At 73.0% G+C, this 57,671-nt stretch carries 38 protein-coding genes and 3 pseudogenes (2 of these 41 only partly in view); 17 read left to right on the top strand and 24 right to left on the bottom strand.

The genetic code is table 11. The annotated features are described in order from the left end of the window. The 6 genes from ACZ8ZB_RS23865 to eccD all read right to left on the bottom strand — a co-directional run. Positions 1-1,244: the 5' end (the start) of an AAWKG family protein gene (locus ACZ8ZB_RS23865; RefSeq protein WP_470739689.1), read on the bottom strand. 2,269 nt of this gene lie to the left of the window's left edge; the window shows 1,244 of its 3,513 coding nt (coding positions 1-1,244); its start codon is at positions 1,242-1,244; its stop codon lies off the left edge, out of view. A gap of 12 nt (positions 1,245-1,256) precedes the next feature. Then, a complete protein-coding gene (locus ACZ8ZB_RS23860; protein ID WP_470739688.1) occupies positions 1,257-1,703 on the bottom strand; it encodes a type VII secretion system-associated protein in 447 nt (148 codons plus the stop codon). 29 nt (positions 1,704-1,732) lie between these two features. Further along, entirely contained in the window at positions 1,733-2,053 is a 321-nt protein-coding gene (locus tag ACZ8ZB_RS23855) for a WXG100 family type VII secretion target (protein ID WP_470739687.1), read from the bottom strand. A gap of 68 nt (positions 2,054-2,121) precedes the next feature. After that, complete coding sequence (locus tag ACZ8ZB_RS23850; RefSeq protein WP_470739686.1) at positions 2,122-2,472, bottom strand: hypothetical protein; 351 nt, start codon at positions 2,470-2,472, stop codon at positions 2,122-2,124. A 371-nt stretch (positions 2,473-2,843) separates the two neighbouring features. Beyond that, positions 2,844-4,316 (bottom strand): type VII secretion protein EccB, encoded by a 1,473-nt coding sequence (gene eccB, locus ACZ8ZB_RS23845; protein ID WP_470739685.1) that lies wholly within the window; start codon positions 4,314-4,316, stop codon positions 2,844-2,846. A gap of 17 nt (positions 4,317-4,333) precedes the next feature. Then, on the bottom strand, positions 4,334-5,731 hold the full coding sequence (eccD, locus tag ACZ8ZB_RS23840) for a type VII secretion integral membrane protein EccD (RefSeq protein WP_470739684.1): 1,398 nt from the start codon (positions 5,729-5,731) through the stop codon (positions 4,334-4,336). Positions 5,732-6,031: 300 nt separating this feature from the next. Between eccD and eccCa the strand changes: the two genes are divergently transcribed. Then, a complete protein-coding gene (gene eccCa, locus ACZ8ZB_RS23835) occupies positions 6,032-10,024 on the top strand; it encodes a type VII secretion protein EccCa (protein ID WP_470741566.1) in 3,993 nt (1,330 codons plus the stop codon). A gap of 209 nt (positions 10,025-10,233) precedes the next feature. Here the strand turns inward: eccCa and ACZ8ZB_RS23830 are convergent, their stop codons facing one another. Continuing rightward, positions 10,234-11,472, bottom strand: coding sequence for a S8 family serine peptidase (locus ACZ8ZB_RS23830; protein WP_470739683.1), 1,239 nt, complete (start codon positions 11,470-11,472; stop codon positions 10,234-10,236). A 74-nt stretch (positions 11,473-11,546) separates the two neighbouring features. On the opposite strand from ACZ8ZB_RS23830, the gene ACZ8ZB_RS23825 reads away from it, so the two are divergent. After that, positions 11,547-14,867: a right-handed parallel beta-helix repeat-containing protein gene (locus ACZ8ZB_RS23825; protein WP_470739682.1), complete on the top strand. Its 3,321-nt coding sequence runs from the start codon at positions 11,547-11,549 to the stop codon at positions 14,865-14,867. A 66-nt stretch (positions 14,868-14,933) separates the two neighbouring features. Here ACZ8ZB_RS23825 and ACZ8ZB_RS23820 read toward each other — a convergent pair whose 3' ends face one another. From ACZ8ZB_RS23820 to ACZ8ZB_RS23805, 4 genes are read right to left on the bottom strand one after another with little or no spacing between them, the layout of a single operon-like run. After that, a complete protein-coding gene (locus tag ACZ8ZB_RS23820) occupies positions 14,934-16,214 on the bottom strand; it encodes a hypothetical protein (protein WP_470739681.1) in 1,281 nt (426 codons plus the stop codon). A gap of 52 nt (positions 16,215-16,266) precedes the next feature. Then, the gene (locus tag ACZ8ZB_RS23815; protein WP_470739680.1) at positions 16,267-19,623 is read right to left on the bottom strand and encodes a hypothetical protein; all 3,357 of its coding nucleotides are present in this window, start codon (positions 19,621-19,623) and stop codon (positions 16,267-16,269) included. Then, positions 19,620-20,282 carry a type VII secretion system-associated protein gene (locus ACZ8ZB_RS23810; RefSeq protein WP_470739679.1) on the bottom strand — a complete coding sequence of 221 codons (663 nt, stop codon included), beginning with the start codon at positions 20,280-20,282 and terminating at the stop codon, positions 19,620-19,622. Before ACZ8ZB_RS23810 ends, ACZ8ZB_RS23815 begins: the two co-directional genes overlap by 4 nt. Before the next feature lie 8 nt (positions 20,283-20,290). Then, complete coding sequence (locus ACZ8ZB_RS23805; protein WP_470739678.1) at positions 20,291-21,328, bottom strand: sugar-binding transcriptional regulator; 1,038 nt, start codon at positions 21,326-21,328, stop codon at positions 20,291-20,293. A gap of 224 nt (positions 21,329-21,552) precedes the next feature. Between ACZ8ZB_RS23805 and ACZ8ZB_RS23800 the strand changes: the two genes are divergently transcribed. Continuing rightward, positions 21,553-22,110: a glycoside hydrolase family 25 protein gene (locus ACZ8ZB_RS23800; protein ID WP_470739677.1), complete on the top strand. Its 558-nt coding sequence runs from the start codon at positions 21,553-21,555 to the stop codon at positions 22,108-22,110. Positions 22,111-22,179: 69 nt separating this feature from the next. On the opposite strand, the gene ACZ8ZB_RS23795 is transcribed toward ACZ8ZB_RS23800, so the two are convergent. The 7 genes from ACZ8ZB_RS23795 to ACZ8ZB_RS23765 form a co-directional block, all read right to left on the bottom strand. Next, positions 22,180-23,025: an endo alpha-1,4 polygalactosaminidase gene (locus ACZ8ZB_RS23795; protein ID WP_470739676.1), complete on the bottom strand. Its 846-nt coding sequence runs from the start codon at positions 23,023-23,025 to the stop codon at positions 22,180-22,182. A 253-nt stretch (positions 23,026-23,278) separates the two neighbouring features. After that, positions 23,279-23,491 carry an EF-hand domain-containing protein gene (locus tag ACZ8ZB_RS23790; RefSeq protein ID WP_470739675.1) on the bottom strand — a complete coding sequence of 71 codons (213 nt, stop codon included), beginning with the start codon at positions 23,489-23,491 and terminating at the stop codon, positions 23,279-23,281. Between the two features lie 151 nt (positions 23,492-23,642). After that, entirely contained in the window at positions 23,643-24,146 is a 504-nt protein-coding gene (locus tag ACZ8ZB_RS23785; protein WP_470739674.1) for an ATP-binding protein, read from the bottom strand. A 273-nt stretch (positions 24,147-24,419) separates the two neighbouring features. Then, the gene (locus ACZ8ZB_RS23780; RefSeq protein ID WP_470739673.1) at positions 24,420-25,187 is read right to left on the bottom strand and encodes an enoyl-CoA hydratase/isomerase family protein; all 768 of its coding nucleotides are present in this window, start codon (positions 25,185-25,187) and stop codon (positions 24,420-24,422) included. 9 nt (positions 25,188-25,196) lie between these two features. Continuing rightward, positions 25,197-25,388, bottom strand: coding sequence for a hypothetical protein (locus ACZ8ZB_RS23775; RefSeq protein WP_470739672.1), 192 nt, complete (start codon positions 25,386-25,388; stop codon positions 25,197-25,199). Between the two features lie 220 nt (positions 25,389-25,608). Next, positions 25,609-26,853, bottom strand: a complete 1,245-nt coding sequence (locus ACZ8ZB_RS23770) for a L,D-transpeptidase (protein WP_470739671.1) — start codon at positions 26,851-26,853, stop codon at positions 25,609-25,611. 149 nt (positions 26,854-27,002) lie between these two features. Continuing rightward, entirely contained in the window at positions 27,003-28,238 is a 1,236-nt protein-coding gene (locus tag ACZ8ZB_RS23765) for a L,D-transpeptidase (RefSeq protein WP_470739670.1), read from the bottom strand. Between the two features lie 188 nt (positions 28,239-28,426). Here ACZ8ZB_RS23765 and glgX point away from each other — a divergent pair, with 188 nt between their 5' ends. Next, a complete protein-coding gene (glgX, locus tag ACZ8ZB_RS23760; protein ID WP_470739669.1) occupies positions 28,427-30,688 on the top strand; it encodes a glycogen debranching protein GlgX in 2,262 nt (753 codons plus the stop codon). A gap of 63 nt (positions 30,689-30,751) precedes the next feature. Here glgX and ACZ8ZB_RS23755 read toward each other — a convergent pair. Continuing rightward, positions 30,752-30,988: pseudogene (locus ACZ8ZB_RS23755) on the bottom strand (ATP-binding cassette domain-containing protein); the annotation flags it as partial. A 148-nt stretch (positions 30,989-31,136) separates the two neighbouring features. Between ACZ8ZB_RS23755 and ACZ8ZB_RS23750 the strand changes: the two are divergent. The 6 genes and pseudogenes from ACZ8ZB_RS23750 to ACZ8ZB_RS23725 all read left to right on the top strand — a co-directional run bounded on the left by ACZ8ZB_RS23750 (position 31,137) and on the right by ACZ8ZB_RS23725 (position 38,636). Further along, positions 31,137-33,011 (top strand): ABC transporter ATP-binding protein, encoded by a 1,875-nt coding sequence (locus ACZ8ZB_RS23750; RefSeq protein ID WP_470739668.1) that lies wholly within the window; start codon positions 31,137-31,139, stop codon positions 33,009-33,011. Further along, positions 33,008-34,858: an ABC transporter ATP-binding protein gene (locus tag ACZ8ZB_RS23745; protein WP_470739667.1), complete on the top strand. Its 1,851-nt coding sequence runs from the start codon at positions 33,008-33,010 to the stop codon at positions 34,856-34,858. Before ACZ8ZB_RS23750 ends, ACZ8ZB_RS23745 begins: the two co-directional genes overlap by 4 nt. A gap of 29 nt (positions 34,859-34,887) precedes the next feature. Then, on the top strand, positions 34,888-35,082 hold the full coding sequence (locus tag ACZ8ZB_RS23740; protein WP_470739666.1) for a hypothetical protein: 195 nt from the start codon (positions 34,888-34,890) through the stop codon (positions 35,080-35,082). 246 nt (positions 35,083-35,328) lie between these two features. Continuing rightward, a complete protein-coding gene (locus tag ACZ8ZB_RS23735; RefSeq protein WP_470739665.1) occupies positions 35,329-37,374 on the top strand; it encodes a M4 family metallopeptidase in 2,046 nt (681 codons plus the stop codon). Between the two features lie 265 nt (positions 37,375-37,639). Beyond that, positions 37,640-38,041 (top strand): annotated as a pseudogene (locus ACZ8ZB_RS23730) (M4 family metallopeptidase); the annotation flags it as partial. A gap of 73 nt (positions 38,042-38,114) precedes the next feature. Continuing rightward, entirely contained in the window at positions 38,115-38,636 is a 522-nt protein-coding gene (locus tag ACZ8ZB_RS23725; protein WP_470739664.1) for a DUF1990 family protein, read from the top strand. Positions 38,637-38,879: 243 nt separating this feature from the next. On the opposite strand, the gene ACZ8ZB_RS23720 is transcribed toward ACZ8ZB_RS23725, so the two are convergent. Then, complete coding sequence (locus tag ACZ8ZB_RS23720) at positions 38,880-41,498, bottom strand: glycosyltransferase family 1 protein (protein ID WP_470739663.1); 2,619 nt, start codon at positions 41,496-41,498, stop codon at positions 38,880-38,882. 815 nt (positions 41,499-42,313) lie between these two features. On the opposite strand from ACZ8ZB_RS23720, the gene ACZ8ZB_RS23715 reads away from it, so the two are divergent. The 4 genes from ACZ8ZB_RS23715 (at position 42,314) to glgB (ending at position 50,280) form a co-directional block, all read left to right on the top strand. Continuing rightward, positions 42,314-44,494 (top strand): alpha-1,4-glucan--maltose-1-phosphate maltosyltransferase, encoded by a 2,181-nt coding sequence (locus tag ACZ8ZB_RS23715; protein WP_470739662.1) that lies wholly within the window; start codon positions 42,314-42,316, stop codon positions 44,492-44,494. Then, positions 44,491-46,191, top strand: coding sequence for a maltose alpha-D-glucosyltransferase (gene treS / locus ACZ8ZB_RS23710; protein WP_470739661.1), 1,701 nt, complete (start codon positions 44,491-44,493; stop codon positions 46,189-46,191). Before ACZ8ZB_RS23715 ends, treS begins: the two co-directional genes overlap by 4 nt. A 112-nt stretch (positions 46,192-46,303) precedes the next feature. Beyond that, entirely contained in the window at positions 46,304-47,722 is a 1,419-nt protein-coding gene (locus tag ACZ8ZB_RS23705) for a maltokinase N-terminal cap-like domain-containing protein (protein ID WP_470739660.1), read from the top strand. A gap of 32 nt (positions 47,723-47,754) precedes the next feature. Further along, positions 47,755-50,280: a 1,4-alpha-glucan branching enzyme gene (gene glgB / locus ACZ8ZB_RS23700; protein ID WP_470739659.1), complete on the top strand. Its 2,526-nt coding sequence runs from the start codon at positions 47,755-47,757 to the stop codon at positions 50,278-50,280. Positions 50,281-50,295: 15 nt separating this feature from the next. On the opposite strand, the gene ACZ8ZB_RS23695 is transcribed toward glgB, so the two are convergent. From ACZ8ZB_RS23695 to ACZ8ZB_RS23680, 4 genes are all read right to left on the bottom strand, one after another. Then, positions 50,296-52,527: a HelD family protein gene (locus tag ACZ8ZB_RS23695; RefSeq protein WP_470741565.1), complete on the bottom strand. Its 2,232-nt coding sequence runs from the start codon at positions 52,525-52,527 to the stop codon at positions 50,296-50,298. A 170-nt stretch (positions 52,528-52,697) separates the two neighbouring features. Next, positions 52,698-53,030: a thioredoxin family protein gene (locus ACZ8ZB_RS23690; RefSeq protein WP_470739658.1), complete on the bottom strand. Its 333-nt coding sequence runs from the start codon at positions 53,028-53,030 to the stop codon at positions 52,698-52,700. Further along, positions 53,027-53,455: a MerR family transcriptional regulator gene (locus ACZ8ZB_RS23685; RefSeq protein ID WP_470739657.1), complete on the bottom strand. Its 429-nt coding sequence runs from the start codon at positions 53,453-53,455 to the stop codon at positions 53,027-53,029. The genes ACZ8ZB_RS23690 and ACZ8ZB_RS23685 overlap by 4 nt, the downstream gene beginning before the upstream one ends. Before the next feature lie 216 nt (positions 53,456-53,671). Further along, positions 53,672-55,069 (bottom strand): cation:dicarboxylate symporter family transporter, encoded by a 1,398-nt coding sequence (locus ACZ8ZB_RS23680; RefSeq protein ID WP_470739656.1) that lies wholly within the window; start codon positions 55,067-55,069, stop codon positions 53,672-53,674. Between the two features lie 157 nt (positions 55,070-55,226). Here ACZ8ZB_RS23680 and ACZ8ZB_RS23675 point away from each other — a divergent pair, with 157 nt between their 5' ends. The 3 genes and pseudogenes from ACZ8ZB_RS23675 to ACZ8ZB_RS23665 form a co-directional block, all read left to right on the top strand. Beyond that, the gene (locus ACZ8ZB_RS23675; protein WP_470739655.1) at positions 55,227-56,864 is read left to right on the top strand and encodes a sensor histidine kinase; all 1,638 of its coding nucleotides are present in this window, start codon (positions 55,227-55,229) and stop codon (positions 56,862-56,864) included. Next, positions 56,861-57,565 carry a response regulator gene (locus ACZ8ZB_RS23670; RefSeq protein ID WP_470739654.1) on the top strand — a complete coding sequence of 235 codons (705 nt, stop codon included), beginning with the start codon at positions 56,861-56,863 and terminating at the stop codon, positions 57,563-57,565. Before ACZ8ZB_RS23675 ends, ACZ8ZB_RS23670 begins: the two co-directional genes overlap by 4 nt. Positions 57,566-57,634: 69 nt before the next feature. After that, positions 57,635-57,671 (top strand): annotated as a pseudogene (locus ACZ8ZB_RS23665) (IS5/IS1182 family transposase); its annotated part runs 59 nt beyond the window's last position; the annotation flags it as partial.

Genomic DNA, 57,671 nt, shown 5'->3' with positions numbered 1-57,671 from the left:
ATGCTGGTGTCGAACGCCTTCTCGGCTTCCTTGAACGCCTTGTTGATGGCCACGATGGCCTCGGCGCCCTTCGTGCTGAGCCAGTCCTGCACGGACTGCTCCCACCGGCGCACCGCCTCGTCGGCGACCGCCTTCCACGTGGTCATGTCGCTCGGCTTGCCGTACGACTTCCCGTCGATGACGATCTCGTTCCGGAAGTTGGCGGTCGACACCACGTAGTTGTGCCAGGTGGTGTACGGCCCGGAGCCACTGGACACCGTCTCGAAGTCCGTGTTCTTGAACTGGTCGTCGATGAGGTTGTACCGGGCTTGCTCCAGCATGTCGTAGAGCCAGCGCTGCGGATTGCTCTCGGCCCTCCACGCCACCCAGGCGTTGCGCAGGTTCTGCGCCTGCTCGAGGATCACCCCCTGGGCCGCGGCCAGCGCCCGGGCCGGCTCGGACGTCACCACCACCGTGTCGATGGTGACCGCGGAGCCCCCGGTGCCCTTGCCGTCGATCTGGTCGGCGTACCCCTCGTAGTTCCGGGCCAGCTTGTGGATGAGTTCCTTGAAGATGGCGGCCGACGTGCCGTCCCAGGAGTCGCTGCCCTCTCCGATGTTCTCGGTGTCCCACTTGCCGATGGTGTCCGCGCTGTCCTGGAAGAACTTGACGACCCGGTCGAACGCCTGGGCCGTCTTCGTGAAGGTGAGCAGGTCGACGTAGGTGCCGTCGCTCACCTTGATGCCGCGGTCCTCGAATCCGTGGGTGGAGTAGGGCCACATCGTCAGTTGGTCGAGGGCGGCCTTGGAACCGTAGATGTACTGGACCAGGGCGCTGGTGTCCCAGTCGAGCTTCTCGCCCTCGCTGTTCGAGCCGCCCTTGTCCATCAGGACCTTGCTCGTCTTCTCGAACTTCGCGATCACGTTCTCCCCGCTCGGGGGCGCGGCCGAGGGCGTGGCGAGGAAGGTGATGTACACGCGGTACTGGTAGAGGTAGCTGCCGTCGGAGACCTCCGTGCCGTTGCCGGCCGGCTGGTAGTACGGGATGGTGTAGTTGGTGTTGCGCGTACCCCAACCCCCCGAGGTCATGAAACCCGACGAATAACCCGGACCGCCCTCGTCCTCCACCCGGACGTGGATCATCGGGATGCCGTCGTTGCCCTTGAGGGTGTCGAACAACGTCTTCCGCTCCGGCAGAACGTAGCCGGTGAGCAGGTCGACTGCTTTCTTCCAGTAGTCGTCGTTGTTGTCCTTGGGGCTGGCCATCGCCGGACTCCGCTACTCTTCCTCTTCGTTTCCACCCGAATTGCCGAGGTCACTGTCGACATCCTCGAAGATGTCCATGAACTCGTCCGCGGTGATGTTCTCGAGGTTCTTCCCCTGGGCCTTGGCCAGCTCGTCGATCGTGTCCCACAGCGCCTGTTCGAGGTCCTCGAAGAGGACCGTCTGGTCCTCCAGGATGCGCTCGACCTCGCCCGCGCCCTGCTGGATGACCTTGTTCAGGGACCCCCCGCCGACCACGCTGTTCTCGTCGGCCATGGGGCCGAGGACGAGCGGCTTCGAGGACAGGATCGTCGTGGTCGAGATGCTGTCCGCGATGAACGAGATCGCCGGACCGGCGGTCGGACTGTCCTTGAGGATGTTCTCCAGGGACGTGCGGAAGTCGTCGATCTGGTTGTTGATGAAGTTCTTCAGGAACGTGCTGTCGAGGACCGTGACGGCCATGCGATCACCCTTCCGTCACCGGCCGGCCGTCAGCGGCTGCCGATCCGGATGTCGCCCCACCGCTGCGACAGGTTCTGCTCCGTGGACCGGTAGTTGGCGGAGATGTCGGTGAGCAGAGCGGAGTGCTTGACGAGCAGGGTCTTGATGTTCTCGACAGCGCCGTCCCACTTCGCCTGGATCTCGCTGTAGACCTCCCGGTCGTCACCGATCCAGCTGTTGCGGAGTCCGGCCAGTTCCATCTCCAGGTTGGACAGAATGTCCATGATCGCCTGGGACTGGGTGATCATGTCGTCCGCCGCGCCTTCGGCGTGGTTGTAGTCGACGTAGATGTAGCCGTCGGAGTAGTCCATCAGAATCCTCGATTCACCGGGGGAACGACGAGTGGGGAAGGGTCAGTGCCTGGCGGGTCCGCCGAAGATCAGTTCGACGACGTGTTGGTGCCGTTGAGCTCGTCGAAGACCTGCGTGGAGCGCGAGTACTCCATGTCGATCGCGTCGTTGCTGGAACCCTGCACCAACCCGTGCTCCTTGAGGGTGTTGTTGAGCTCGTCGACCATCCGGTCCAGGTTGATCAGGATGGTGTCGACGTGCCCGTCCCACTGCTCCAGCAGCCTCTTGTACTTGCCGCCGTCCACGCCGCCGTAGTTCGAGGCGAGCGTGTCCGCCGTGGCCTGGACGTCCTGCTGACGGGTCTGAATGCTGGAGAAGGCCTGTTCCAGCGCCATGATCCCGTCACGGGTGGCTTTTTCCTCGGACTGCTGCATGGCCATGAGAAAACTCCCTTTCGGCGAAACTCACCGGGCTGCGGCCCCTATGTCACCCTGCGGGCAGACAGGGCGCCCCGGCGATCACGGCTGACTCTCGGGGCCATGGGACGCCCAGATGCTAGGCAGGCCTCAACTTGTTTGGCAATTACAGCCGGAACCCCGAACTCCTCTCCTCGGAAGCTCAATTGAGCAATGGTCCGGAATTCGCACCGCTCAAGTGAGCGGCGCGGTGAATCCGGCCGGACAGATCGGGCATTCGGTGAGGTCCGGCGGGCACCGCCGGGCGCTCGGCCAAACGTGAGGTGACCAGGCGTACGCCAAGAATTTCCCTTCCGGACGATCACCGGCAGGGCCCTGCCGCCCCCTCCCGCCCGCTATCGCCCGGGGCACCGCAGCGTCACCCTCGCCTCGCCCTCGGACGCCGCCTCGGGGGTCAGGTCCGGGCCGCTGGGCAGCATCGCCAGCATCGGGGACGGCATCGTCCGCGCCTCGACGCCCTCGTAGCCCAGCGCCTTCACCGCCTCCTGGGACAGCAGCCGGTACTTCACGCCCTCGTCCGTGACCAGGTACGTGGTGTCGCCCAGCGCGCTGCCGCTCGCGCTCAACGCCCGGACCAGCGCGCCCTTTCCGGCCCGTACCGCGATGGAGTCGACCTTCAGGCAGCCCGGTTCGACCTCGGGCGCCGGCGCCTGCGCGGCCGGGGGCAGCGCACCCTCGGGCAGCACCGAGGTGCCCACCCGCACACCGGAGTCCGCGGAGTCGACCTCCGCGCAGGACACGGAGCCGGCGGCGACGGTGACCGCCTTCGGCGGCTGCGCGGGCAGCCTCGCCGGCTCCGGGATCCGTGCGTCGGGGGCGAGGTGCCCGGCCAGGGTGTCCGCGCCGAGCGTCGCCACGGTCGCGGCGCCCCCGCCGTACGCCTTCTCACGGGTTTGCGGATCGCCCAGCAGGAGGGCCGCCTCCGTGTCCGTCAGGGGCACGAGCCCGTCCTTCGTGAGCAGGTGGTGGCGGGCGGCCGAGCCGGGCACGTCGACCTTGAAGAGCTGCCCGATCCTGGTGCTCCGCCCGGCCAGTTCGGGTCCCTTCCCGCCCCGGCCGGAGACCTCGGCGGGGGCCAGGTCGGGTCCCAGCGGGAAGGCGTCGAGGAACGCCGCGGAGACGGGACGCGGGGTGACGTCGCCGTACCCGAGGGCCTCGGCCGCCTTCGCCCGCTCGTCCAGCCGCAGCCGGCTGCCCTGCCACAGCAGGTACGTGGCGTCGTCCGGGCCGGTGACCAGCACGCCCTCGTCCTCGCCCAGCCGCCTGCCGCCGGGCACGTCCTGCGGGGCGTCGGCGCCGAGGGCGAGCGTCGTGGTCACCGTGACGACGCCGGTCGTGCGGGGAAGGACGCCGGAACACACCAGCCACGGGGTGCGGTCCAGATCACCGGTGCCCGGGAGCGCCTCGGGCCCGTCGGGGATGCCGACGGGCGTTCCGTGCGGGGTGCCGGCCAGCGAGGACGTCCCCACCGTGGTGACGCCGATCTCGCCGCCGGTGACCAGCCGGGCCGACGCGTGGTTGCGCACCGGGCGCAGCCGTCCGTCCAGGTACAGGTAGCGCGCGCCGGTCTGCTTGTCGACGATCAGGTTCTCCCCCGAGCGCCACGAGTCGTTGCCGCCGGGCCGCAGGAGTCCGAAGACGAAGGCGCCGGCGCACACCAGCAGGGCGATGATCACGCCGATCGCGGCGCCGCGGTTGGTCCTGCCCAGCGGGCTCTCCGGGGCGTCGGGCTCCGAGCGCAGCATGGCCGAGGCCAGCCGGCCCATGATGAAGAGGTGCGCCTGTACTTGGTCGCGCTTGCTGTGCATGTCGCCGTTCTCCCGGGTCAGCCGTTGATGCCGCGGAGCCAGCCGTAGACGCCCATCGACCAGAGCGTCAGCGGCAGGATGCTGAGGGCGGCGAGTGAGTGCAGCAGCTCGGCCGCGCGCCCCCAGTACGGGACGAGCCGCCGTCCGGGCACGGTCCACGAGGCGATGGTGATCGCGGCGGCCAGCCCCATCAGGCCGGCCGTCAGGGTCAGCCGGTCCGCCGGGGCGAGGGAGCGCGCGGAGACGAACAGCAGCAGGACCGTGCCCCAGGCCCCGGCGGCGGTGAGCGCCAGCCGCTGCCAGACGTTGCCCAGCCCCCGGCTGTGCAGCAGCAGGAGCAGGGAGAGGGCCACGACGGTGAGGATCTCGGCGAGGCCCGGCGCGGCCATGAGCGCCACCAGGCAGGGCAGGCAGACCAGGCCGATGGCGCCGTAGAGGGCGGTCATCCAGCCGTCCGCCAGCGCGGAGCGCGCGTCGACGTCCGAGGAGGAGTACGGGTCGATGCCCTCCTGCAGCTGCTGGACGTTGGTCGGCAGGGGCGGCATCCGCATGCCGGCCAGCCGGAACGACAGCGACGGGACGAACCCGCCGAAGAGCACCACCACGACGGCCACCACGGCGGCCGCCTGCTGCGGCGCCAGGTCCAGGGTGATCAGGGCGGCGCCGAGCGCGCCCGCGGCGGCGACGCAGGCCGCGCCGATGAACAGCGCCGGGTACACGCCGACCGCCGCCAGGGCGAGCACCGCGCCCGCGCCGCCGGCCGCGGAGGCCGCCAGCAGCCGGGCGCCCAGGACGGCCTCGCCGTCGGCGCCGCCCAGGTCGCCGCCGGGCAGCAGCCAGCCCGCCAGGGCGAAGTAGGGGGCCGCCATCAGACCGAGCACCGAGCCGGCTCCGGCGTCCCCGACGGCGCGGGAGGCGGAGCCCGCCCCGGCGATCAGCAGCAGTCCGGCGGCCGAGGCGGCGACGGCCCGCACCCAGCCCGCCGTTCCCGGCATGGCCAGCAGCACGATGCCCAGCGCGAGGGTGACCGCGGCCAGCCCGAGCAGCAGCCGCCGGCCGGCCTGCGGGCTCCAGCCGTGCGGCCTGCGGTCCATGCCGTCGGCGATGCCGTCGACCAGGTCGTCGATGTGCACCTCGGGCAGCGCCTCGGTGCGCGGCCGCAGGTAAAGCTCCTCTCCGTCCCGCAGACCGAGGGAGTCCAAGGTACTCTCGGGGTCGAGCGGTGGGCCGCCGAGCCGCTGGAGCACCCAACCTCCGTGCTCCAGACCGGATTCCTCCAGGTTGTCCCCTCCGTAGCCGATCACTGTGGGCAGCAGATCGGCGACGGGGACGTCGGAGGGCACGGCCAGGTCGACGGTTCTGGCCGGAGCACGTACGGTGACGCGGCACAGGCTTGCCGTCTGGATCTCGGTCATGGGTTCGGGGTTCACACTTTCTGGCGGACCACGCGATACGCGGTGGCTGGAAGGTGGCAGCGGCACACCGGTCGGTCGCCGAACGCGACGGAAAAGTCGGACGGGGCATGCGCCGACGAGTTTGACCGTACGCCGGGCTTTTCGCAACACCACTCCGGGAGTTCGGCGTCACGGCACCTTACGGCCATTTTCCCGATGTCGTCGCGCGGGACTCTGACCCTTTACGGAAAAACCCGCGACGTTCCCGCGAGGTTCCCCCGGAATTCCTTCCGAAATCGTTGAGGAGGACGTTCGTTGAGCGTGATCCTGTTCCGCCGCCCGGCCCGCCGCAAAGGGCCGGAAATGCCGTCGGGGGAACTGAGTCTCCAGGAGCCGCCCACGCTTCCGGAAGTCGTGCCGGACAGTTCCGCGGTGTGGACGTACCTGCCGATGGCGCTGATGTCGGTCTCCATGATGCTGATGTTCATGCGGCCGGGGATGAGCCAGGGCAGCGGCGGTTTCATTTACATCGCGCTCGGTGTGATGGTGATCGCGTCGGCGGGCATGATGCTCGGACAGGTCATGCGCCGCAACGGCGAGCGCAAGCAGCGGATGAAGGGCGAGCGCCGCGACTACCTGCGGTACCTGCGGCAGACCCGGCGCATGGTGCGGGCGTCCATCGTCGAGCAGCAGCGCGCCCTCGCCTGGCGCCACCCGGAACCCGACGCGCTGTCGTCGCTGGTGCGCAGCACCCGGCTGTGGGAACGCCGGTCGTCGGACGAGGACTTCGCCGAGGTGCGGATGGGCGTGGGCGACCAGCGTCTCGCGATGAAGCTGACGCCGCTGTCGACCAAGCCCGTCGAGGACCTGGAGCCGCTGAGCGCGCACGCGCTGCGCAGCTTCACCAAGGCCTACTCCACGGTGCGGGACCAGCCCATCGCGATCTATCTGCGGGCCTGGTCGAAGGTGCTGTTCCGCGGGGACGAGGAGCGGATACGCGCCCAGGTGCGGGCCCTGCTCGCGCAGTTGGCGGTGTTCCACTCCCCCGACGACCTGTGGATCGCGCTGTGCGTCTCGGACGAGCGGCGCTCGCAGTGGGAGTGGGCGAAGTGGCTGCCGCACAGTCTGCACCGGCACGAGGAGGACGGCGCAGGACCGGCCCGCCTGATCGCCTCGGCCTTCACCGAGCTGGAGAACCTGCTCGGCGCCGAGTTCCTGGAGCGGCCGGGCGCCGACCCCGACGCGGTCCCGGGACGTGAGGAGCCGTACACGGTCGTCGTGATCGACGGCTGCACGGTGCCGGCCGGGCACCGCTTCGACGGGCACGGCTTCCGCAACGCGGTGGTGCTCGACCTCACCGGGGCGCTCGCCTGGAAGCCGGGCCGGACCACGCTGCGCCTGGAGGTGGACGAGGGCGGGGTCGCGCTGGTGCGCACCGACCGCGACCGCAAGGAGCAGTCGACGGTGCTCGGACGGCCCGACCGGCTGGGCACGGCGGGGGCGCTGGCGCTGGCCCGGCTGCTGGCGCCGTACCGGATGAGCGTGGGCGGCGACGACTCCAAGCCGCTCGCCGACGACGTCGAGCTGACCTCGCTGCTGAACATCCCCGACCTGCACCGGCACGACCCGGCCACGCTGTGGGAGAAGGCGACCGGCAGCGCCCGGCTGCGGGTGCCGATCGCGGTGAGCGGTGAGGGCCGGCCGGTGGAGCTGGACATCAAGGAGTCCGCGCAGGGCGGTACGGGACCGCACGGCATGCTGATCGGCGCGACCGGCTCCGGCAAGAGCGAGCTGCTGCGCACGCTGGTGCTGGGGCTGGCGCTGACCAACTCCTCCGAGACGCTGAACTTCGTCCTCGTCGACTTCAAGGGCGGCGCCACCTTCCTCGGCCTCGACGAGCTCCCGCACACCTCGGCGGTCATCACCAACCTCGCCGACGAGGTGGCGCTGGTCGCCCGGATGCAGGACGCGCTGCACGGGGAGCTGATCCGGCGGCAGGAGCTGCTGCGCGCCGCCGGGAACTACACCTCCGCGCTGGAGTACGAGAAGGCCCGGCAGTCCGGGACGCCGCTGCAGCCCCTGCCCAGCCTGTTCGTGGTGGTCGACGAGTTCAGCGAACTGCTGGCCTCGCACCGCGACTTCATGGAGCTGTTCGTGATGATCGGCCGGCTCGGGCGCAGTCTCGGGGTGCATCTGCTGCTCGCCTCGCAGCGGCTGGACGAGGGCCGCATGCACCAGCTGGAGAGCCATCTGTCGTACCGGATCGGTCTGCGGACGTTCTCCGCGATGGAGAGCCGGGGTGTGCTCGGTGTGCCGGACGCCTACGAGCTGCCCGCCCAGCCGGGCGCCGGTTTCCTCAAGAGCGGCGTCGACGCGCTGACCCGGTTCCGGGCCGCGTACGTCTCGGGGCCGTACCAGCGGCGCCGGACCGTGGTGCAGGCGCAGGTGGCGCGGCAGGTGGTGCCGTGGACGGCGGAGTGGGTGGTGCCGCGCGCACCCGCGGACCCCGGCCTGGACCCGGCGGGCGAGCCCGACGAGCCGGAACCGGAGGCGCCGGGCGGGGGGGACGGCGGCGAGGAGACGCTGCTGTCGGTGGCGCTCGACCGGCTGCGCGGGGCGGGGCCGCCCGCGCACCAGGTGTGGCTGCCGCCGCTGGGCCGGCCGGCCACCCTGGACCAGATCCTGCCGCCGCTGGCACCCGATCCGCGCTACGGCCTGACCACGGCCGACTGGCCGCTGCGGGGACGGCTCACCGTGCCGGTGGGAGTCGTGGACCGGCCCTTCGACCAGTTGCGCGACCTGCTGACCGTGGACCTGTCGGCGGCCGGCGGCCACGTGGCCATCGCCGGGGGCCCGCAGAGCGGCAAGAGCACGCTGCTGCGGACCCTCATCACCGCGCTGGCGCTCACCCACACCCCGCGCGAAGTCCAGTTCTACTGCCTGGACTTCGGCGGCGGCACGCTGGCCTCGCTGGACGAGCTGCCCCATATGAGCGGGGTCGCGGCACGGGTGGACACCGAGCGGGTGGGCCGTACGATCGCGGAGGTCACCACGCTGCTCGCCCGGCGGGAGCGGTTCTTCCTGGAGCACGGCATCGACTCCATGGCGACGTACCGCAAGCGGCGTGCGGCGGGCGAGTTCCCCGACGAGCCGCACGGGGACGTCTTCCTGGTCATCGACGGCTGGGCCACCGTGCGCCAGGACTTCGACCGGCACATCGCCACGTTCAACGCGCTGGCCGCCCGCGGGCTCAACTACGGCGTCCACCTGATGGTCACCACCGCCCGCTGGGTGGAGCTGTCGTCCTCGGTGCGCGACCAGACCGGGACCCGGCTGGAGCTGCGGATGGGTGATCCGATGGACTCCCAGATCGACTCCCGGAAGGCGGCCACGATCCCGCGCAGCGCGGGGCGGGGGCTGACTCCGGACAAGCTGCACTACCTGTCGGCGCTGCCGCGCGTCGACGGGGTCGAGGACGCCGACGACCTCGCGGACGGGGTCGCGGGGCTGGTCGCCGCGATCGCCGAGAACTGGACGGGGCCGACCGCGCCGCGGGTGCGGATGCTGCCGGCGAAGCTGCCGGTCGAGGAACTGCCGGAGCCGGAGGGCGAGAACGGGCTGCGGATCGCGATCGGCCTGGACGAGAACGAACTGGCGCCGGTGTGGCACGACTTCACCGAGAGCCCGCATCTGATCGTGGTGGGCGACACGGAGAGCGGCAAGACGAACCTGCTGAAGCTGGTCGCGCGCGGCATCACCGAGCGGTACACGCCGGCCGAGGCGAGGATCATGACGGTGGACTACCGGCGGGAGCTGGTGGAGAGCGTTCCCGAGGCGTACCGGCTGGGGCACGCCGTGTCCCTGGACATGCTGAGGGACCTGGTGGACGGGGCGGCGCGGGCGGTCAAGCAGCGGGTTCCGGGCGAGGACATCGCTCCGTCGCGGATGCGGCTGTGCGACTGGTGGCAGGGACCGCGGCTGTTCATCCTGGTCGACGACTACGACATGGTGGGCGGCGGGCCGATGACGCAGCCGTTCGCTCCGCTCCTCGACCATCTGGCGCTGGGGCACGAGGTGGGGCTGCACCTGATCGTCGCGCGGTCGTCGGCGGGGGCGGGGCGCGGGCTGAACGAGTCGTTGCTGCGGAGGCTGCAGGAGGTCAACACGCCCGGACTGCTGATGTCGTGCCCGCCGAGCGAGGGGTATCTCTTCGGGAGTGTGAAGGGGCGGGAGCTGATTCCGGGACGGGCGGTCCGGATCGCCCGGCGCAAGACCTTGCAGGTGCAGACGGGGCTCGTGGAGGACGCGTCGTGAGGCGTCCGTGCGGGGCGGGCCGGGGTGCGCGGGACGCCCGGCGTGGGTGCCGGCCGGGGGGAGTGTGCGCAACCCGGCGCTTGCGGGGTCCCTCCCCCGCTCCCGGCTCCGCTCGAGCGGGGGGGACCCCCGTCGCCCTGGGGGTGCCTCCCGGGCCCTTTCGGGCTCCGGGGGAGGCACGACTGCCCGCGGGAGCGGCGGGGGCGTTGCTAAGGGGTGGTCGGGGGGCGCCAGTTCCTGGTCCTGCCTCGGGGGATGACCGCGCCCAGGGCTGCCAGGAGGAGGACCGTCGTCAGGCCCACGGCCGCGATCGTCAGGGAGCGGTTGTGGGGGGTGGGGTCGGCGGGGGCCGGCATGTGGGCGGGGGCGGGGGTCCGCGCGGAGGGTTCCGTGCGGTCCTGGATCAGGGACAGGGCGGCGTACGGGTCGAGGCGTGGAGTGTCCGACGGGTAGGCGGTGTCGAGGAGGCGGCGGGCGGCCTCGGCCGCCGTGAGGCCGGGGTGGTAGGCGCGGACGAGCGCGGCGGCGCCCGCGACGCCCGCCGCCGCCAGCGAGGCGCCGGAACCGATGTAGTGGCCGGAGCCGGCGGGGCCGACGCTGACCATCTCGCCGCCGGGCGCGGACAGGTCGGGCTCGTGGGCGGGCGGCGCGTTCTTCTGCCGTACGCCGCCGGGGCCGAAGTCCACGACGGCGAGCGCGCCGGGCGCCGCGGCCGGCCAGTACGGGCCCCGGGGCATCTCGCCGTCGGGTCCCTGCTCCTCGCGGGGCACGGCGTCCGGGGCGGCGGGGGCGACGACCAGCGCGTCGCGCCGGGTGGCGTGGGCGACGGCCGCGGTGAGCTCGGCCTTGCCGGTGCGCAGGGTCTGGCCGACGTAGATGACCTGCGCGCCGCGGTCCGCCGCCGTCCGGATGCCGGCGGCCACGCGTTCCACGGAGGGCACTCCGCGGTCGTCGGTGCCCGGCAGGGCGAGGATCTCCGTCTGCGGGGCGACCCCGGTGATGCCGCTGCCCTTCTGCGGTGCGGCGGCGATCAGGCCGGCGGCGAACGTGCCGTGGCCCACGCAGTCCTCGGCCGCCGCGCCGACGGCCTCCACCCTGCCGGACAGGCCGGGGACGCCGGCGGAGACACCGGTGTCGACCACCGCGACGGTCACGCCGCCGCCGCGCGAGATCCGCTGGGCCCGGGACAGCCCGAGCGCCGTCTGCGACCACGCCGCTCCGGTGGCCGTCCGCTCCGAGGCCCCGGTGCACGGGCTGTCCTCGCCGAGCCGGACGGGCAGCGGGGGCAGCAGCGTGGCCCCCGGCTCGCCGGCACCGGGCCCCCCCGACGGTGCGGCCGGGACGGCCGGGGCGGCGGGGAGGGCGAAGGCCGGCCCGCCGAGGGCCGGCAGGACCACGGCGATCGCCAGCACACAGCCCGCACCCCGGCTTTTCATGACATTCCGCATGAGCCGCATGATAGGCACACAAGATGTACGGCACACAACGCCAACTACCGCAGCAGCACAAGGAGGTTCGAGGCGTGGTACGGCAAATACTCACGGTCGGCCCGGAGCGGTCGGACGGATTCCGGACGATCGGTGAGGCACTGGCCCAGGCCCGTACCGGGGCGGTGATCCGGGTCCGTCCCGGCCGCTACGCCGAGAACCTCGTCATCCGGCACCGGGTGACGATCATCGGCGAGGGCGAGCCGGGCACCGTCGAGCTCTGCCCGCGGGACGGCACCGCCGTCACCCTCATGGCCGACGCCGTGATGCTCAGCGCCCTCACCCTCCGGGGCCGCGACAAGGAGGCCGCGGTCGTGGACGTACCGGCCGGTCAGGCCGCCCTCGACGGATGCACCGTGACCGGTGCCGGATGGACGGCGCTGCTGGTCCGCGGCAAGGGGTCACTGGCCGCCCGCGGCTGCCGGATCGGCAACCCCGGCGGCGCCGGGCTCGTCGACTCCTCGGAGTCCGAGAGCGTCGTCGAGGACTGCGTGTTCGAGAACTTCGGCACCTCCGCGGTGGTCATCGGCGAGAGTGCCGGGCCCCTGGTCCGCGACTGCCGCATCCGCGGCGCGCGGGCCAACGGCGTCCTGGCGAGCGGCGAGGCGCGGGGCACCGTGGAGGGCTGCGACATCTCCGGCACCGACAAGCCGGCCATCGCCCTGGAGGGCCACAGCTCGACCCGGGTGCTGCGGTGCGTCGTGCACCACACCTCGGTGGGGCTGCTGGTGACCAGCATGTCCCGCCCGGAGATCGAGGAGACCTCGTTCGAGTCCATCGCGCAGAGCGGCATCGTCATCTCCGGCGGGGCCGACCCGATGCTGCGCGGGTGCGTCACCCGGCGCACCAAGACCAGCGGGCTGCTCGTCCTGGACCGCTCGCGCGGAACCCTGGAGGGCTGCTCGTTCCACGGCTCCACCGAGGGCGCCGTGCGGGTCGTCGAGGGCAGCGCCCCGCTGCTGCGGGACACCGTGGTGAGCGACTGCGCCGACACCGCCGGGGCGGTGCAGCTCTGGGACGACTCCACGGCCGAGTTCGAGCGCCTGGAGGTCCTGGACGCGGCGGGGGTCGGCGTCTCCGTGCGCTCCGCCGCCAACCCCCTGCTGCGTCACGCCCGGATCACCGGCGCGGGCGGTCACGGCGTCGAGTTCACCGACGACGGCCGCGGCCGGCTCGAGCACTGCGAGATCGAGTCCGCCGGCGGCTGCGCGCTGCACATCGACGACGACTCCGACCCCGAGATCAGCGACACCGTGCTGAGCTCCGCCGCCCGCTCGGGCCTGCTCGTCGGCGAACGCGGCCGGGGCACCCTGCGGGACTGCGAGATCGGCGACAGCGCCGACGCCGGGGTCGGGGTGCGGGACGGCGCAGAGATCACCCTGGAGCGGGTCCGGGTGCACGGTTCGAAGGCCCACGGCGTCCAGGTGTCGCGCGGCGGCCGGGCCGTCCTCGACGCCTGTGAGATCACCGGGAGCACGGGCGACGGCGTACGGGTCGACAGCGCCGAACCGGTCACTGTCACCCGGTGCGTCGTGCGTGACAACCGGGGCGCGGGACTGCGCCAGAGCCGCGCGGGCGAACGGCTCACGGTCGAGCTGCTGACCAGCGCGGACAACGGCCTGCCGGACAGCTGGGGCGAGTCCGCCGGGACGGCCGGCGAGGACGGCGCCCCGGGCGGGGCCGGCAAGGAGCAGGAGCCCGAGGGCCCGCTGGCCGAACTGGAGGCGCTCACCGGCCTGGAGAACGTCAAGCACCAGGTGCGCACGCTGGTCAATCTGAACCAGCTCGCCGAGCGCCGGCGGCGGCTCGGCATGCCGGTCCCGTCCATGAGCCGGCACCTGATCTTCGCGGGACCGCCCGGCACCGGCAAGACCACCGTCGCCCGCCTCTACGGCAGCATCCTCGCGGACCTGGGCGTGCTCAGGAGCGGACACCTGGTCGAGGTCGCCCGCGCCGATCTCGTCGCGCAGGTCATCGGCGGTACGGCCATCAAGACCACCGAGGCGTTCAACAGCGCGCTGGGCGGAGTGCTGTTCATCGACGAGGCCTACACCCTCACCGTCGAGGGCACGTCCAACGACTTCGGCCGCGAGGCCGTCGACACCCTGCTGAAACTGATGGAGGACCACCGCGACGACGTGGTCGTGGTGGCGGCCGGCTACTCCGAGCAGATGGAGTCGTTCCTCACCGCCAACCCGGGTCTCGCCTCCCGGTTCACCCGCACCATCGAGTTCGACAACTACGCGGTGGAGGAACTGGTGACGATCACCGAAAGCCTCTGCCACCGGCACCAGTTCGAGCTCGGGCCGCTGACCCGGGAGGCCCTCGCCGTGCGCTTCGAGCAGATGACGCGCGACGCGACCTTCGGCAACGGTCGTGCGGCCCGAGGCGTGTTCGAGGACATGGTGGACCGGCAGGCGTTCCGGCTCGCGGCCATGACCGACCCCGCGGAGCACGACCTGACGCTGCTGCTGCCGCAGGACGTCGGCGACGCGGAGGCGGCGGCCGTCGGCGGCGGCACGGCGCAGGACGCCGACGACGCGTCCGACCCGATGGCCGAACTCACCGCCATGGTGGGGCTCGCCGCGGTGAAGCGGGAGGTCGCCGACCTGGTCAGTCTGCTGACCAACGCCCGGCAGCGGATCGCCGCGGGGCTGCCCGCCCCCCGGATCAGCAACCACCTCGTCTTCAGCGGACCGCCCGGCACCGGCAAGACCACCGTCGCCCGGCTGTACGCCAGGCTCCTGCACTCGCTGGGGGTGCTGCCCCGCGACTCCCTGGTGGAGGTGGCGCGGGCGGACCTGGTGGGCCAGTACATCGGCCACACCGCCCAGCGCACCAAGGACGTCTTCACCAGCGCGCTGGGCGGGGTGCTGTTCATCGACGAGGCCTACACCCTGACCCCCGAGGGGTCGTCCAACGACTTCGGCCGCGAGGCCGTCGACACCCTGCTGAAACTGATGGAGGACCACCGCGACGAGATCGTGGTCGTCGTCGCCGGATACACCGAGGAGATGCAGCGCTTCCTCGCCTCCAACCCCGGCCTGACGTCCCGGTTCTCCAAGTTCGTGACGTTCGAGGACTACAGCACGGACGAACTGGTCACCATCGTGTCCCGGCACGCCGCCGCCTCCGGGTACGAGTGCGCCGACGCCACCGTCGAGGCGCTGCGCGCCCATGTGGACGCCATCCCGCGCGACCGGTCCTTCGGCAACGCGCGGCTCGCCCGGCAGCTGCTGGAGACGATGATGACGAACCAGGCCCGCCGGCTGGGCGGGCTGAGTTCGCCCAGCCTCGCCGACCTCACGACCCTGCTGCCGGAGGACCTGCCCGTCCGGCAGGCCCTGGGGCAGTAGCCCTCCCGGTGAGGACGGACGCCCGCCGGCCGGTGCCGGCGGGCGTCCGCTGCGCTGTCGCGTCCCTCAGAGGTTGAACTTGACGCTCTCCAGCCACACGTCCGGCTCCAGCGACCCGCCGAACCTCCAGCCCTGGGACGACTCGCACAGATAGGCGCCCCAGTCGTGCCCGCCGAGCTTGTGGTGGTGGCAGACGTTGCCGTCGTCGACGCCGATGGCGTAGCCGCTGAGGTTCGGCGCGTTCGGGGCGTCGCTGCCCAGCGTCAGGTCCGTCGCGTCGGCCGCACTCGACCACGCGGTCGTCCAGCCGTCCTTCTGGACGAACTCGTTGGCGGACACCTTCTTGGCGCCGACCACCGCGATGTTGATGGCCGTGATCGGCAGCCCCTTGCCCGACATGGCCCCGTCGCACCTCGGGTTCGTCCAGCCGGCTCCCTTCCTGTGGACCCGGTAGCAGATGTGCCGGCCGGAATCCTCGGCGGCCAGCCGCCGGACGGCGTAGGCGGCGGTGTTCGCCGGGAGCACGGGCGCCTCGTGCTCCTTGATCCGGGGCTTCGCCTTCTCCGTCTTCTCCTCCTTCTCCGTCTTCTTCTCCGCCTCCTTGGGCGACTCGCTGACCGGGGATGCCGGACCCGTCACCGGAACCGCCTTCTCGACGACGGCTTTCGGCTTGGCGGACGGCTTCTTCGTCGAGGGTTCCGGCGTGGGCTCCGCCGGGGCGTAGTCGCCCTTCGGCGCCTCCAGGGGCTCCTCCTCGAGCAGGGTGTCGGACCCGGCGGCCACCGCCACGTCGTCCTTCTTCTTCCGCTGCGAGTCGTCCGTGGCCCAGATCAGCAGCGGCACGGCGAGGAGGACGACGCCCGCGATGCCGGCGGCGGCGAGCAGGGGCTTCCTCGGGTTCCCGGACGGCGGTCCGTCCGCACCGGCGCCGGCGGCAGCGGTTCCGCCGACCCCGGCGGCTGCGACGGCTGCGGCGTCCAGGGCGGCCGGGGCGGCCCGGACGGCGGTGGCCGGCCCGGCGACGCTCCCGCGCTCCGCTTCCGACCGCCGCGGTGCGGCGGACGCGTCGGGGGAGTCGGCCGTCGCGGCCGGTTCCCCGGCCGTGCCGCCCGTGGCGGCGGGCCGCTCGGGAGCGGCCTCGCTCTCGGCGGTGTCCGGGGCCGGCCGTGCCGTCGCCGCTCCCCCGGCGCCGTCCCCGTCCGGCTCCGGTGCGGCCGTACGCCGTGCGGCCGGCACCAGCATCGGGCCGGGGTCGGCGGCCGCCGACCCGAGGGAGACGGCCCTGCGGACGGACGAACCGCCCGTGCCGCCGGACCCCTCGGGGGGCGATTGATCACGTATTGCCATCGTTCTCCTTGGACTGTGGGGTGATGGGTGGTGGTGCCTTCCCCGTCGCGCGCTATCCGTCCTGGCCCACGGGCCCGGAACAGCGTTCCGGCCACTGCGGACCGTCACCGACGCGGAAGCCCTTGGCCAGCGCCTCCTCGAGGTGTGCGAGGGCCTTGAGGTCCAGGCCGCTCAGTTCCTCCGACCCGTCCATGTAGGCGGTCGCGTTCCCGGGAAGCTCACGCAGCAGTACGACGGAGGGGCCCGCGGGCGCGGTCCGCACCCCCAGCACCCGGAAGCCGGTCCCCGGCACGAAGACGATCTCCTCGTGCGTCTCCGTGGGACCGCCCGGCCGGTCGAGCAGTTGCCGTACCTTGCGTCCGGTGACGGACCAGATCGCGTAGCGCACGGGGGACCCGGCGGGGAGCGCCGAGTTCCCGGCCAGGGCGCTGACCGGGGCGGGGTCGTGCAGCAGGGCGCCGACCGCCGGTCCGGGGCCGTCGGCGTCCCCGCCGCGCAGGGCCACGCCCCGGTAGGAGGGCAGTCGGCGCAGGGCGGACGCCAGGCAGCCGGCGTAGGGCAGCAGGCGTCCCTCGCCGGTGTGCAGGTCCCGGATCAGCTCGCGGTGGTGCAGCGGCCCCTCCCCGGCGGTGAGGTAGGCGTGCGCGGCGACCAGGTCGGTGCGCGCCGCCTCCAGTTCGTGGCCGCGCAGGGCGGGCATCCGGGTGAGCACCCGGGACACGGCGGCGGCGTGCCGCTCCCAGGCGCCGGCCGCGGCGTCCCGGAACGCGGCGCGCTCGGCGGCCCCGCTGACGTGTCCGGGCGCGAACGGAAGGGCGGCGCGGTCCGGGGCGGGCGCCGCACCGCTCCGCCCGCGCGGTCCCGTCCCGGCACGGCCGCCGTCCGGCTCCGGGCCGCTTCCCTCACCGGCGGTTCCGGGACGTGGCCCGGCCGGGGAGGCGGGCCGGGGCCCCGCTGCCCCCGGGCCCTGCCCGCCGTCCGGCGCCGCACCGGGCGCGGAAGCCCTCCGCTCGCTCCCGACACCGTCCCCGGTCTCCGGCGGCGCGGCGGTCGCGGCCCCCTCCGCGGACCGCCCCCGTGGACCGGCCTCCGGGGACACGGCGGGCACGGACGTCCCGGGCTCCGCTCCCCCGGGCCCTGCGGCCCCGCCGTCCGGAGGGGAATCCGGCGACGGTACGGGCCCGCCCTCCCGAAGGGATTCCGGCGGCACAGGCCCTCCGGCGCCGGCTCCCGGCCGGCCGGGAGCGTCCGCGTCCACGAGGAGGTCCGGGAAGGCGAGGGGTCCGGCGGCCGAGGGACCGTTCGCTTCGGCGGTCCCGTCGTCCTGAAGGGCGTCCGGGGACCCGGCGGGCGGAAGCGTCGGCGCCCCGGACCCGGCGGCCCGCGGGCCGGCGGCGGCCGTACCGTCGGGGCGGGCCGCTCCGGCGCCGGGTCCGGCGGCCGACGGACCACTCGCCGCCGCACCGGTCCGCCGACGGGTCGCTCCGGCGCCGGCGGACGGAAGGGCGGAGGTCGTACCGGACTCCTGAACCACCCCGCCGGGTGCCGGAGCCCCACCGGGGCCGCCGGCCCGCGGGTCGGCGGCGGCGGTGCCCGTCCCGCGGGCCGCCCCACCGGCCGGCACAGCCCCGCCGGGACCGGCGGCCGGCGGGCCGACGACGGTCCCGCCGGGCCCCCGGCCCACCCCGGCGCCGGACCCGGCGGCCGGCGGAGCGGCGGCCGTACCCGTCCCGCGGGCCGCCTCGCCGAGCGGCGGAGTCCGGCCGGGTCCGGCGGCTCCGGGGCCACCGGCACCCGCACCGGGCGGCACGGCACGGCCCACCCCGGCGGCGGCCGTACCGGCGGCCGTGCCGGGACCGTGGGCCACGGTCGGCGCTGCCCGGCCGGGCCCGACGGCGGGACCGGGCCCGTGGGCCGTCCGGCCGGGCTCCGCGGCCGTCCCCGGCCGGCGGGCGGCCGGGCCGAGGGGCGAGGGCCGGCCGGCGGTGACGTAGCGGATGCCCGGTATGCCGTGTTCGGCGGCCAGGCGGCGCAGGGCGCCGTCGCCCGCCAGGAGCCTGCCGCGGACCAGCAGGGTGGCGCGGGAGCGGACGTCGGTTCCGAGGCCGCGCACGAGGCGGGACAGCGCGGGCAGCAGGGAGTCGTCCAACGGCTGTCCGGGCATGCCCAGTTCGATGGCGCACACCTCCGGGTCGACGGCCGGTCCGAGCGGCCCCGGACGGGGGCCGTCCTGGGTCCACAGGGCGAGGCCGGCCCGGGTCACCGTCGCCTGCCAGCGGTCCGTCAGCCGTACCGTCCCCCGCTCGCCGCCGCCGAGGATCCAGTCGGGCGGGTGGAGCTCCACCGGCCTGGGCACGGGAGCCCGCCCCTCGGAGTCGACCGGCCCGCAGACCACGGACGACACGAACGGCCGCCAGCTCGGCCTGCCGTCCAGCCCGACCAGCGTCGGCCGGGGAGGCGTGCCGGGCGGTGCGTGGTCGTCGAGCAGCGGCAGACCGGTGAGCACCTCCACCTCGGCGCCCAGCAGATCGGCGACCGACTGCCCGAGCCGCAGCAGGTCGCGCCGGCCGCCGGGCGCGAGCCGGGTGCGGGCGCGCTCCGCCTCCGGCAGCCCCTCGAGGACGGCGGCGACCTCGTCGGCGGCGACGTCCTCCGCCTGCGGGGCGCCGACCAGCACCGTCAGCCGCTCGAAGTCGACGGGCACGGAGAAGCACAGGTCGTCGGGGGCCGGTCCGGGCGCCCCGGCCGGGCGGATCACCACGCCCGCCGGGACACGGTCCACGACGCAGCCCCCGGCCGTGCGCGCGGGCACCCCCTCCAGTGCCTCCTCCCAGACGGGCGCCGGGGCGCGCCGGCCCGCCTTCCGGGGCTGCTCGCCGGGCGCGAACCGCCACCACGCGCAGCCGGGTCCGGAGTCGCCGTGGACGAAGAGCGCTCCCCCGGGCGTGATCAGGACGGCCCCGTCCGGAGCCGTCACCTCCAGTTCCCAGGCGTCCGCGATCCTGCGGGCGACGCTGGGCCGGTCCGGCCGGTCGTCACCGGCGCCGGACATCACGAGCCGGACCCGTTCGGTGCCCCGCGCGCGGAGGGAGTCGAGCAGCGCGCCCAGCCGCGCCCAGTGGTCGGCGTCGGGTCCTTTGCCCCCGGCGGCGGAGCCCACGATCACCGTGACGACGTCCGCCTCCCGCCCGACGGCGCCCGCCACCTCGGCCACGACGTCCAGCGGGAACGAGTCGTCCTCGACCGAGCGCACCAGCAGCACGCCGTCGACGTCCTCGACCGGCGGGCCGCCGACGCCCCGGTTCCCGGCGCCGCTCGCGCCGCCGGCCGGGCTCGCCGTGCCGCGGCGGCCCGTACCGGAGCCGGACCTGCGTCCCCGGCCCGGCATCACGGACGACCAGCGGCTCACGCGTCCGTCTCCCGCACCGGGTGGACGGCCTCGGTCAGCACCCGCGCGGTACGGCCCGCGGGCGCGGCGGAGGGCCGCGCCTCCGCGTCCGCGCCCTCCCCGGCCGCGTCGCGCACGGCGCCGGGATCCAGCAGCATGCTCACCGCGGCCGAGGGGTTCAGGTACAGCGCGTGCCCCTCGGGGACGCGCGTCACGAGGTCGTCCACGCCGACGAGTTCGAACGCGAAACGCCCCGTGGTGTGCAGGAACACCGACGAGGTGAACACCGGGACGACCGGCGTCCCGTCCGGCGCCGCCGCACTCAGCAAGCCGCCGCCCGGCGCCGTCAGCACGGCCACCTCGCGTCCCGTCAGCGCGGCCGGCACCGCCTCGCCGGGCCCGTACCCGGTCGACGCGAGCTGGACGGCGCGGTCCACCTCGTCCTCCGGCTCGGGCCAGCCGAGCGCACGCGGGGACGGCCGGTACTCGGGGTTGTCCTCCCACTCGACGATCTCCCCGTCGAGGCCGGACCGCCACCGGCCGGTCATCGCCCACTCCGGGGGCCTCCCCTCCCCGGACCACATCGGGTCGACCACCCCCAGCCAGTGGTCCGGGGCGAGGCGGCCCGCCTCGCGGATGTCGTCCGGAACGGGCGGAAGCGCCTCGTCCTGCTGGCTCATCGCTGTCCTCATTCGGTGGATCGGGACGACGGCGCGGTCCGTGCCGGGTCGTCCAGGTCGTCGTGCCAGAGGAGGCGGCGCGCGGTCGTGGCGTCCGTGACGACTCCGGTGAGCAGTCCGGACCTCAGCACGGCGCGGACCGCCCCGGTGCCGCGGCCACCGGCCGTGACGCCGATCAGCTCCGTGACGCCCCGGAGCTCCGCGGCGCTGACGGCGATCGTGCGGGCGTTCAGCTCGGTGGGGATCACCCGGCCCTCGGCGTCCAGGACGTGGCCGGCCACCTCGGCGCATGCTCCCGCCTCCCGGAGCGTCTCCCGCTCCCGCTCGGACAGGGCGTCGTACACCGTGGAGTGCGGGGCGTCCCACGCCGCGACGCCGACGACGGCCTTGGTGACCAGGCCGAACCGGTCCAGCGTCTCGGCGGTGGCGGGCTGGCTGCGCAGGACGGCGGCCGTCACGGCGTCGGGCAGGAGGAACGGGGTGTGGAGCGGGAACGCCCTGCCGCCGCCCGCCGCGGCCGTACGGCGGACCGCGGCGATCGCGGCGTCATGGGCGAGGTCCCGCCCGTGCACCCCGGTCAGCTGGACCACGTCGCACAGCGGCAGCCGGACGACCGCCTCGCTGAGCGCGTCCACCACGTGACTGCCGTCCAGCCCGAGGACGTCGCCCTCCTCGGCGATCTCCGAGATCAGCCGGGCCGCCGCCGTACCGAGCCAGCGGCCGCTCTGCCGCTGGTCCGCCGGCGCCGTCGTGCCGCCGTCGCCGCGGCCCAGGTCGACGACGATCCCGTGCCGGAGTCCGAACCGTTCGGTCAGCGCCCGTCCGAGGGGGACGTCGATCTCGGCCGGGACGGTGATGTCGATCCGTACGATGTCGTGGGCCACGGCCGCGTCGAGGAGGCGGGCCACCTTGAACCGGCTGATGCCGAACTCCTTGGCGATCTCCACCTTCGACCGCTGCTCCAGGTAGAAGCGCCGGGCGACGGCGGCGGCGAGGAGCGTGTCGATCGGTGCGGGTAACGTCACCGCCTCAGCCGATTCGGCCATCTCGTCTCTCCGCGCTCTCATCGGGCGTCGACTCACGCCCCTTCTCCGGCTAGTTCATCTGTGCGAAGTGAGCGGAACATGACGGAGAAACGACATCGGAGTGACACCGGAGACGTCAGTGACCCCCGGGGCCGGACTTTCCCCGTCCCGTACGGGTCGCCCGTGCCGGGACGGGGAAGAAATCATCCCGACTCCCCTCCCCCACCGGCACCTCAGGGAGCCCCATGCTGCGCGGCATCGACGTGAGTTCGTACCAGTCGTCCTCGTACGGCACCGACGGTCTGTCCTTCGTCTTCGTCAAGGCGACGGAGGGCCGTTCGTACACCAACCCCAAGCTCTCGGCCCAGACGGAGAGGGCCCGCGACGCCGGCCTGGTCGTCGGCTTCTACCACTTCCTCTGGCCGGGCGACCTCACCGCCCAGGCGGAGTACTTCGTGCGCAAGGCCCCGGAGAAGCGGGGCGACGTCCTCGCGGTCGACTGGGAGACGACGGGCGAGGGAACGCATGCGAGCAACGCGGAGAAGGACCGCTTCATCAAGAAGGTGAAGGAGCTGCGGCCGCACAACAGGGTGATCCTGTACTGCAATCGGAACTTCTGGCTGAACGTCGACACGACGTCCTACGCGGGCGACGGCCTCTGGATCGCCGACTACGTCACCGCCGGGAAACCCCGCATCCGGGCGAAGTGGCGCTTCCACCAGTACACCGACGACCCGCTGGACAGGAACGTCGCGGACTTCTCCAGCAGGTCGGCGCTGAAGGAGTGGGCCGAGGGCGCCTAGGACGCACGGCAGGGGCCGGTCCCCCGGGGAGACGCCCGTCGCGTCGCCGTCCGCGCCGGCGCGGTCCTGTCATCCGTCCTCGCAGGTCTCCCGCAGGTAGCCGGGGCTTCCCTTCGTCACGAGGTCCATGTCACGGCGCACGACGCCGATGTCGTCGCCCCAGCCGTCACAGGCCCTTCGCAGCCCCCGCTCGCTGTACTCGACGACCAGGACGTGGGGGCCGAACGCGCTGACGTAGTCGTCGCACTCCTCGTACGCCCCGCACTCCTCCACCACGGCGAAGTCGAGGCCCACCTCCTTGCGTTCCGGGGCCAGCTCGGCGGTGTTCTTCTGGCCGATGGCCAGACCCCTGTCGTGCGCGTGCGAGGAGAGCAGCGCGAGGAAGGCCTTCGCGTCGTCCGCGCTCAGCAGGTCGCCGGGGGCCCGCGTGTAGCTGTCGTAGTTGTCGGGCTCGACGGCCTGGAACCCCTTGGACGCGCACTGGTCGATCCAGTCGTTCACCTTCCCGGCGATCCGGCCGCGCTTGGCGGCGGTGCCGATGTCGAGCATCGCCTCGCCCCACTCCTCGTCCATGACCACGTCGCCGGCGTCGTCGCGCAGCAGGAGGTCGGGGTCCCAGTCCTCCTCCTTCCCGGGCTGGGCCTGGAAGGCGTTGACGTAGCAGATGGTGTAGACGCCGGGCGCCGGGGACGCCGTGTGGTCGCGGACGACGACGTCCACCCCGTCCGGGGGCGCGTAGGCGCCGCCGAGCTGGTAGTCGAATCCGGCGCGCACGGGCGGCAGGACGGGCTTGTCCGCGCCCCGGTCGTCGCCGGGGGCGCCGCTCGTACAGGCCGTGACCAGGAAGGGGAGAAGGGCGGCCGACACCGCGAGCAGCGCCGGGAAGCGGCGGGCGGGGGGCCGGTTGGTGCGCATGGCTGATGGGCTCCGTGGGGGAAGGCGTCCGCCCCGGACGGGGCGGCGGAACGGCGACTCGGTGCGGGCCCGCGACGGCGGAGCGGCTCCACCGGCCGGGCGTGCCCGGGGCCCGAAGGCGCGACTTCGGCCCGAGGTCCCGTACGCCTGTGTGCCGCGCCGGTCCCCCTCCCGGGGGTCGATGTCCACTTCGGTTCCCTCCGGGAACCACCGTGATCGACACCGCCCCCGGGGCGGGCGAGCCGTTCCGGACCTACTTGTTCAAGTGGATCCAGAACTCGTCGAAGGACAGGAGCTTGTCGCCGTTCAGGTCCCGGGACTTGATCAGGGCCTCGGCGACCGACTCGGTGACGTTCCAGTCACCGCCCTGCGCCAGGGCGGCCTTGAACTCGGCGGCGGTGATGACCCCGTCCCCGTCCGTGTCGATCCGCTCGAACTGCTTGCGCGCTTCCTCGATGTCCGCCACCGGTCCGCCCCTCGTCTCGTACTTTGCCGTCTTGCTGACGCAGGTCAGATTATCGGGCCTCCCGAGCCTCCGGTGCGGCGACCACCCGTCGGCGGGCCTTCCCGTGGGGGGAGACCCGGGGAGCGCGGGTGGTGACACACCGCGGGAGCCTTCAGCGGTCCATCACGCGGATCTCGAACCAGGTGGTCTTGCCCCGGGGCAGCAGGTCGACGCCCCAGCGGTCGGCGAGCTTGTCGACGAGGAAGAGGCCCCGGCCGCTGATGTCCATGTCCTGGACCGGCATGAGACAGGGCAGTCCGCGGGACGGGTCGCGGACCTCGATCCGGATCCAGCCGCGCCGGTGCCGCATGCGGAGGCCGAAGGCCCGCGCGCCGGTGTGCCGCACGGCGTTGCCGACCAGTTCGGAGACGAGCAGGACGGCGTCCTCGGCGGTCCTGGCGGTGAGGCCCCACTCCCGCAGGACGACCACCTGGACGATCCGGCGGGCGGTGGCGGCGGACTCGGGCCGGGACGGCAGCGGAACTTCCGCCTCCGTCGGATTGCCGAACAACTCCAGCGCCTTCAGGGCGCGTTCGTCCTCGACCGTCGGCGACCAGCGCGGCACTGCCGTACGCCGGTCTCCCCGCGGCTGTTCCATGCCCTCCAGCCCCGCCATGCCCTCATCATGGCCGTCCGGGGAGTCCCCGGGGGCCGTTCCGGGGGAATGCGCCCCCCGTGCACCCCCACCCGACAAGAGCTCGGTGGCTTGTGCCAGTGACACATCGAATCCCTTGGGAGCCCTTCCGACCTGGGGAAACGGCTCGCTCTCGGGCAATTGACGGGCTCCCTCGACATAAACGACTCAGGGGTGCACCAAGGCACCCACAATCCGCCCCATCGAGGGACCCCGATCAGTCGTCGCGTCAATGGCAAGGCACCGGGCGGGCTTTCACCGGAACTTCGCCTTGCCCGGCCCCTCCTCCACGAAGCTGCGCATTCCCCGCTCGCGGTCCTCGGTGGCGAAAAGACCCGCGAACCAGTTCCGTTCGACGGCGAGGCCGGTGTCGATGTCCGTCTCGAGACCGGTGTCGACCGACTCCTTCGCCGCGCGCAGCGCGATCGCCGGCCCCTGCGCCAGCTTCGCCGCCCACGCGTGCGCCTGCGCGTGGACCTCGCCGGCGGGCACCACCCGGTCCACCAGGCCGAGCGCCAGCGCCTCGTCGGCCCGCACCTGGCGCCCCGTGAAGATGAGGTCCTTGGCCTTGGAGGGCCCGATCAGCCGGGACAGCCGCTGGGTGCCGCCCGCGCCCGGGATCAGACCGAGCAGGATCTCGGGCTGGCCCAGCTTGGCGTTCTCCCCGGCGATCCGGTAGTCGGCGCAGAGCGCCAGCTCGCACCCGCCGCCGAGCGCGTAGCCGGTGACGGCGGCCACCACCGGCTTGGGGATGCGGGCCACGGCCGTGAAGGAGTCCTGGAGGGCCTTGGAGCGCAGGACCATCGCCGTGTGGTCCATGGCCTGCATCTCCTTGATGTCCGCGCCCGCCGCGAACACCTTCTCCCCGCCGTGGATCACCACGGCGCGCACGTCCTCGCGCCGCGTGACCTCCTCGGCGAGCTCCTTCAACCGGTCCTGCGTGGCGACGTCCAGCGCGTTCATGGGCGGCCGGTCCAGCCGCAGCGTGCCGACGCCTTCGGCGACTTCCAGATGTACGGTCATGCCCGCAGGTTAGCGGTCGTTCACACCCGGGGGTACCACGGCCCACCCGACCGCCCTCTCACCGCACGCGGACCCGTGTCGGCGCAGGGCTTCGACGACGCGTCGGCGCAGCGTCCCGTCCGGGGTGACGGCCTGCCGGACGGCCATGACCGTGACGTCGACCAGTTGGCCGAAGGCGCCGAACACGAGGTCGGCCGCCATGAGCACGGGGCCGTCACCGCGGCGGGGCCGTGCAGCGCGGGCACGCACAGCAGCACGCCGTCGCCCCGTACGGCAGCCCGCGGCGCTCCGGCGGGAAACCGGTCAGGCGCCGGGGCGGGCGTCCCGGTACGTCCCCGCGCCCCGGACGGGGCACGCGGGTGAACGGCAGCGGCCCCGGTGCGGTACTCCGCACCGGGGCCGGACACGTCACGCGCGGGGGCTACGCCTTCCACTTCTCCCAGGACATGTTCCAGCCGTTGAGGCCGTTGTCCGGGGCGACGGTCGCGTCGTTGGAGTTCTTGACGATCACGACGTCGCCGATCATGGAGTTGTCGAAGAACCAGGCGCCCGGGGCCTTCTTGTCCCAGCCGCCGCGCACGTCGCGCAGGCCGATGCAGCCGTGGCTGGCGTTGTAGTTGCCGAAGGCGTCGCCGCCCCAGTAGTTGCCGTGCAGGAAGGTGCCCGAGGTGGTCAGGCGCATGGCGTGGGGGACGTCCTTGATGTCGTACTCGCCGCCGTAGCCGACCGTCTCGCCGTTCATCCGGGTGACCTTCAGCCGCTCGCTGATGACCATCTGGCCGTTCCAGGTCTCCATGCCGGCCGCGCCGGTGGTGACCGGGATGGTCTTGACGACCTTGCCGTCCCGCTCGACCTTCATCGTGAGCTTCTTGGCGTCGACGACGGAGACCTGCTTGCGGCCGATGGTGAAGGAGATCTTCTTGGACTGCTCGCCGTAGACGCCGTCGCGGCCCTCGACGCCGTCGAGGTTGAGGTCGACGGTGACCTTGGTGCCGGCCTTCCAGTACTTCTCGGGGCGGAAGTCGAGGCGGTCGTTGCCGAACCAGTGGCCCTCGACCTCGACGGCCGGCTCGGTGGTGATGCGGATGGCCTTCTCGACGTCCTCGGGGTTGGTGATGCCCCGGGTGAAGCGCAGCGAGAACGGCATGCCCACGCCCACCGTGGAGCCGTCCTCGGGGGTGAAGGTGCCGACGAAGGTGTTCTTCGGGGTCAGCGTGGTGAAGCTGGAGTCCTCGGCGGCGGTGCGGCCCTCGGAGTCCTTGGCGACCGCGTGCACCGTGTACTTGGTGGAGGCGGCCAGGTGGGTGGACGGCGTCCAGGTGGCGCCGTCGCCGGATATCTCGCCCTCGACCTCGTCGCCGTCCGGGTTCTTGACGACGACCTCGGTGAGCTTGCCCTTGCTCGCGCTCACCTTCAGCGCGCCGCTGGTCTCGACGGACTTCGCGCCGTCCTCGGGCGCGATGCCGACCACGGCCTCGGACTGCTTGTTCTGCGCGGCGGTGGAGTCCTTGCCCTTGCCGTCGCCCGGGCCGGCCCCCGGCTCCGAGCCCCCGCTGCCGCAGGCGGTCACCGCCAGCATCACGCCGAGCGCCAGCGCCGCCAGCTTCCTTCCGCCCCGCCCCCGTGCGCCACCCGGCGCCGACCCCGGTATGGGTCCCACGTTCACTTGTTTCTCCCCTCGGCGGGTCCGGTCCCTGCCGGGCCCGCGCCCCCGCGCGCCCCTCGCGCGCTCGGGCATAGTAACCACAGGCCAGAGGGGTGCGGGGCGACGGGTTTGTCACCGTTCCGTTCCAAGTTCAACGGACCCGCCGGGAGTCACTTCACCGCGCCGCCCGCCTTCCACTCCTTCCAGTTCATGTTCCAGCCACCGAGGCCGTTGTCCGGGGCGACCTCCCGGTCCTTGCTGTTGACGACCTCGACGACGTCGCCGACGAGGCTGCGGTCGAAGAACCAGCCCGCCGGGGTGTCCGCCCCGCCGCCCTTCACGTCGCGCAGGCCGACGCAGCCGTGGCTGACGTTGGAGTCGCCGAAGACGTCGGCGTCGGCCCAGTAGTTGCCGTGCAGGAAGGTGCCGGAGCTGGTCAGGCGGATGGCGTGCGGGACGTCGGGGATGTCGTACTCGCCCTTGCCGTCGTCGTCGGTGAAGCCGACCGTCGCGCCGTTCATGCGGGTGACCTCGAGCATCTCGGTGATCACCATCTTGCCGTTGTACGTGGGCGTCTTCCGCGCCCCCGCCGTGATCGGCACGGTGGCCAGCAGCTCCCCGTCGCGCCGCACCCGCATGGTGTGCGCGGCGGCGTCGACCACCGAGACCTGGCTGCGGCCGACGGTGAAGGTGAAGGTGCGGCGCTGGAGGCCGTAGACGCCCGGCGCCCCCTCGACGTCGCGCAGGTTCAGGTCGACGGTGACCTCGGTGCCGGGCTTCCAGTACTCCTCGGGGCGGAAGTCCAGCCGGGAGTCGCCGAACCAGTGCGGGCGGATCTCGACGGCCGGGCGGGCGGTGACGCGGACGGCGCGTTCGACGGCCGCACGGTGGACGATCTTCCGGTTGAACTCCAGGGAGACGATCATGCCGGTGCCGACGGTGGAGCGGTGCTCCGGGGCGACGTAGCCGATGAAGCGTTCCTCCGGGACCCGGGTGGTGAAGGTGGTGTGCCGGGCGGAGCGGCGGCCGTCGCCGTCCACGGCCACCGCGTCGACGGTGTACTCGGCGGCCAGCGCGAGCCGCTCGTCGTCGGGCTTCCAGGTCAGTCCGTCGCCGGAGATCCGCCCGGGGACCGGCGACCGCCGCGCGTCCTGCTCCACGACCACCTTCACCGACTCCAGCCGCCCGTCCGGCACGCGCACCCGCAGCGCCGCACCGGGGCGTACGTCCTTGCTGCCGTCGTCGGGCGACACGCGGATGACGTCCTCGGCGGCCGGGGGCCCGAACGCCCCGCCGACGGTGCCGTCCGCGGTGCAGCCGGCGGCTCCGGTCAGCAGTCCTGCCCATGTCACTACGGTGGCCAGCGCGGCCCTCGCGCGCCGTGCGCGCCCTTGTACGTACCTCACGCGGTGCCCAACGACGGGTCTCGTCTCCGGGAAACGACCATGCCGCCCTCCGGGGAAACGTGAGTGCGAGGCACCCTCTGGGCAGAACCTTGGGAGGACGACGCGCCGGGGAGCCGCGGCCGGGCCGATGAACGGGCCGCGCACCCCCTGTCCGCCGCCGTCCCCCACGAGCCGCGGGAGGCTGACAGGTGTCCAGCGCAGCCGAGCAGGAGGCGGTGGCCGCGGAGCGGGCCACCGGGGACGGGCGCCCGGCGGCCGTCGTGAACGGCGCGCGGCCTGCGCCGCCCGTGCCCACGGTGCCGGTGCGGCCGGGCCGGCCGACGCCGCTGGGCGCCCGGTTCCGGGTCGGCCCGGACGGGGTGGCGGGGACCAACTTCGCCCTGTGGGCGGGCGGGGCTGAGGGGGTCGAGCTGTGCCTGTTCGACGAGCGGGGCGGGGAGAGCAGGGCCCGGCTCACCGAGCTGACGCACGGGATCTGGCACGGCTTCGTGCCGGGTGTGCTGCCCGGCCGGCGCTACGGCTACCGGGTGCACGGCCGCTGGGACCCGTGGACCGGCGCCCGCTGGAACCCGGCGAAGCTGCTGCTCGATCCGTACGCCCGCGCGGTGGACGGGGACTTCCGGCTGCCGCCCGAGGTGTACGGGCACGTGCGCGACTGGCCGGAGCAGCACGTCGCGGACACCGTGCGCGACGACCGGGACTCCGCGCCGTACGTCCCCAAGGGGGTGGTCGTCCACGACGGCGGACCCGACGACGAATGGACGTACGACCGCCGGCCGAAGACGCCGTGGGCGGACTCGGTGATCTACGAGCTGCACGTCAAGGGCTTCACCCAGCGGCACCCGGGCGTCCCCGAGGAGCTGCGCGGCACCTACGCCGGCCTCGCCCACCCCGCCGCGATCGAGCACCTGGTGAGACTGGGCGTCACGGCGGTGGAGCTGCTGCCGGTGCACCAGTTCGCGCACGAGGACCACCTGCTGCGGCGGGGACTGCGCAACTACTGGGGCTACAACTCCATCGGCTACTTCGCGCCGCACGCGGGGTACGCGGCGTCCGGGACGAGGGGGCAGCAGGTCGGCGAGTTCAAGCGGATGGTGCGCGCCCTGCACGCGGCCGGCATCGAGGTGATCCTCGACGTGGTCTACAACCACACCGCGGAGGCGGGCGAGCTGGGCCCCACGCTCTCCCTGAAGGGCGTCGACAACCGCGGCTACTACCGCCTCCAGCCGGACGCCCGCCGGTACGCCGACTACACCGGCTGCGGCAACACCCTGCACGTCGTCCAGCCGCACGTCCTGCGCCTGATCACCGACTCCCTGCGCTACTGGGTGACGGAGATGGGCGTGGACGGCTTCCGCTTCGACCTGGCGGCGGCGCTGGCCCGCTCGATGCACGACGTCGACATGTTCTCCCCGTTCCTCGCGGTGATCGCGCAGGATCCGGTGCTGCGCCGGGTGAAACTGATCGCCGAACCGTGGGACGTGGGCTCCGGGGGCTACCAGGTGGGCGCGTTCCCGCCCCTGTGGACGGAGTGGAACGACCGCTACCGCGACACCGTGCGGGACTTCTGGCGGCACGCGCTGCCGGACGTGCGGGAGATGGGCTACCGGCTGTCCGGCTCCAGCGACCTGTACGCCTGGGGCGGGCGGCGGCCGTACGCCTCGGTCAACTTCGTCACCGCGCACGACGGTTTCACCCTGCGCGACCTGGTGTCGTACGGGCGCAAGCACAACGAGGCGAACGGCGAGGGCAACCGGGACGGCACGGACGACAACCGGTCCTGGAACTGCGGTGCGGAGGGGGAGACGGAGGACGAGGAGGTACGGGCCCTGCGGCGGCGGCAGCTGCGGAACCTGCTGACCACGCTGCTGCTGTCGACGGGCGTGCCGATGCTGGTCGCGGGCGACGAGATGGGCCGCACCCAGCGCGGCAACAACAACGCCTACTGCCAGGACAACGAGATCGGCTGGGTCGACTGGACGCTCGTGGACGACCCGGACTGGCGGCCCCTGCTGGAGCTGACCTCCCGGCTGATCGCCCTGCGCCACCGGCACCCGGTGCTGCGCCGCCGGGCCTTCTTCTCCGGCCGGGCGCACTCCGCGGACGGGCTGCGCGACCTGGCCTGGTTCACCCCGCGCGGCACGGAGATGACCGAGGACGACTGGTACGCGCCGGCCGCCACGCTCGGCATGTACCTCTCCGGGCGGGACATCCCGGGGCACGACGAGCACGGGGCGCCGGTCCTCGACGACAGCTTCCTGGCCGTCCTGCACGCGGGGCACGATCCGGTGGAGTTCGAGCTGCCGGGGCCGCCGTGGGCGGGACGGTACGAGGTGGTCGTCGACACCGCGCGGGAGGAGCAGGACCGGGCCCCGGCCGTGGAGCACCGCGGGGGGACGCGGATCACGGTGCCGGGCCGGACGGCGCTGCTGCTGCGGGTGCGGACCTGACCGGCGGCGCCCCGGTCGGCCGAGGACGCCCCGGTCGTAGGCGACGGCCACCGCCGCCGGCCACGGGGCGAGGCGGGTGACCCGGACGCGGCCGGCGTCGGGGACGCGCAGGCCCTCGACGCACTCCACGGTGGTGGTCCTGCCTGCGCCGTTCGGGCCGAGGATGCCGAAGGTCCCGCCCTCCTCGAGGGTGCGGGAGACGCCGTCGACGGCCGCACGGCCTCCGTAGGACTTGCGCGGACCGGCGACGTCGGCGACGGACACGGCTCCGGCGTCGCCGCGCGGCGGGCACCGGCACATCGGCCGGTACGCTCGAACGGGCATCGGCCGATCGGTTGATACGGGCGTACGACTTCCCCGTAGGCGCAGGTCGTGGGACCGGCGACGGAGACCGGTCCGGCCAAAACCCGGTGGGCAGGGCCGGCGGCGAACCGTAGGCTCCCTGCTGATGTCCACTCCACCTTCTCCCCCGGAATCCCGCTCCACCGTGCGGACGCTGCTGCGGCTGTGGCCGTTCGTACGGCCCGTGCGGACGCGGTTGTTCAGCGCCGCGTTCATCGCGATCGTCGCCTCCTGCATCGGACTGGTCATCCCGCTCGTCCTGAAGTGGATGGTGGACGGGCCGATCGCCGACCGGGACCCGGCGGGGGTGTGGCTCGGCGCGCTGTACCTGCTGCTGCTCGGACTGGCGGAGGCGCTGCTGTTCGGGTTCCGGCGGTGGCTGGTGGCGCGTCCGCTGTCGCACGTCGAGGCGGAGATGCGGGCGGCTCTGTACCGGCACCTGCAACGGCTGCCGATCGCGTTCCACGACCGGTGGCCGTCGGGTCAGCTGCTGTCGCGGGCCACGACGGATCTGATGCTGCTGCGCATGTTCCTGGCCTTCCCGCTGACGTTCTTGCTGGTCAACGGAGTGACGATCCTCGTCGGCGTGATCATCATGCTGATCCAGGACTGGACGCTGGGGCTGGTGATCCTGGTCCCGGCCGTGCCGGTGCTGATCACCTGCGTGGTGTTCGAGAAGCGGTACTCCGGGGCGGCCCGGCTGGCGCAGGACCAGGTGGGCGATCTGACGACGGTGGTCGAGGAGAGCGTGCTCGGCATCCGGATCGTCAAGGGGTTCGGGCGGCACCGCAGCCAGGCGCGGGCGTTCCGGGAGCTGTCGGGGAAGCTGCGGGGGACGGAGCTGCACAAGGCCCGGCTGCTGGCGACGATCCTGGGCGTCATCGTGACGCTCCCCGAGCTGGCGATCGGGGCGGCGCTGGTGCTGGGGGCCGTGCGGGTGGCGGACGGATCGCTGTCCGCGGGGACGCTGGTGGCGTTCCTGTCCACCGCGCTGGCGCTGCGCTGGCCGGTGGACTCGATCGGCTTCCTGCTGGCGATGAGCCAGGAGGCGGCGACGGCCACGGAACGGTACTTCGAGGTGATGGACGCGGAACCGGAGTCGGGGGTCCGCGGGGGTGGGGTGCGCGGCCCGGCGTTGCGAGACGCCTCCCCCACTCTCGGCTCCGCTCGAGCGGGGGGACCCCCATCGCCCACCCGTGCCGCCCCGGCGGCACGGGTGCCCGCAGCGGCGGAGGGGCTGGTCTTCGAGAGCGTCAGCTTCCGGTATCCCGACGCCCCCTCCGGCTCCCCGCCCGTCCTGGACCGCGTCGACCTCCACATCCGCCCCGGCGAGTCCCTCGCCCTCGTCGGCGCCACCGGAAGCGGCAAGACCACGCTCACCGCCCTCGTGCCGCGCCTGCACGAGGTGACCTCGGGACGGATCACCCTCGACGGGACGGACATCACCGAGATGTCCCGCGAGGAGTTGCGCTCCCGCGTCGCCGTCGCCTTCGAGGAACCCACCCTCTTCTCCGCCAGCGTCGGCGAGAACGTGCTGATGGGCGGCGGAAGCGGCGAGGCGGACCTGGAGCGCGCCCTCGCCGTCGCCCAGGCCGGCTTCGCGCACGCGCTGCCGCAGGGCGTGGACACCCAGGTCGGCGAGCAGGGCCTCAGCCTCTCCGGCGGTCAGCGGCAGCGGCTCGCGCTGGCCAGGGCCGTCGTCGGACGCCCCGACTTCCTGGTCCTCGACGATCCGCTGTCCGCGCTCGACGTGCACACGGAGGCCGCCGTCGAGGCGGCGCTGCGCCGGGTGCTCGCGGACACCACCGCCCTCATCGTGGCCCACCGCCCCTCCACGGTCCTGCTCGCCGACCGCGTCGCCCTGCTCTCCGGCGGCCGGATCACCGCGGTCGGCACCCATCACGAACTGCTGCGCGACAACCCCGAGTACGCGCACCTCATGTCCGGCGCCCCCGCGGGGGAACAGGAGGACGAGCGATGACGGCGGCCACCACCGCACCCGCCCGGGACCAGGACGACGACCGGACCCCGCCGTCCGACGACCCCTTCGACCAGGACCGGCTGCCCGCTCCCCCGGGCGCCACCGGCACACTGCTGCGTTCCCTGCTGTCGCCCCTGCGCGGCAGGGTGGCCGTCACCGCGCTGTTGCTGCTGCTGCAGCAGGCCGCCGTGCAGGCCGGGCCGCTGCTGGTGGCGTACGCCATCGACCGGGCCGTGCCCGCGTTCCGCGACGACGACAACGGGCCGCTGATCGCGGTGGCGGTGGGCTACCTGCTGTGCGCGGGGGCGGCCGGAGCGCTGCAGTACGGGTTCGTCACCGCCTCCGCCCGGGTCAGCCAGGACGTGCTGCTCGACCTGCGCGGCCGCATCTTCCGGCACGCGCAGGCGCTCAGCGTCGACTTCCACGAGCGCTACACCTCGGGCCGCCTCATCTCCCGCTCCACCACCGACGTCGAGTCCCTGCGGGAGCTGCTGGAGGAGGGCCTGCAGGAACTGGTCATGGTCATCCTGTCGGCCGTCTACATCTCGGTGCTGCTGCTCTGGCTGGACCTCGGGCTCGGCGCCGTCGCGGTGGCGTCCTTCGTGCCGCTGTACCTGCTCGTGCGGTCGTACCGGCGGCGGGCGGGGCGGGTGTACCGGAAGCGGTCGACGGCCATCGCGTCGGTGATCGTGAAGTTCGTCGAGACGATGAACGGGATCCGGCCGGTGCGCGCCTTCCGCCGGGAGGCCGCCAACGACGCCGACTTCGCGGTGCTGAACCGGCGGCACGAGCGGACCAACGGCGACGCGCTGCTTGAGATGGCCCGCTACGTCGTCGGCTCCCGGGTCACCGCCAACACCACCGTCGCGCTGATCGTGCTGTGGGGCGCCCACCGGGTCGCGGACGAGTCGCTGGAGCTGGGCGTGCTGGCGGCGGCGGTGCTGTACCTGCGCCGGCTGTACGACCCGATCGACCGGCTCGGCATGTTCCTGAACTCCTACCAGTCGGCGGCGGCCTCGCTGGAGAAGATCGCCGGGCTGCTGGCGCAGGCCCCGTCCGTGCCCGAGCCGTCGGCGCCCCGGGAGCTGCCGGCCCGGCGCCCCGGGCTCCCGGGCCGCGAGGTCGTCTTCGACGACGTCCGGTTCGCGTACCGCACCGGCGGCGAGGTGCTGCCCCGCTTCGGCCTCACCCTCCCGGCCGGGCAGACCGTCGCGGTCGTCGGCTCCACCGGCGCGGGCAAGTCGACCCTGGCGAAGCTGCTCGCCCGCTTCTACGACGCCACCGACGGCCGGGTGCTGCTCGACGGGGTGGACCTGCGCGACCTCGCGGGAGGCGATCTGCGGCGCGAGGTGGTGATGGTGACGCAGGAGGCGTTCCTGTTCTCCGGCACGGTCGCCGAGAACATCTCGATCGGCCGGCCGGACGCCACCCGCGAGGAGATCGAACAGGCGGCGAAGGAGATCGGCGCGCACGACTTCATCGCCGCCCTGCCCGACGGCTACGACACCGACGTGCGCAAGCGGGGCGGCCGCATCTCGGCCGGTCAGCGCCAGCTGGTCTCCTTCGCCCGGGCGTTGCTGGCGGACCCGGCGGTCCTCATCCTGGACGAGGCGACCAGCTCGCTGGACGTCCCCGGTGAGCGGGCGGTGCAGCGGGCGATGGCGACGGTGCTGAAGGGGCGTACGGCGGTGGTGATCGCGCACCGGCTGTCGACGGTGGAGATCGCCGACCGGGTGCTGGTCATGGAGCGCGGACGGATCGTGGAGGACGGCAGTCCGGCCGAACTGACCGCGGGCACGGGCCGGTTCGCCGACCTGCACCGGGCCTGGCGCGACAGTCTGGCGTAGCCGCGACGGCGCACAGGGGGACGAGCGGCGTGGCGGGGCCGTCCGGGGCGGGCAGGACCACGCCGAGCCGGCCGCGCACCGCGCACGACGCCGACCGGGTGGCCGTCACGGAGGGCGGCCGGCTGACCGAACTCGGCTCGTGCGACGCCCTGGTGGCGGCCGGCGGGGCGTACGCGGCGCTGCGGCGCTCCTGGCACGGGGACCGGCCCACGCCCCTCCCGTAACGGTTCGCATATCGAACGTGAACTCCCGGACAACGAACGGTTTCCGGCCAAATTCCTGACGCGCTCCTGACAGAAACCGCGATCCCCTGCCACTCTTCCCACGGCCGCTCCACAGCAACCCCACAGCGTCACCCGACAGTTGTCCGGCGGCCACGACTCACAGCACTTCCGTTCTGCCCGGGCGGCTCACCCGCCGTCCGGTCTCCCCAGGCCGCGCGACCCGCGGCCGCGCAGAAGGAGTCAGCGTTGAGAAGCAGGTCCCACAGACGCACCCCCCACGCCACGCACCGCCGTGCCGCCGCCGTCGCCCTCGCCGGGGTGGCCGCGCTGATCGCCACGGCCGTGCAGTCGGGCACCGCCACCGCCGCTCCGGAGCGGACGCCGGCGGCGGCGAGCGGGGCGAAGCCGGGTTCCGAGTCGGTCAGGCTCACCCCCGCCCAGCGCGCCGAGCTGATCCGCGAGGCGAACGCCACCAAGGCGCAGACCGCGAAGGACCTCGGCCTGGGCGCGAAGGAGAAGCTCGTCGTCCGTGACGTGCTCAAGGACCGCGACGGCACCGTGCACGTCCGCTACGAGCGCACCTACGACGGCCTGCCCGTCCTCGGCGGCGACCTGGTCGTCCAGGGCGACACGGCCGGCGCGGCCGACTCCGCCGTCAAGGCCACCCGGGCCGCGGTGAAGCCCCCGACCACCACCGCCGAGGTGCCGGCCGCGAAGGCCGAGCAGCAGGCCCTGTCCGCCGCGAAGGCCGAGAAGGCCGAGGGCGCCGACGTCGACCGCGCCCCGCGCAAGGTGATCTGGGCCGCCGGGGGCGAGCCGGTCGTGGCGTACGAGACGGTCGTCGGCGGCCTCCAGCACGACGGCACCCCGCAGGAGCTGCACGTCGTCACCGACGCCACCACGGGCGAGAAGCTGTACGAGTGGCAGGCCGTCCAGAACGGGACCGGCCACACCGTCTACAGCGGCACCGTCGACCTGACCACCACCCAGTCCGGGTCGTCGTACAACCTCACCGACGGCGCGCGCGGCAACCACCGCACGTACAACCTGAACCGGGGCACCTCCGGCACCGGCACCCTCTTCTCCGGATCCGACGACGTCTGGGGCAACGGCAGCCCGTCCAACCTGGAGTCGGCCGCCGCCGACGCCCACTACGGGGCCGCGCTGACCTGGGACTACTACAAGAACGTGCACGGCCGCAGCGGCATCCGCGGCGACGGTGTGGGCGCCTACTCCCGGGTCCACTACGGCAACAACTACGTCAACGCCTTCTGGTCCGACAGCTGCTTCTGCATGACCTACGGCGACGGCTCCGGCAACGCCAACCCGCTCACCTCGATCGACGTGGCCGCGCACGAGATGACCCACGGCCTCACCTCGAACACCGCGGGCCTCAACTACAGCGGCGAGTCCGGCGGCCTGAACGAGGCGACCAGCGACATCTTCGGCTCGACCGTCGAGTTCTACGCCGACAACCCCTCCGACGTCGGTGACTACCTCATCGGCGAGGAGATCGACATCAACGGCGACGGCACCCCGCTGCGCCACATGGACAAGCCGAGCAAGGACGGCGCGTCCAAGGACTCCTGGTACTCGGGCATCGGCAACATCGACGTCCACTACTCGTCCGGCCCCGCCAACCACTTCTTCTACCTGCTGAGCGAGGGCAGCGGCACCAAGACCGTCAACGGTGTCACCTACGACTCGCCCACCTCGGACGGCCTCCCGGTCACCGGCATCGGCCGCGGCAAGGCGGAGAAGATCTGGTTCCGCGCGCTGACCACCAAGTTCACCTCCACCACCAACTACGCGGGCGCCCGCACCGGCACCCTGGCGGCGACCGGTGAGCTGTACGGCACGGACGGCGCCGAGTACAAGGCGGTGCAGGACGCGTGGGCGGCCGTCAACGTCGGCTCGCGCTCCGGTGACGGCGGCGGCGGTGGCGGTACGTCCTTCGAGAACACCGCCGACGTGTCGATCCCGGACGCCGGCTCCGCGGTGACCTCCTCGATCACCGTCTCCGGGCGGACGGGCAACGCGCCGTCCAACCTCCAGGTCTCGGTCGACATCGTGCACACCTACAGCGGTGACCTGGTCGTCGACCTGCTGGCCCCGGACGGCACGGTGTACAACCTGCGCAACCGCAGCGGCGGTTCCGCGGACAACATCAACCAGACCTTCACGGTCAACGCCTCCTCCGAGGCCGCCAACGGCACCTGGAGGCTGCGCGTACAGGACCGGGCGCGGTACGACACCGGCTACATCAACGGCTGGAAGCTCACCTTCCCGTAAAGAGCCGTGGTCAGGGCGTCGCCCCGGGTGGTCAGGCACCCCCGGGGCGACGCCTCTTTTCTGCCGAGCCCATACATTCCCCTGGTTGGGCTTCTACCGAGGTCAGGCCGTTTTACGCGCACGCAATGTTCACCTCGGCGACTGTTTTCGGCCAACATCATTCGACCCTCATGACATGTACGTGTCGCCGGTGTCACTCTTCCTTCGCCCGACGCGCCACAGCCCCACCGCACCACCCCGGCCGGCCCCCACCGCCCGGGCCCCCAACATCAACGGCGACGGCACCCCGCTGCGCCACGTGGACAAGCCGAGCAAGGACGGCGCCTCCAAGGACTACTGGTCCTCCGGCCTCGGTTCGGTCGACGTGCACTACTCCTCGGGCCCCGCGAACCACTTCTTCTACCTGCTGGCCGAGGGCAGCGGCTCCAGGACCATCAACGGCGTGACCTACAACTCGCCGACGTACAACGGCTCCACCGTCACCGGCATCGGCCGCGCCAAGGCGCTGCAGATCTGGTACAAGGCGCTGACCACGTACTTCACATCGACGACCAACCACAAGGCGGCCCGTACGGGCGCCCTGAACGCGGCGTCGGCCCTGTACGGCTCCACCAGCACCGAGTACAAGGCGGTCGCGGCGGCCTGGTCCGCGATCAACGTCAGCTGATCCCGTCCCCCTCCCACACCGGGGCCCGGGGGCTTCGGCCCTCCGGCCCCGGGTCCCTCTACTCTTGGGTCCCATGTCTTCGGCGGACTTCACCTACGACCACGTCGGCGGGACCCGTGAGCGGGGCTTCTGTCCTCCCGGCTTCCATCCGATGCACGTGCGCACGCGGCTCGGCGAGGGCGAGGACGTCTTCCGGCAGGCCGCTCGGGCGCTGCTCACCTGGGAGCTGCACCGGGAGCTGGGGGTCGGCGTCGAGACCGCCGCCGACCGCGCGGCCCCGGACGTCGACGTCACCATCACCCTCGCCGGGGTGGTGAAGGCGCCCTGCCGTGTGGTCTGGACGGTGGAGGAGCACCGCAGGGCCGGCTGGGCGTACGGGACCCTGGCCGGACACCCCGAGTGCGGCGAGGAGTCGTTCGTCGTGGACCGCACCGGCGACGGGACGGTGTGGCTGACGGTGGAGGCGTTCAGCAGGCCGGCCCGCTGGTACTCCCGCGCGGGCGGCCCGGCCACCCGCGCGATGCAGCACGCGTACGCCCGCCGCTGCGGCAAGGTCCTCCGCCGGCTGGCCACGAGCGGCATCGAGGAGGACTGACCACACAGCCCCCGCAGCCTGCGGGGCAGCCGCGCCTCCCCCGGCGCCTCGAGGGCCTGGGAGGTGCCCCCGGGGCGGCACGGATGGGCGCTGGGGTCCCCCTCCGGGCAGACACCCTCCGGCAGGCCGCGCCGCCGCCCCGGCAGGCGGCGCCCCGGCCGGTCGCCCCCCGCCACCCCGTCACCCCCGCTCCTCGAACGCCGGAGGGGCTGAGCGGGGCCGGACGGGCTGCCACCGCCTCGCCTACCTCATCAGCAGCCCCGCCGCTTCCACCACGTCCTCCGACGGCACCGCGATCAGCCCCATTTCCGCCCCGGACGCCAGTAGCCGGTGCCCGGGCAGGATCCGCACCGTGTACCCGAAGGGCCCCGTCCGGTCCAGGGCCAGCGGCCCCTCGTACACCCACCGCCCCTCCGGGTCCGGCGCTCCCGCCGGCTTCAGCGGCACCGCCGTCGCGTCGGTGATCCGGTCCTCCCCGTCCACCCGCCCGGACACCGCCTGCACCTCGACGTCCTCCGGTTTCAGACCGCCCAGCCCCACCCGCACCCGCAGCCCGAGCGTGGTGCCGAACTCCGCGGTGGCCCCCGTCACGGACGTCTCGACGTGATCGACGGTCACCCCGTGCCACGCCGCACGCACCCGCGCCTTCCACGCGGCGAGGGAGCGCGCGGAGTCCGGGTCCATCGCACGGTGCGCGTGCGCGGCGGGCGCGTACAGCCGCTCCACGTACTCCCGGACCATCCGCCCGGCCAGCACCTTCGGCCCGAGCAGGCTCAGCGTCCGCCGCACCATCTCGATCCACCGGTCCGGCAGTCCGTCACGCCCCCGGTCGTAGAAACACGGAGTGATCCGCTGCTCCAGCAGGTCGTACAGCGCCGCGGCCTCTATGGCGTCGCGCCGGTCCGGGTCGGTGCCCACGCCGTCCGCCGTGGGGACGGCCCAGCCGAAGTCGGGCTGGAACCACTCGTCCCACCAGCCGTCGAGGACGGACAGGTTGAGGCAGCCGTTGAGCGCGGCCTTCATCCCGCTGGTGCCGCACGCCTCCAGCGGCCTGAGCGGGTTGTTCAGCCAGATGTCGCAGCCGGGGTAGAGCTTCTGCGCCATCCCCATGCCGTAGTCGGGCAGGAACACGATCCGGTGCCGTACGCGCGGGTCGTCGGCGAACCGGACCAGCTCCTGGATGAGCCGCTTGCCGCCGTCGTCCGCCGGGTGCGCCTTGCCCGCGACCACGATCTGCACCGGCCGCTCGGGGTGCAGCAGCAGGTCCGTCAGCCGGTCCCGGTCGCGCAGCATCAGCGTCAGCCGCTTGTACGACGGGACGCGCCGGGCGAATCCGATGGTCAGCACGTCCGGGTCGAGCACCCCGTCGATCCAGCCCAGCTCGGCCGTGCCGGCGCCGCGCTGCCGCCAGGAGGCGCGCAGCCGCTCGCGCACCTCGAGGACCAGCAGCTCGCGCAGGGACCGGCGCAGCTCCCAGATGTCCCGGTCGGCGATGTCCGCGACGGAGTCCCAGCGGTCGGAGTCGCCGACGCTCAGCGCCTCCTCGGTGCGCTGGGCGCCGATCTGCCGGGCGCCGAGCCGGAACACCTCGGGGGCGACCCAGGTGGGCGCGTGCACCCCGTTGGTGACGGAGGTGATGGGCACCTCCTCCGGGTCGAAGCCCGGCCAGAGCCCGGCGAACATCTCGCGGCTGACGTGGCCGTGCAGCAGGGAGACGCCGTTGGCGCGCTGGGCCAGGCGCAGGCCCATGACGGCCATGTTGAACAGGCCGGGCTCGCCGCCGGGGTAGCTCTCCGTGCCCAGCCGGAGGATGCGGTCGACCTCCATGCCGGGCAGTTCGGCGTGCGGGCCGAAGTGCCGGGCGACCAGTTCGCGGTCGAAGCGGTCGATGCCGGCCGGGACGGGGGTGTGCGTGGTGAACACGGTCCCCGCGCGCACCGCCTCGAGGGCCGCGTCGAAGTCCAGTCCCCCGGCGCGCAGTTCGGCGATGCGCTCCAGGCCGAGGAAGCCGGCGTGGCCCTCGTTGGTGTGGAACACCTCGGGTGCGGCGTGCCCGGTCAGCTCGCAGTACGCGCGGACCGCGCGGACCCCTCCTATGCCGAGCAGCATCTCCTGGAGCAGCCGGTGCTCGCTGCCGCCGCCGTAGAGCCGGTCGGTCACCCCGCGTTCGCCGGGGTCGTTCTCCTCGACGTCGGAGTCCAGCAGGAGCAGCGGGATCCTGCCCACCCGGGCCAGCCAGATCCGGGCCCGCAGCAAGCGGTCCCCGGGCAGGGCGAGGGTGACCCGGGCGGGGGTGCCGTCGGGCTGCCTGAGCTGGTCGAGGGGCAGCTCGTGGGGGTCGAGCACGGGGTAGTGCTCCTGCTGCCAGCCGTCCCGGGACAGGGACTGCCGGAAGTAGCCGTGGCGGTAGAGCAGGCCGACGCCGATGAGGGGGACGCCGAGGTCGCTGGCGGCCTTGAGGTGGTCGCCGGCGAGGATGCCGAGTCCCCCGGAGTACTGCGGCAGGGCGGCCGTGATGCCGAACTCCGGGGAGAAGTAGGCGACGGCGGCGGGCAGCCGGTCGGTCTGCGCCTGGTACCAGCGGTCGCCGGTCAGGTAGGCGTCCAGATCACCGGCGGCCGCGTCGAGGCGGTCCAGGAAGTCGCGGTCGCCGGCCAGCTCGGCGAGCCGCTCGGTCGCCACGCCGCCGAGCAGCCGTACGGGGTCGCAGCCGGCGGCGGCCCACCGCTCGGGGTCGACGGAGCGGAACAGGTCGCGGGTCCCGGCGTGCCAGGACCAGCGCAGGTTGCGGGCCAGATCGCTCAGGGGCCGGAGGGGTTCGGGGAGCACGGGTCGGACGGTGAATCGACGGATCGCCTTCACAAGCCACCTCGGCGGGTTCGTGAGAGACGCGGTGTGCGTCCGGGCATCGTTGCCGACAGTACCGGCGCGGACACGCGCCGCGCGGGAAGCCGGGAAACACGGGTACCTCCGTACCCCCGGTCAAACGATTCACCTCGGGACGGGTATGGCCGATTCCGCCCGGGGGACGTTCTCGACCGCGCTTCGCCGTCCCGCCGGACGCCTCCCCTCCGGCGCGCCGGCGGCCCGTGCCGCGCTCCCGCCGGGCGTGAGACGGACCGGCTCGGCCGGACGGCAGGACAAGAAACCGGCCTTTTCCTCCCCCGGTTCCGCCCCCGCTCCGTTCGCCCCGGGGCCCCGGTCACCCCGGCCTCCGCCGCGGGCGGCGCCGTGCGGGTCACCTCCCCGGGTGCGCCGACGGCGTCCCCGCACGCGGCGGGCGCGGCGGCGCCGTATCGGCCCAAAACCGGCGGGCGATCCCGGCGCGGAGGGCGAACGCGCTGGTCAAGAGGGTGACGAACGGAAAGGCGAGGGAGCGCGGGACCGGTTCGCCGAACCGGGCGCTCCGGGTTCCGGGCCCGTGGCGGGGTGCCGCCACGGCACCCCGCCGGGAGCGCCGTCGGCCGTGGGAGCGGGCCCACCACGGGCCGGACCCGCCCTGTGCGGACGAGGCCGGTCTTGTGTGTCGACATACGCGCGAGTAGTTAACAAAGTGCCGGGTTGTCCACCCGAACAGTGTGGGAAGGCTCCTGCGGGTACCCCCTCAGCAGCACCACGCAGGACCCCACCTCCCCACAGTCATCCGCCCACCCACGTTGACGCGGACAGGAGCGGTCATGCCCGCCAAGCACCACTCGTCATCCCCTCCGACACCAGGCGCCCGGACCCCCGTGGAGCGCGGCGCCGGATCCTCCCCGGTCCGCCCGGCCGAGACCGGCCCCCCGCCGTCCCCCTCCGTGACGCCGGTCCCCGCGCGCCCGTCCACGGGCCCCGCGACCGCCGTGGGACGCATCCCCGTCCTCGACGTCCGGCCGATGGTCCAGCAGGGACGCCGGCCGGCCAAGGCCGTGACCGGGGAGTCGTTCGAGGTCACGGCGACCGTGTTCCGCGAGGGGCACGACGCGGTGGCCGCCGATGTGGTGCTGAGGGATCCCGAGGGGCGTCGGGGGCCGTTCACGCCGATGCGGGAGCTCGCGCCCGGCACGGACAGGTGGGGGGCGACCGTCACCGCCGGGGAGCCGGGGCTGTGGACGTACGCCGTGGAGGCGTGGGGCGATCCGGTCACCACCTGGCGGCACCATGCGGGGATCAAGATCCCGGCGGGCATGGACACCGAGGTCGTCCTGGAGGAGGGCGCCCGGCTGCACGAGCGGGCGGCGGCCCAGGTGCCCGACTCCGGATCCAGGGGCGTCCTGCTCGCCGCCGTGGACGCCCTGCGCGACGAGGGCCGTCCGGCCGCGTCCCGGCTGGCGGCGGCGTTGACGCCGGAGGTGGATGCGGTGCTTTCCCGGCATCCGCTGCGGGAGCTGGTCACCAGCAGCGACCCGCTGCCGCTGCTGGTGGAACGCGAGCGGGCCCTGTACGGCGCCTGGTACGAGTTCTTCCCCCGCTCCGAGGGCACCCCCTCCCGCCCGCACGGCACCTTCGACACCGCCGCCCGCCGCCTGCCCGCGATCGCCGCGATGGGCTTCGACGTCGTCTACCTCCCGCCCATCCACCCCATCGGCACCACCCACCGCAAGGGCCCCAACAACACCCTCGACGCCGGCCCCGGCGACGTCGGCGTGCCCTGGGCCATCGGCTCCCCCGAGGGCGGCCACGACGCCGTCCACCCCGACCTGGGCACCCTGGAGGACTTCACCCGCTTCGTCGCCCGGGCCGGCGACCTCGGCCTGGAGGTGGCCCTCGACTTCGCCCTGCAGTGCTCCCCCGACCACCCCTGGGTCCACAAACACCCCGAGTGGTTCCACCACCGCCCCGACGGCTCCATCGCCCACGCCGAGAACCCGCCCAAGAAGTACCAGGACATCTACCCCATCGCCTTCGACGCCGACTTCGAGGGCCTGGTCGCCGAGACGTGCCGCATCCTGCGGCACTGGACGGCCACCGGGGTGCGGATCTTCCGGGTCGACAACCCGCACACCAAACCCGTGCTCTTCTGGGAACGGGTGATCGGCGAGATCAACGCCACCGACCCCGACGTGATCTTCCTGGCGGAGGCCTTCACCCGCCCCGCGATGATGCACACCCTGGCCCAGATCGGCTTCCAGCAGTCCTACACCTACTTCACCTGGCGCACCACCAAGCGGGAACTGACCGAGTACCTGACCGAACTGACCGGGGAGGCCGCCTCCTACATGCGGCCCAACCTCTTCCCCAACACCCCCGACATCCTGCACGCCTACCTCCAGCACGGCGGCCGGCCCGCCTTCGAGGTCCGCGCCGTCCTGGCCGCCACCCTCTCCCCCGCCTGGGGCATCTACAGCGGCTACGAACTGTGCGAGAACACCCCCCTGCGCGAGGGAAGCGAGGAGTACCTCGACAGCGAGAAGTACCAGCTCACACCCCGCGACTGGCAGACCGCCGAACACCAGGGCCGCACCATCACCCCCCTGATCACCAAGCTCAACACCATCCGGCGCGAGAACCCGGCCCTGCAACAGCTGCGCGACCTCCACTTCCACCACGCCGACAAGGAGGAGGTCATCGCCTACTCGAAGCGGCGGGGTTCGAACACGGTTCTGGTGGTCGCCAACCTCGACCCCCACCACACCCAGGAGGCCACGGTCTCGTTGGACATGCCGCGACTCGGCCTGGACTGGCACGAGTCGGCACCGGTGCGCGACGAGCTCACCGGCGAGACCTACCACTGGGGCAGGGCCAACTACGTGCGCCTGGGTCCGGGGGGAGCGCATGTGCTCGTCGTCGGCCGGGCATCCGGGAGCGAGCCCCCGGGTGAGCACAGCCGCGTCCTGCGACCGTCCAGCCCGTCGATCGGAGGGGCACCCACAGCATGATCGTCAACGAACCCGTCCCGGACACCTTCGAGGACACCCCCGCCAAGGACCGGGACCCCGACTGGTTCAAACGAGCCGTCTTCTACGAGGTCCTCGTCCGCTCCTTCCAGGACAGCAACGGTGACGGCATCGGCGACCTGAAGGGCCTCACCGCCAAACTGGACTACCTGCAATGGCTGGGCGTCGACTGCCTCTGGCTGCCGCCCTTCTTCAAGTCGCCCCTGCGCGACGGCGGTTACGACGTCGCCGACTACACCGCCGTCCTCCCCGACTTCGGCGACCTCGCCGACTTCGTGGAGTTCGTCGACGCGGCGCACCAGCGCGGGATGCGCGTGATCATCGACTTCGTCATGAACCACACCAGCGACCAGCACCCGTGGTTCCAGGAGTCGAGGAAGGACCCCGACGGCCCCTACGGCGACTACTACGTGTGGGCGGACGACGACAAGCAGTTCCAGGACGCGCGGATCATCTTCGTCGACACCGAGGCCTCCAACTGGACGTACGACCCGGTGCGCAAGCAGTACTACTGGCACCGCTTCTTCTCCCACCAGCCGGACCTCAACTACGAGAACCCGGCGGTCCAGGAGGAGATGATCTCCGCGCTGAAGTTCTGGCTGGACCTGGGGATCGACGGCTTCCGCCTCGACGCGGTGCCGTACCTGTACCAGCAGGAGGGCACCAACTGCGAGAACCTCCCGGAGACGCACGCGTTCCTGAAGCGGGTGCGCAAGGAGATCGACACGCAGTACCCCGACACCGTGCTGCTGGCCGAGGCCAACCAGTGGCCGGAGGACGTCGTCGACTACTTCGGCGACTACGCCGCCGGCGGCGACGAGTGCCACATGGCGTTCCACTTCCCCGTCATGCCGCGCATCTTCATGGCCGTGCGCCGCGAGTCGCGCTACCCCGTCTCCGAGATCCTCGCCAAGACACCGGCCATCCCCTCGGGCTGCCAGTGGGGCATCTTCCTGCGCAACCACGACGAGCTGACCCTGGAGATGGTCACCGACGAGGAACGCGACTACATGTGGGCGGAGTACGCCAAGGACCCCCGCATGCGCGCCAACATCGGCATCCGCCGCCGGCTCGCCCCCCTGCTGGACAACGACCGCAACCAGATCGAACTCTTCACCGCCCTGCTGCTCTCCCTGCCCGGCAGCCCGATCATCTACTACGGCGACGAGATCGGCATGGGCGACAACATCTGGCTCGGCGACCGCGACGCCGTCCGCACCCCGATGCAGTGGACCCCCGACCGCAACGCCGGATTCTCCTCCTCCGATCCCGGCCGGCTGTTCCTGCCGACCATCATGGACCCCGTCTACGGCTACCAGGTCACCAACGTCGAGGCCTCCATGGCCTCCCCCTCCTCACTGCTGCACTGGACCCGCCGGATGATCGAGATCCGCAAACAGAACCCGGCCTTCGGCCTCGGCTCCTACACCGAGCTGCCCTCCTCCAACCCGGCCGTCCTCGCCTTCCTGCGCGAATACGAGGACGACCTGGTGCTCTGCGTGAACAACTTCTCCCGCTTCGCCCAGCCCACCGAGCTCGACCTCAGCGCCTTCGAGGGACGCCACCCGGTCGAACTGTTCGGCGGGGTGCGCTTCCCGGCCGTCGGCGAACTGCCCTACCTGCTGACCCTCGGGGGCCACGGCTTCTACTGGTTCCGGCTCCGCAAGGACGCCGTGTAGAACCCGGGGCGGGGCGGTTTCCACCGCTCCGCCCGGGGCACGCATGAGTAACACCCCGCCCACCGGCGGCACCCCCGTGGGCGCGCCGAAAGAGGGGAAAGGACGCGACGCCATGTCGGAAGCCGTCACACGCACCGTCACGACCCTGCCCGGCCTCCTTGCGTCACTGGATCCACTGCTGAGGGAATGGCTGCCGCGACAGCGCTGGTTCGCCGGCAAGGGCCGCCCCGTCACGGGGTTCTCCCTGGTGGCGGCCACCGAACTGCTGCCGCCCACCGCCAAGCTGGGCCTGTACCACCTGCTGGTGCGCGCGCACCAGCCGCTCCAGCCGGGCCACGGCGGCCCCGAACAGCCCGGCGACTGCTACCAGCTGCTCATAGGCGTGCGCGAGGCGTTGCCGCCCCGGCTCGCGCCCGCGCTGATCGGTCATGTGACGCGGGGCCCGCTGGCCGGACGGACGGTCTACGAGGCCCTGCACGACACCCGGCCCGCCGAACTGCTCCTGGAGGCCCTGCGCACCCAGGCCCGGATCGGCGGGCTCCGCTTCGAGCGGGACCCGCGCCAGGAGATCCGGTCCGGCCTGGTGCCGCGCCTGATGACCGCCGAGCAGTCGAACTCGTCGGTCGTCTACGGGGACACGTTCATCCTGAAGCTGCTGCGCCGGGTGCTGCCCGGGATCAACCCCGACCTGGAGCTGCCGCTGGCGCTGGCCCGCGAGGGCTGCCCCCGGGTGCCCCCGCCGACGGCCTGGCTGGTCGCGGAGCCCGGGGAGGCGGCGCCCGGCCCGCCACCGGCCGAGCCGTACGTCCTGGGGGTGCTCCAGCCGTTCGTGCAGGGCGCGACCGACGGCTGGGAGCTGGCGCTGCGGGAGCTGGCCAAGGGGGAGGACTTCACCGCCGAGGCGCGGGCCCTCGGGCGGGCCACCGCCGAGGTGCACACCGTGCTGGCCCGCGCGCTGCCCACGGTCACGCTGGGGCACGCCCAGCTGCGCACCCTGGTCGCCGGCATGACCGAGCGGCTCGGGGCGGCCGTGCAGGCGGTGCCCGCGCTGCGGCCGTACGCGGACGGGCTGCGCTCGGCGTTCACGGCGCTGGACGACCTGGCCGCCGAGGGCCGCGTCTGGACCGCCCAGCGGGTGCACGGCGACCTGCACCTCGGGCAGTGCCTGCGCTCCCCGGCGGGTGAGTGGTCGCTGATCGACTTCGAGGGGGAACCGGCCCGGCCGCTGGCCGAGCGGCGGATGCCGCAGCCGGTGGTGCGCGACGTGGCCGGCATGCTGCGGTCCTTCGACTACGCGGCGCGTTCGGTGGCCCCGGCGCAGCCGGACTGGGCCGTGCGGTGCAGGGCGGCGTACTGCTCCGGCTACGCGGAGGCGGCCGGCCGGGACCCGCGCACCGATCCGGTGCTGCTGCGCGCGTACGAGACCGACAAGGCGGTCTACGAGGTGGTCTACGAGGCCCGGCACCGCCCCGAGTGGCTGCCCGTGCCGCTGGCCGCCGTGCACCGGCTGGCCACGACCGACCTGATCTGACCCATCCGACCCGCGTCCAGGAGGCTTCGCCCGTGACCCCCCGCCCCGAGTCCAGCGGTCCGCACCCGGAGCAGCCGGCCGAACCGGCGAAGAAGGCCGCGAAGAAGACGGCCGCGGCGAAGAAAGCGGTGGCCGAGAAAGCGACGGCGACGAAGGCGGCCGCGGCGTCGAAGAAGGCCATGGCCAAGAAAGCGACGGCGAAGAAGACGGCGGTGAAGAGCGTGGCTGTCAAGAAGACGGCGGCCCCGAAGACGGCGGTGAGGAAGGCCGCGGCGAAGAAGGTCCCGGCCGGGAAGAAGACCGCGGCGAAGAAGGCGGTGGCGAAGGGGACCGCCACCCCGCAGTCCGCCCCGCCCGAGATGGAGATCGCCGTCTCCCCCGCCGTGGACGCCGCCGACCGGGAGCGGCTGCTGAGCGGGACGCACCACGCCCCGCACTCCGTGCTCGGCGCGCATCCGGTGCCCGGCGGGGTCGTCTTCCGGGCGTTCCGGCCCTACGCCCTCGCGGTGACCGTCGTCTCCGGGGGCCTCACCGTCGATCTGCACGACGACGGCGACGGCTTCTTCTCGGGGCTGCTGCCGCTGGGCGAGGTGCCGGCGTACCGGCTGCTCGTCACGTACGAGGGGACGGTGCACGAGACGGAGGACGCGTACCGCTTCCTGCCCACGCTCGGCGAGCTCGACCTGCACCTGATCGGCGAGGGCCGGCACGAGGAGCTGTGGACGGTCCTCGGCGCGCACCCGATGACCCACCAGGGCGTGACCGGCACCCGGTTCTCGGTGTGGGCGCCGAACGCGCGCGGGGTGCGGGTGGCCGGCACCTTCAACTTCTGGGACGGCACCGGCTTCCCGATGCGCTCGCTGGGCTCGACGGGGGTGTGGGAGCTGTTCGTGCCGGGGATCGGCGAGGGCGAGCTGTACAAGTTCGAGATCACCCGCCCCGACGGCTCGAAGACCCTGCGCGCCGACCCGATGGCCCGCCGTACGGAGGTGCCGCCGGCCACGTCGTCGATCGTCACGTCCTCGGCGTACGAGTGGGGCGACGCCGAGTGGCTGGAGCGCCGGGCCGAGGCGCCCGCCCACCGGGCGCCGTTCTCCGTGTACGAGGTGCACCTGCCGTCCTGGCGACCGGGGCTGACGTACCGGCAGCTCGCCGAGCAGCTTCCCGCGTACGTCGAGGACCTCGGCTTCACCCACGTGGAGCTGATGCCGGTCGCCGAGCACCCCTTCGGCGGCTCCTGGGGTTACCAGGTCACCGGGTTCTACGCGCCCACCGCCCGCCTGGGCACCCCGGACGACTTCCGGTACCTGGTCGACGCCCTGCACCGGGCCGGGATCGGCGTGATCATGGACTGGGTGCCGGCGCACTTCCCGCGCGACGAGTGGGCGCTGGCCGAGTTCGACGGGCGTCCGCTGTACGAGCACGAGGATCCGCTGCGGGCCGCGCATCCCGACTGGGGCACCCTGGAGTTCGACTTCGGGCGGCGCGAGGTGCGCAACTTCCTGGTGGCGAACGCCCTGTACTGGTGCGAGGAGTTCCACATCGACGGGCTGCGGGTGGACGCGGTCGCCTCGATGCTCTACCTCGACTACTCGCGCGAGCCGGGCCGGTGGACGCCGAACGAGCACGGCGGCCGGGAGAACCTGGACGCGGTGGCGTTCCTGCAGGAGATGAACGCGACCGTGTACCGGCGCTGCCCCGGGGTGGTGACCATCGCGGAGGAGTCCACGGCCTGGGACGGCGTCACCCGGGCCACCCACCACAAGGGCCCCAGCGGCTTCGGCGGGCTCGGGTTCGGGCTGAAGTGGAACATGGGCTGGATGCACGACTCGCTCCAGTACATGAGCCACGAGCCGGTCCACCGCCGCTACCACCACGGCGAGATGACGTTCTCGATGGTGTACGCCTACAGCGAGAACTACGTGCTGCCGATCTCCCACGACGAAGTGGTGCACGGCAAGCGGTCCCTGGTGTCGAAGATGCCCGGCGACTGGTGGCAGCAGCGCGCCAACCTCCGCGCCTACCTGGGCTTCATGTGGGCCCACCCGGGCAAGCAGCTCCTCTTCATGGGCCAGGAGTTCGCGCAGGGAGCCGAGTGGTCGGAGGCGCACGGCCCGGACTGGTGGCTCCTCGACCCGCACTACGGCGCCGAGGCCGACCACCGCGGGGTGCGCGACCTGGTGCGCGACCTCAACACCGTGTACCGGGACACCCCGGCACTGTGGCGGTGCGACACCGAGCCGTCCGGTTTCCGGTGGGTGGCCGGGGACGCGGCCGAGGACAACGTGTTCGCCTTCCTGCGGTACGACGCCGACGGTTCCCCGCTGCTCGCGGTGTCGCACCTGGCCCCGGTGGTCCGGCAGGACTACCGCGTCGGGGTCCCCGACGACGTGCCCGCCTGGCACGAGGTGGTGAACACCGACGCCGGCCGTTACGGCGGCAGTGACGTCACCCGCCCGGACCCGGTCAAGCCGGAGCCGCAGGGGCGGCACGGGTTCCCGGCGAGCGTCCGGCTGACCCTGCCGCCCCTGGCGACGGTGTGGCTGCGCCCGGCCTGACCCCCGGGCCCCCGCTCAGTCCAGGGCGTCGGCCAGCGGCTTCGGCAGCGGCTCGGTGTGCAGGACGCCGAGCCGCTGGGTGGCGCGGGTGAGCGCCACGTACAGGTCGCTGGTGCCGTAGCGGGCCGGCTCGACCACGAGGACCGAGTCGAACTCCAGGCCCTTGGCCTGGCGCGGGTCGAGCAGCACGACGTCGTGCGCCAGATCGGGTTCGGCGCCCGCCGTCACCCCGTCGAGGCGGGCGGCCAGGGCGCGGTGCATCGCGCGCGGGGCGATGACGGCGAGACGGCCCTCGTGGGGGGTGAGCTCCGCGACGGCCCCGGCGACCGCTGCGGGCAGGTCGTCGGTGGCGCGGGCCCAGGGCCGTACGCCCGTGGAGCGCACCGAGCCGGGCGGCTCGAAACCGGGGTGCTCCGCGCGGACCACGGCCGCGGCCACGTCCATGATCTCGGCGGGGGTGCGGTAGTTGACGCCGAGCCGGGTGTGCTCCCAGCGGTCCTCGACGAACGGGGTGAGGATGTCCGCCCAGGAGCCGACACCGCCCGCCTCGGAGGTCTGCGCCGGGTCGCCGACCAGGGTCATCGAGCGGGTGGGGCTGCGCCGCATCAGCAGCCGCCAGGCCATGGGAGAGAGTTCCTGCGCCTCGTCGACCACGATGTGCCCGAACGCCCAGGTGCGGTCGGCGGCGGCGCGCTCGGCGGCGCTGCGGTGGTCGTCCTCCTCGTGCCGTTCGGCGAAGCGCTCGGCGTCGATGATGTCGTGCGCGGACAGCACCTCGGAGGAGTCCGGGTCGTCCTCCTCCTTGTCCTCGAACTCGAAGGTGCGGGAGGCGTACGAGACGTCCAGGACACCCTGCGCGAAGGCGATCTGCGTCTGCCGCTCGCGTTCGGCCCGTGCGCGTTCGAGGCGGTCGTCCTCGCCGAGGAGTTCGGCGGCCTCGTCGAGCAGGGGCACGTCGGAGACGGTCCAGTGCCGGGTGACCGGGCGGCGGACGGCGGCGGCGTCCTCGTCGGAGAGGTAGCCCTCGGGGGCGGCGAGGAAGTCGGCGACCAGGCGCTGCGGGGTGATGCGGGGCCACAGCCGGTCGATGGCGGACCAGACCTCGGGGTTGTCGGCGAGTTCGTCGCGGATCTGGGTGATGTCGCTGGGGTCGAGCAGGTTGGAGCCGTCGTAGGGGTCGGTGCCGATGCGTTCGGCGACCATGTCGGTGAGCGCGTTGAGGATGTGGCCCTCGAAGTGCTCGCGGGCCACGTTGTGCGGCAGCTTCGCGGCGCGGGTGCGTTCGCGGGCGACGTTCACCAGGCCGTCGTCGAGCATGAGGACCTCGCGGTCGTGCTCGATCGCGATCACCGGGTCGGGCAGCGCCTGCCGGTCGCGTACGACGTCGGCGAGGACGTCGGCCATCTCGGCGCGGCCCTTGACGGCGGCGGCCTCGGGGGTGTCGGTCCGGGTGGTCCGCACACCGGGGTACAGCTCGCCGACGGTCGCCAGGAGCACGCCGGTCTCGCCGAGGCTGGGCAGTACCTCGCCGATGTAGCCGAGGAACGCCGGGTTGGGGCCGACGATCAGGACGGCGCGGCGGGCCAGCAGCTCGCGGTGCTCGTAGAGGAGGTAGGCGGCGCGGTGCAGGGCGACGGCGGTCTTGCCGGTGCCGGGGCCGCCCTCGACGACCAGGATCCCGTGGTGCGGGGCGCGGATGATGCGGTCCTGGTCGGCCTGGATGGTGCGCACGATGTCACCCATGCGGCCGGTGCGCGCGGAGTTCAGCGCGGCGAGCAGCACGGCGTCGCCGGTCGGGTCCTCGTGGCCGGTGCGGGTCTCGTCGCCGAGGTCGAGGACCTCGTCGTGCAGGGCGGTGACCCGGCGGCCCTCGGTGGAGATGTGCCGGCGGCGCCTGAGCCCCATCGTGGTGTGGCCGGTGGCCAGGTAGAACGGACGGGCCACGTCGGCGCGCCAGTCGATGAGGACGGGCGTGCGTTCGGCGTCGTCGGCGCGCAGGCCGATCCGGCCGATGTGGTGGGTGTCGCCGGAGGCGAGGTCGATGCGGCCGAAGCAGAGGGAGCCGTCCACCGCGTTCAGCGCGGCGAGCAGCCCGGAGCGCTCGGCGACGAGGATGTCCCGCTCCAGCCTGGCCTGCCGGGGGGTGTGGCCCTGGGCGAGCGCCTCCGTGACGGACACCTCGGCGTCGCCGCGCAGGGCGTCCACGCGTGCGTACAGTCCGTCGACGAATTGCTGCTCCTGCCGCAATTCCTCGTCCGGAAATTCGGTGTTTGACAATTCCGCTCCCGCCCGGATATACTGTGGTCATTGAACTTCACCGCGACTTCGTTCGAAAATGAAGTCGCGAATCAACGAATATACGCAGAGAAAACCCCCGGGCGCAATTGCCCGGGGGTTTTCTCATGTCACCTGCCAGGTCAGAGCACGTCCGCCAGCTCCTCGAGCAGCCGCCGCCTGGACCTGGCCCCCACCATCGACCGCAGCGGCTGACCGTCGCGGAACACCATGAAGGTCGGCATCGACAGCACCTTGTAGGCGTTGGTCGTGTCGGGGTTGGCGTCCACGTTCAGCTGGACGACCTTCAGCCGGCCGTCCTCCTCGGCGGCCAGCGCGCTCAGCACCGGCGCCATCTGCCGGCACGGCGGGCACCAGTCGGCCGTGAACTCCACCAGCACCGGCAGCTCCGCCCCGATCACCTCCGCCGCGAAGTCCGCGTCGGTCACCTCGGGTACTCCGCTCGCCCTGCTCACCGCAGCTCCCCTCCCAGTTCGCACACCGGTTCCGGACCCCCCGGAACCGCCGCCTCGACGGCCAGCACGTCCCTCGCCGACTCCGCCCGCGCCAGCTGCTGCCCGACCTTCGCCCGTACGGCCCGCAGCTCGCCGATCAGGGCGTCCAGCTCGTCCAGCTTGCGCCGGTAGACCTGGAGCGAGGCGGGGCAGGAGTCGCCCTCGGGGTGTCCGGCCCGCAGGCACTCCACGAACGGCCGGGTCTCCTCCAGGTCGAACCCGAAGTCCCGCAGCGTGCGGATCTGCCGCAGCAGCCTCAGGTCGCCCTCGTCGTAGGTCCGGTGTCCGTTGGCCGTCCGTCGCGCGGACAGCAGCCCGCGCGACTCGTAGTACCGCAGCGTCCGCGTGGTGGTCCCGGCCCGTGCGGCCAGCTCGCCGATTCGCATGGGGACGAACGTAAGCCTTGACGTCGGCGTCAAGGCAAGGGCGGACGGGGGAGGGAGGAACGGAAAGGGCCGAGCGGCCGGACCCACGGGGGTGGGGGTCCGGCCGCTCGGCGGAGGCGGAGGCCCGGAGACGGGTGCCGGGCCTCCGGTGGCCGGGCGGCTGGGCAACGGGGGAGTGTCCCGGCCGCCCGGGTCCGTGGGGTGCGGCGTCGGCCGTCAGGCCTTGGCCAGCTCCTTCTCGGCCCCCGGCTCGGGCAGCCCGGCGCGGGGTTCGTCGGCGTCGCCGTCGGCGCCGTGGTCGTCCAGCAGCGTCTTCTCGTCGAAGGGGGCGCGGCCGGCGAGGACGTCGTCCACCCGCTGCTTGTCGATCTCCTTGGTCCAGGTTCCGATCAGCACCGTGGCGATCGCGTTGCCCGCGAAGTTGGTCAGGGCGCGGGCCTCGCTCATCAGCCGGTCGATGCCGACGATCAGTCCGATGCCGTCCACCAGGGCCGGCTTGTGCGACTGCAGACCGCCGGCCAGCGTCGCGAGGCCGGCCCCGGAGACGCCCGCGGCGCCCTTGGAGGCGACCAGCAGGAAGAGCAGCAGCGGGATCTGCTCGCCGATCGCCATCGGCGTGCCCAGGGCGTCCGCGATGAACAGCGAGGCCATGGTCATGTAGATCATGGTGCCGTCGAGGTTGAAGGAGTAGCCGGTGGGGACGGTGATGCCGACGACCGGCTTGCTGACGCCGAGGTGCTCCATCTTCGCGATGAGGCGCGGCAGCGCCGACTCGGAGGAGGAGGTCGACAGGATCAGCAGGAACTCGCGGCCCAGGTACTTGAACAGCGACCAGACGTTCAGCCCCGCCACGATCCGCAGCATCGCGCCGAGCACCACGAAGATGAACAGCACACAGGTGATGTAGAAGCCGAGCATCAGCACCGCGAGGCTCTTCAGCGCGTCCACGCCCGAGGCCCCGGTGACGGCGGCCATGGCGCCGAAGGCGCCGACCGGGGCGGCCCACATGATCATGGCGAGGACCCGGAAGACCAGCCGCTGGATGTGCTCGATGCCGCGCAGGACCGGCTGGCCCGCCTTGCCCATGGCCTGCAGCGCGAAGCCGCACAGCAGGGCGACCAGCAGGGTCTGCAGGACCTCGCCCTGGGTGAAGGCGGACACGATCGTGGTCGGGATGATGCCCAGCAGGAACTCGGTGGTGTCCTTGGCCTCCGCGTCGACCTGCGCCTGGCCGGTCTCCTTGACGGCGTCGGTGACCGCGAGACCCGTCCCCGGGTCCAGGATGTTGCCGACGACCAGGCCGATGGCGAGCGCGACGACCGACATCACCATGAAGTAGCCCAGGGCGATGCCGCCGACCGCGCCGACCTTGGCGGCCTTCCGCACGGAGCCGATGCCCAGCACGATCGTGCAGAAGATGATCGGCGAGATCATCATCTTGATCAGGTTCACGAACCCGGTGCCGATCGGCTTCAGCTCGACCGCGAAGTCGGGGGCGATCAGACCGACGGCGATACCGAGGGCGACCGCGATGATCACCGCGATGTAGAGATAGTGCGTGCGGTCCCGCTTGGCCTTGGGTTCGGCAGGTGCCGTATCGGCTGCGCTGGTCACGGCGGCCCTCCTTGACGACGTCGTCGGCATCACCGGCGTGCGGCTCACGTCCGGGGGATGGGTTTTAAGGGAACGCGGTGACTATGTCGTGCCTTGTGAGCGCGGTCACCCTTCCGTTCATTTAGTTCACCGCGGGCCCCGGAGGCAGACTGGCGGCATGCGCATCCCCCTCCCCCGGCCCCGCAGCCTCGCGGGTCAGCTCTTCGCCATGCAGGCCGTGCTCATCGCGGTGGTCGTGGCCGGGTACGCGCTGTTCACCTACGTCAGCAACCGCAGCCAGGCCGAGCAGGCGGCGGGCCGCCAGGCCACCGCGGTGGCCCGCTCGGTCGCCGACTCCCCCTCCGTACGGCAGGCGATCCGCTCCTCCGCCCCTTCGGCCCTGCTCCAGCCGTACGCGCTGGAGGTGGTGCGCGACACCGACGTCGACTTCGTCACGATCATGGATCCCCGGGGCATCCGCTGGACCCACCCCGACCCGGACCAGATCGGCCTGGCCTTCCAGGGCAACACCGCGCCGGCGCTCCGGGGCCGCACCTTCACCGAGACCTACACCGGCACCCTCGGTCCGTCGGTCCGGGCGGTCACCCCGGTCCGGGACGGCGACCGGATCACCGGCCTGGTCAGCGCCGGCATAAGGGTCGAGGAGATCAGCCAGCGCGCCCAGGAGCAGCTGACGGCGCTGCTCGCGGTCGCGGCCGGCGCCCTCGGACTCGGCGCGATCGGCACGTACGTCATCAACGCGCGGCTGCGCCGGCACACCCACGGCATGAACGCGACCGAGCTCAGCCACATGCACGACTACCATCAGGCCGCGCTCCACGCCGTGCGCGAAGGGCTGCTGATGCTGGACGGCCGGTACAGGGTGGCGCTGATCAACGACGGCGGCCGGGAGCTGCTGGGCGTGACCCCGGAGGAGGACGTGGTGGGCAGGTCGGTGGCGGAGCTGGGGCTGCCCGCACCGCTGACGGGTGCGCTGCTGGCCTCCGAGCCCCGGGTGGACGAGGTGCACCTGACGGCGGACCGGGTCCTGGTGGTGAACACCTCACCGGTCACCGGCGGCCAGCGGCACGGCTCGGTGGTGACCCTGCGGGACGTGACCGAGCTCCAGTCGCTGATGGGCGAGCTGGACTCCGAGCGGGGCTTCACCCAGGCGCTGCGGTCGCAGGCGCACGAGGCGGCGAACCGGCTGCACACCGTGGTCTCGCTGATCGAGCTGGGCCGCGCGGAGGAGGCGGTGGACTTCGCGACGGCCGAGCTGGAGCTGGCGCAGGCGCTCACCGACCAGGTGGTGGCGGCGGTGAGCGAGCCGGTCCTCGCGGCGCTGCTGCTCGGCAAGACCGCCCAGGCCAACGAGCGGGGCGTGGAGCTGGTGGTGTCGGACGACAGCCGCCTGGACGACGGCCTGCTCCCGGACACCCTGCCCGCCCGGGACCTGGTCACCATCCTCGGCAACCTGATCGACAACGCCGTGGACGCGGCGCAGGGCGGGGTGCGGCCCCGTGTGACGGTGACGGCGCTGACCGAGGAGGACGGCTCGGAGCTGATCCTGCGGGTCATGGACACCGGCCCCGGGGTGGACCCGGACCACGCGGAGGCGGTCTTCCAGCGCGGCTTCACGACCAAGCCGGCCGGTCCGGGCGGGCGCGGGCTGGGCCTGGCGCTGGTCCGGCAGGCGGCGGGCCGGCACGGCGGGACGCTGTCGGTGACGTCCGGGGAGGAGGGCGGCGCGGTGTTCGAGGCGCGGCTGCCGCTGAGGGGCGCCGCTGTCGCGCAGGATGCGGGAGGCGCCGTATGAGCGGGGCGGCCGGGGAACCCATCAGAGTGCTGGTGGTCGAGGACGACCCGGTGGCCGCCGACGCCCATGTGATGTACGTCGGGCGGGTGCCCGGCTTCGTCGCCGTCGGCAAGGCGCACACCGGGGCGGAGGCCCGCCGGGTCCTGGAGCGCACCCCCGTCGACCTCCTCCTCCTCGACCTGCACCTGCCGGACGTGCACGGGCTCCAGCTGGCGCGCTCGCTGCGGGCGGGCGGCCACCACGCCGACGTGATCGCGGTGACCTCGGCGCGGGACCTGGCGGTGGTGCGGGAGGGGGTGTCGCTGGGCGTCGTGCAGTACGTGCTGAAGCCGTTCACGTTCGCGACCCTGCGGGACCGGCTGGTGCGCTACGCCGAGTTCCACTCGGCGGTGGGCGAGGCCAGCGGCCAGGCCGAGGTGGACAGGGCACTGGCGGCGCTGCGGGCGCCGGGGCCGGCCGCGCTGCCGAAGGGGCTGAGCGGGCCGACGCTGGAGCGGGTGACGGGGGCGCTGCGGGAGGTGGAGGACGGGCTGACGGCGGCGGGGGTCGCCGAGGCGGTGGGGATCTCCCGGATCACGGCCCGCCGGTACCTGGAGCACCTGGTGGAGGCGGGGAGGGCCGGGCGGGCGCCGGTCTACGGGCAGGTGGGGCGGCCGGAGCTGGTGTACCGGTGGGTCCGGGGGGTGGGGAAGGGGGGGTAGGACCTGTCCGGGCGTCAAGGAATTCGCGGGTGGGACAGTGCGGCGCTGACGGTGTGGGCCTCGTGGGGAGGGCGCCCCCGCACCAGGCCGGACGTGGTCCTTGCGG

The organism is Streptomyces sp. 12E (assembly GCF_055633275.1).
This window is presented reverse-complemented; position numbering and strand designations above follow the sequence as displayed.

Coding starts and splice junctions, on each gene's coding strand:
- ACZ8ZB_RS23860 (WP_470739688.1), bottom strand. CDS start 1,703: ATGGCCGTCACGGTCCTCGACAGCACGTTCCTGAAGAACTTCATCAAC.
- ACZ8ZB_RS23855 (WP_470739687.1), bottom strand. CDS start 2,053: ATGGACTACTCCGACGGCTACATCTACGTCGACTACAACCACGCCGAA.
- ACZ8ZB_RS23850 (WP_470739686.1), bottom strand. CDS start 2,472: ATGGCCATGCAGCAGTCCGAGGAAAAAGCCACCCGTGACGGGATCATG.
- eccB (WP_470739685.1), bottom strand. CDS start 4,316: ATGCACAGCAAGCGCGACCAAGTACAGGCGCACCTCTTCATCATGGGC.
- eccD (WP_470739684.1), bottom strand. CDS start 5,731: ATGACCGAGATCCAGACGGCAAGCCTGTGCCGCGTCACCGTACGTGCT.
- ACZ8ZB_RS23830 (WP_470739683.1), bottom strand. CDS start 11,472: ATGCGGAATGTCATGAAAAGCCGGGGTGCGGGCTGTGTGCTGGCGATC.
- ACZ8ZB_RS23820 (WP_470739681.1), bottom strand. CDS start 16,214: ATGGCAATACGTGATCAATCGCCCCCCGAGGGGTCCGGCGGCACGGGC.
- ACZ8ZB_RS23810 (WP_470739679.1), bottom strand. CDS start 20,282: ATGAGCCAGCAGGACGAGGCGCTTCCGCCCGTTCCGGACGACATCCGC.
- ACZ8ZB_RS23805 (WP_470739678.1), bottom strand. CDS start 21,328: ATGGCCGAATCGGCTGAGGCGGTGACGTTACCCGCACCGATCGACACG.
- ACZ8ZB_RS23800 (WP_470739677.1), top strand. CDS start 21,553: ATGCTGCGCGGCATCGACGTGAGTTCGTACCAGTCGTCCTCGTACGGC.
- ACZ8ZB_RS23795 (WP_470739676.1), bottom strand. CDS start 23,025: ATGCGCACCAACCGGCCCCCCGCCCGCCGCTTCCCGGCGCTGCTCGCG.
- ACZ8ZB_RS23785 (WP_470739674.1), bottom strand. CDS start 24,146: ATGGCGGGGCTGGAGGGCATGGAACAGCCGCGGGGAGACCGGCGTACG.
- ACZ8ZB_RS23780 (WP_470739673.1), bottom strand. CDS start 25,187: ATGACCGTACATCTGGAAGTCGCCGAAGGCGTCGGCACGCTGCGGCTG.
- ACZ8ZB_RS23775 (WP_470739672.1), bottom strand. CDS start 25,388: ATGGCGGCCGACCTCGTGTTCGGCGCCTTCGGCCAACTGGTCGACGTC.
- ACZ8ZB_RS23750 (WP_470739668.1), top strand. CDS start 31,137: ATGTCCACTCCACCTTCTCCCCCGGAATCCCGCTCCACCGTGCGGACG.
- ACZ8ZB_RS23745 (WP_470739667.1), top strand. CDS start 33,008: ATGACGGCGGCCACCACCGCACCCGCCCGGGACCAGGACGACGACCGG.
- ACZ8ZB_RS23725 (WP_470739664.1), top strand. CDS start 38,115: ATGTCTTCGGCGGACTTCACCTACGACCACGTCGGCGGGACCCGTGAG.
- ACZ8ZB_RS23715 (WP_470739662.1), top strand. CDS start 42,314: ATGCCCGCCAAGCACCACTCGTCATCCCCTCCGACACCAGGCGCCCGG.
- treS (WP_470739661.1), top strand. CDS start 44,491: ATGATCGTCAACGAACCCGTCCCGGACACCTTCGAGGACACCCCCGCC.
- ACZ8ZB_RS23705 (WP_470739660.1), top strand. CDS start 46,304: ATGTCGGAAGCCGTCACACGCACCGTCACGACCCTGCCCGGCCTCCTT.
- ACZ8ZB_RS23685 (WP_470739657.1), bottom strand. CDS start 53,455: ATGCGAATCGGCGAGCTGGCCGCACGGGCCGGGACCACCACGCGGACG.
- ACZ8ZB_RS23675 (WP_470739655.1), top strand. CDS start 55,227: ATGCGCATCCCCCTCCCCCGGCCCCGCAGCCTCGCGGGTCAGCTCTTC.
- ACZ8ZB_RS23670 (WP_470739654.1), top strand. CDS start 56,861: ATGAGCGGGGCGGCCGGGGAACCCATCAGAGTGCTGGTGGTCGAGGAC.